General features: G+C 45.9%; 57 protein-coding genes and 1 riboswitch (2 of these 58 running past the window's edge). Of the genes, 39 read left to right on the top strand and 18 right to left on the bottom strand.

Annotated features, from left to right (window positions below; translation table 11 throughout):
- Both ASG85_RS11620 and ASG85_RS11615 read left to right on the top strand, forming a co-directional pair.
- On the top strand, positions 1-356 hold the 3' portion of the coding sequence (locus ASG85_RS11620; protein WP_063860260.1) for a hypothetical protein. It extends 31 nt beyond the left edge of the window; the window shows 356 of its 387 coding nt (coding positions 32-387); the start codon falls outside the window, past its left edge; it ends in the stop codon at positions 354-356.
- Between the two features lie 187 nt (positions 357-543).
- Complete coding sequence (locus tag ASG85_RS11615) at positions 544-1,095, top strand: GNAT family N-acetyltransferase (protein ID WP_060646314.1); 552 nt, start codon at positions 544-546, stop codon at positions 1,093-1,095.
- Between the two features lie 88 nt (positions 1,096-1,183).
- On the opposite strand, the gene ASG85_RS37770 is transcribed toward ASG85_RS11615, so the two are convergent.
- A complete protein-coding gene (locus tag ASG85_RS37770; protein WP_156396538.1) occupies positions 1,184-1,357 on the bottom strand; it encodes a hypothetical protein in 174 nt (57 codons plus the stop codon).
- A gap of 1,173 nt (positions 1,358-2,530) precedes the next feature.
- Here ASG85_RS37770 and ASG85_RS11605 point away from each other — a divergent pair.
- The 4 genes from ASG85_RS11605 (at position 2,531) to ASG85_RS11585 (ending at position 7,007) form a co-directional block, all read left to right on the top strand.
- Positions 2,531-3,466: a DMT family transporter gene (locus ASG85_RS11605; protein WP_060646312.1), complete on the top strand. Its 936-nt coding sequence runs from the start codon at positions 2,531-2,533 to the stop codon at positions 3,464-3,466.
- Positions 3,467-4,052: 586 nt separating this feature from the next.
- Positions 4,053-4,721: a gluconate 2-dehydrogenase subunit 3 family protein gene (locus ASG85_RS11595; protein ID WP_060646310.1), complete on the top strand. Its 669-nt coding sequence runs from the start codon at positions 4,053-4,055 to the stop codon at positions 4,719-4,721.
- Entirely contained in the window at positions 4,714-6,420 is a 1,707-nt protein-coding gene (locus ASG85_RS11590) for a GMC family oxidoreductase N-terminal domain-containing protein (RefSeq protein ID WP_060646309.1), read from the top strand. The genes ASG85_RS11595 and ASG85_RS11590 overlap by 8 nt, the downstream gene beginning before the upstream one ends.
- A 59-nt stretch (positions 6,421-6,479) precedes the next feature.
- A complete protein-coding gene (locus ASG85_RS11585; protein ID WP_060646308.1) occupies positions 6,480-7,007 on the top strand; it encodes a DUF3231 family protein in 528 nt (175 codons plus the stop codon).
- 95 nt (positions 7,008-7,102) lie between these two features.
- On the opposite strand, the gene ASG85_RS11580 is transcribed toward ASG85_RS11585, so the two are convergent.
- On the bottom strand, positions 7,103-7,834 hold the full coding sequence (locus ASG85_RS11580) for a hypothetical protein (RefSeq protein ID WP_060646307.1): 732 nt from the start codon (positions 7,832-7,834) through the stop codon (positions 7,103-7,105).
- Between the two features lie 146 nt (positions 7,835-7,980).
- Here ASG85_RS11580 and ASG85_RS11575 point away from each other — a divergent pair, with 146 nt between their 5' ends.
- Positions 7,981-8,655, top strand: coding sequence for a response regulator transcription factor (locus ASG85_RS11575; protein ID WP_060646335.1), 675 nt, complete (start codon positions 7,981-7,983; stop codon positions 8,653-8,655).
- Positions 8,645-10,033 (top strand): sensor histidine kinase, encoded by a 1,389-nt coding sequence (locus ASG85_RS11570; protein ID WP_060646306.1) that lies wholly within the window; start codon positions 8,645-8,647, stop codon positions 10,031-10,033. Before ASG85_RS11575 ends, ASG85_RS11570 begins: the two co-directional genes overlap by 11 nt.
- 334 nt (positions 10,034-10,367) lie before the next feature.
- Here the strand turns inward: ASG85_RS11570 and ASG85_RS11565 are convergent, their stop codons facing one another.
- The 3 genes from ASG85_RS11565 to ASG85_RS11555 all read right to left on the bottom strand — a co-directional run bounded on the left by ASG85_RS11565 (position 10,368) and on the right by ASG85_RS11555 (position 11,941).
- Entirely contained in the window at positions 10,368-10,769 is a 402-nt protein-coding gene (locus tag ASG85_RS11565; RefSeq protein ID WP_057302599.1) for a type II toxin-antitoxin system death-on-curing family toxin, read from the bottom strand.
- The gene (locus tag ASG85_RS11560; protein ID WP_057302598.1) at positions 10,769-11,032 is read right to left on the bottom strand and encodes a hypothetical protein; all 264 of its coding nucleotides are present in this window, start codon (positions 11,030-11,032) and stop codon (positions 10,769-10,771) included. Before ASG85_RS11560 ends, ASG85_RS11565 begins: the two co-directional genes overlap by 1 nt.
- 102 nt (positions 11,033-11,134) lie before the next feature.
- Positions 11,135-11,941 (bottom strand): hypothetical protein, encoded by an 807-nt coding sequence (locus tag ASG85_RS11555; protein ID WP_060646305.1) that lies wholly within the window; start codon positions 11,939-11,941, stop codon positions 11,135-11,137.
- 243 nt (positions 11,942-12,184) lie between these two features.
- On the opposite strand from ASG85_RS11555, the gene ASG85_RS11550 reads away from it, so the two are divergent.
- The 3 genes from ASG85_RS11550 to ASG85_RS11540 all read left to right on the top strand — a co-directional run bounded on the left by ASG85_RS11550 (position 12,185) and on the right by ASG85_RS11540 (position 13,681).
- Positions 12,185-12,940, top strand: a complete 756-nt coding sequence (locus ASG85_RS11550) for a GTP pyrophosphokinase family protein (protein WP_057302645.1) — start codon at positions 12,185-12,187, stop codon at positions 12,938-12,940.
- Between the two features lie 76 nt (positions 12,941-13,016).
- A complete protein-coding gene (locus ASG85_RS11545; RefSeq protein WP_060646304.1) occupies positions 13,017-13,244 on the top strand; it encodes a hypothetical protein in 228 nt (75 codons plus the stop codon).
- Positions 13,241-13,681: a DUF6526 family protein gene (locus tag ASG85_RS11540; RefSeq protein WP_060646303.1), complete on the top strand. Its 441-nt coding sequence runs from the start codon at positions 13,241-13,243 to the stop codon at positions 13,679-13,681. The genes ASG85_RS11545 and ASG85_RS11540 overlap by 4 nt, the downstream gene beginning before the upstream one ends.
- A gap of 127 nt (positions 13,682-13,808) precedes the next feature.
- On the opposite strand, the gene ASG85_RS11535 is transcribed toward ASG85_RS11540, so the two are convergent.
- Entirely contained in the window at positions 13,809-14,738 is a 930-nt protein-coding gene (locus tag ASG85_RS11535) for a DNA-binding domain-containing protein (protein ID WP_060646334.1), read from the bottom strand.
- A 4-nt stretch (positions 14,739-14,742) separates the two neighbouring features.
- Positions 14,743-16,014 (bottom strand): sensor histidine kinase, encoded by a 1,272-nt coding sequence (locus ASG85_RS11530; RefSeq protein ID WP_235550107.1) that lies wholly within the window; start codon positions 16,012-16,014, stop codon positions 14,743-14,745.
- A gap of 233 nt (positions 16,015-16,247) precedes the next feature.
- On the opposite strand from ASG85_RS11530, the gene ASG85_RS11525 reads away from it, so the two are divergent.
- From ASG85_RS11525 to ASG85_RS11510, 4 genes are all read left to right on the top strand, one after another.
- Entirely contained in the window at positions 16,248-17,513 is a 1,266-nt protein-coding gene (locus ASG85_RS11525) for a cation:dicarboxylate symporter family transporter (RefSeq protein ID WP_057302593.1), read from the top strand.
- A gap of 25 nt (positions 17,514-17,538) precedes the next feature.
- A complete protein-coding gene (gene aspA, locus ASG85_RS11520; RefSeq protein ID WP_057302592.1) occupies positions 17,539-18,966 on the top strand; it encodes an aspartate ammonia-lyase in 1,428 nt (475 codons plus the stop codon).
- 53 nt (positions 18,967-19,019) lie between these two features.
- A complete protein-coding gene (locus ASG85_RS11515) occupies positions 19,020-20,447 on the top strand; it encodes an NAD-dependent malic enzyme (protein WP_060646302.1) in 1,428 nt (475 codons plus the stop codon).
- A 248-nt stretch (positions 20,448-20,695) separates the two neighbouring features.
- Entirely contained in the window at positions 20,696-24,253 is a 3,558-nt protein-coding gene (locus ASG85_RS11510; protein WP_060646301.1) for an Npt1/Npt2 family nucleotide transporter, read from the top strand.
- A 477-nt stretch (positions 24,254-24,730) separates the two neighbouring features.
- Here the strand turns inward: ASG85_RS11510 and ASG85_RS11505 are convergent, their stop codons facing one another.
- The 3 genes from ASG85_RS11505 to ASG85_RS11495 all read right to left on the bottom strand — a co-directional run bounded on the left by ASG85_RS11505 (position 24,731) and on the right by ASG85_RS11495 (position 26,420).
- Entirely contained in the window at positions 24,731-25,108 is a 378-nt protein-coding gene (locus tag ASG85_RS11505) for a hypothetical protein (protein WP_060646300.1), read from the bottom strand.
- A gap of 41 nt (positions 25,109-25,149) precedes the next feature.
- On the bottom strand, positions 25,150-25,509 hold the full coding sequence (locus tag ASG85_RS11500) for a hypothetical protein (RefSeq protein WP_057302588.1): 360 nt from the start codon (positions 25,507-25,509) through the stop codon (positions 25,150-25,152).
- A 503-nt stretch (positions 25,510-26,012) separates the two neighbouring features.
- A complete protein-coding gene (locus ASG85_RS11495; protein ID WP_060646299.1) occupies positions 26,013-26,420 on the bottom strand; it encodes a DUF1761 domain-containing protein in 408 nt (135 codons plus the stop codon).
- A gap of 227 nt (positions 26,421-26,647) precedes the next feature.
- On the opposite strand from ASG85_RS11495, the gene ASG85_RS11490 reads away from it, so the two are divergent.
- The 4 genes from ASG85_RS11490 (at position 26,648) to lepB (ending at position 29,282) form a co-directional block, all read left to right on the top strand.
- A complete protein-coding gene (locus ASG85_RS11490; RefSeq protein WP_060646298.1) occupies positions 26,648-27,106 on the top strand; it encodes a hypothetical protein in 459 nt (152 codons plus the stop codon).
- Positions 27,107-27,181: 75 nt separating this feature from the next.
- Positions 27,182-27,955, top strand: coding sequence for a hypothetical protein (locus tag ASG85_RS11485; protein ID WP_060646297.1), 774 nt, complete (start codon positions 27,182-27,184; stop codon positions 27,953-27,955).
- Between the two features lie 78 nt (positions 27,956-28,033).
- Positions 28,034-28,693: a hypothetical protein gene (locus ASG85_RS11480; RefSeq protein ID WP_060646296.1), complete on the top strand. Its 660-nt coding sequence runs from the start codon at positions 28,034-28,036 to the stop codon at positions 28,691-28,693.
- Positions 28,694-28,724: 31 nt separating this feature from the next.
- Entirely contained in the window at positions 28,725-29,282 is a 558-nt protein-coding gene (lepB, locus tag ASG85_RS11475) for a signal peptidase I (RefSeq protein ID WP_156389914.1), read from the top strand.
- Between the two features lie 45 nt (positions 29,283-29,327).
- On the opposite strand, the gene ASG85_RS11470 is transcribed toward lepB, so the two are convergent.
- Positions 29,328-29,963, bottom strand: a complete 636-nt coding sequence (locus ASG85_RS11470) for a response regulator (protein WP_057302643.1) — start codon at positions 29,961-29,963, stop codon at positions 29,328-29,330.
- 161 nt (positions 29,964-30,124) lie between these two features.
- Here ASG85_RS11470 and ASG85_RS11465 point away from each other — a divergent pair, with 161 nt between their 5' ends.
- From ASG85_RS11465 to pdaA, 4 genes are all read left to right on the top strand, one after another.
- Positions 30,125-31,675, top strand: coding sequence for a sensor histidine kinase (locus tag ASG85_RS11465; protein ID WP_060646295.1), 1,551 nt, complete (start codon positions 30,125-30,127; stop codon positions 31,673-31,675).
- Positions 31,668-32,096 carry a response regulator transcription factor gene (locus ASG85_RS11460; protein ID WP_060646294.1) on the top strand — a complete coding sequence of 143 codons (429 nt, stop codon included), beginning with the start codon at positions 31,668-31,670 and terminating at the stop codon, positions 32,094-32,096. The genes ASG85_RS11465 and ASG85_RS11460 overlap by 8 nt, the downstream gene beginning before the upstream one ends.
- On the top strand, positions 32,093-33,214 hold the full coding sequence (locus ASG85_RS11455; RefSeq protein ID WP_082588054.1) for an HD-GYP domain-containing protein: 1,122 nt from the start codon (positions 32,093-32,095) through the stop codon (positions 33,212-33,214). Before ASG85_RS11460 ends, ASG85_RS11455 begins: the two co-directional genes overlap by 4 nt.
- A 131-nt stretch (positions 33,215-33,345) precedes the next feature.
- Complete coding sequence (gene pdaA / locus ASG85_RS11450) at positions 33,346-34,080, top strand: delta-lactam-biosynthetic de-N-acetylase (RefSeq protein ID WP_414858709.1); 735 nt, start codon at positions 33,346-33,348, stop codon at positions 34,078-34,080.
- A 68-nt stretch (positions 34,081-34,148) separates the two neighbouring features.
- Here pdaA and ASG85_RS11445 read toward each other — a convergent pair whose 3' ends face one another.
- A complete protein-coding gene (locus tag ASG85_RS11445; protein ID WP_060646292.1) occupies positions 34,149-35,054 on the bottom strand; it encodes a peptidylprolyl isomerase in 906 nt (301 codons plus the stop codon).
- Positions 35,055-35,389: 335 nt separating this feature from the next.
- Between ASG85_RS11445 and trxB the strand changes: the two genes are divergently transcribed.
- From trxB to tpx, 3 genes are read left to right on the top strand one after another with little or no spacing between them, the layout of a single operon-like run.
- Complete coding sequence (gene trxB, locus ASG85_RS11440; RefSeq protein ID WP_060646291.1) at positions 35,390-36,319, top strand: thioredoxin-disulfide reductase; 930 nt, start codon at positions 35,390-35,392, stop codon at positions 36,317-36,319.
- Positions 36,320-36,357: 38 nt separating this feature from the next.
- Complete coding sequence (trxA, locus tag ASG85_RS11435; protein ID WP_060646290.1) at positions 36,358-36,669, top strand: thioredoxin; 312 nt, start codon at positions 36,358-36,360, stop codon at positions 36,667-36,669.
- A 52-nt stretch (positions 36,670-36,721) separates the two neighbouring features.
- Positions 36,722-37,246, top strand: coding sequence for a thiol peroxidase (tpx, locus tag ASG85_RS11430; RefSeq protein ID WP_060646289.1), 525 nt, complete (start codon positions 36,722-36,724; stop codon positions 37,244-37,246).
- Between the two features lie 592 nt (positions 37,247-37,838).
- On the opposite strand, the gene ASG85_RS11425 is transcribed toward tpx, so the two are convergent.
- The gene (locus ASG85_RS11425; protein WP_082588053.1) at positions 37,839-40,169 is read right to left on the bottom strand and encodes a UvrD-helicase domain-containing protein; all 2,331 of its coding nucleotides are present in this window, start codon (positions 40,167-40,169) and stop codon (positions 37,839-37,841) included.
- Between the two features lie 60 nt (positions 40,170-40,229).
- Here ASG85_RS11425 and ASG85_RS11420 point away from each other — a divergent pair, with 60 nt between their 5' ends.
- Complete coding sequence (locus tag ASG85_RS11420) at positions 40,230-41,093, top strand: YihY/virulence factor BrkB family protein (protein ID WP_060646288.1); 864 nt, start codon at positions 40,230-40,232, stop codon at positions 41,091-41,093.
- A 26-nt stretch (positions 41,094-41,119) separates the two neighbouring features.
- Here the strand turns inward: ASG85_RS11420 and uvsE are convergent, their stop codons facing one another.
- The gene (gene uvsE / locus ASG85_RS11415; protein WP_060646287.1) at positions 41,120-42,067 is read right to left on the bottom strand and encodes a UV DNA damage repair endonuclease UvsE; all 948 of its coding nucleotides are present in this window, start codon (positions 42,065-42,067) and stop codon (positions 41,120-41,122) included.
- Positions 42,068-42,367: 300 nt separating this feature from the next.
- Positions 42,368-43,780, bottom strand: a complete 1,413-nt coding sequence (gene pyk / locus ASG85_RS11410) for a pyruvate kinase (RefSeq protein WP_060646286.1) — start codon at positions 43,778-43,780, stop codon at positions 42,368-42,370.
- 122 nt (positions 43,781-43,902) lie between these two features.
- On the opposite strand from pyk, the gene ASG85_RS11405 reads away from it, so the two are divergent.
- Positions 43,903-44,685, top strand: coding sequence for an AraC family transcriptional regulator (locus tag ASG85_RS11405; protein ID WP_060646285.1), 783 nt, complete (start codon positions 43,903-43,905; stop codon positions 44,683-44,685).
- 7 nt (positions 44,686-44,692) lie between these two features.
- On the opposite strand, the gene ASG85_RS11400 is transcribed toward ASG85_RS11405, so the two are convergent.
- Positions 44,693-45,424: a DUF3105 domain-containing protein gene (locus ASG85_RS11400; RefSeq protein ID WP_060646284.1), complete on the bottom strand. Its 732-nt coding sequence runs from the start codon at positions 45,422-45,424 to the stop codon at positions 44,693-44,695.
- A gap of 190 nt (positions 45,425-45,614) precedes the next feature.
- Between ASG85_RS11400 and ASG85_RS11395 the strand changes: the two genes are divergently transcribed.
- The 4 genes from ASG85_RS11395 to ASG85_RS11380 all read left to right on the top strand — a co-directional run bounded on the left by ASG85_RS11395 (position 45,615) and on the right by ASG85_RS11380 (position 50,186).
- Positions 45,615-47,060, top strand: coding sequence for a methyl-accepting chemotaxis protein (locus ASG85_RS11395; RefSeq protein ID WP_063860259.1), 1,446 nt, complete (start codon positions 45,615-45,617; stop codon positions 47,058-47,060).
- A gap of 61 nt (positions 47,061-47,121) precedes the next feature.
- A riboswitch (TPP riboswitch) is annotated at positions 47,122-47,230 on the top strand.
- A gap of 94 nt (positions 47,231-47,324) precedes the next feature.
- Positions 47,325-47,921, top strand: coding sequence for an ECF transporter S component (locus ASG85_RS11390; protein WP_057302570.1), 597 nt, complete (start codon positions 47,325-47,327; stop codon positions 47,919-47,921).
- A 4-nt stretch (positions 47,922-47,925) separates the two neighbouring features.
- The gene (locus tag ASG85_RS11385; protein WP_060646282.1) at positions 47,926-49,401 is read left to right on the top strand and encodes an ABC transporter ATP-binding protein; all 1,476 of its coding nucleotides are present in this window, start codon (positions 47,926-47,928) and stop codon (positions 49,399-49,401) included.
- Positions 49,392-50,186 carry an energy-coupling factor transporter transmembrane component T family protein gene (locus ASG85_RS11380; RefSeq protein ID WP_060646281.1) on the top strand — a complete coding sequence of 265 codons (795 nt, stop codon included), beginning with the start codon at positions 49,392-49,394 and terminating at the stop codon, positions 50,184-50,186. The genes ASG85_RS11385 and ASG85_RS11380 overlap by 10 nt, the downstream gene beginning before the upstream one ends.
- 60 nt (positions 50,187-50,246) lie before the next feature.
- On the opposite strand, the gene ASG85_RS11375 is transcribed toward ASG85_RS11380, so the two are convergent.
- Positions 50,247-50,648 carry a hypothetical protein gene (locus tag ASG85_RS11375; RefSeq protein WP_060646280.1) on the bottom strand — a complete coding sequence of 134 codons (402 nt, stop codon included), beginning with the start codon at positions 50,646-50,648 and terminating at the stop codon, positions 50,247-50,249.
- Positions 50,649-50,746: 98 nt separating this feature from the next.
- The gene (locus ASG85_RS11370) at positions 50,747-51,433 is read right to left on the bottom strand and encodes an ArsR/SmtB family transcription factor (protein ID WP_060646279.1); all 687 of its coding nucleotides are present in this window, start codon (positions 51,431-51,433) and stop codon (positions 50,747-50,749) included.
- Positions 51,434-51,603: 170 nt separating this feature from the next.
- Between ASG85_RS11370 and ASG85_RS11365 the strand changes: the two genes are divergently transcribed.
- From ASG85_RS11365 to ptsP, 7 genes are all read left to right on the top strand, one after another.
- On the top strand, positions 51,604-52,488 hold the full coding sequence (locus tag ASG85_RS11365; RefSeq protein WP_057302565.1) for a DMT family transporter: 885 nt from the start codon (positions 51,604-51,606) through the stop codon (positions 52,486-52,488).
- Positions 52,489-52,698: 210 nt separating this feature from the next.
- Positions 52,699-53,484 (top strand): DeoR/GlpR family DNA-binding transcription regulator, encoded by a 786-nt coding sequence (locus ASG85_RS11360; RefSeq protein ID WP_156389912.1) that lies wholly within the window; start codon positions 52,699-52,701, stop codon positions 53,482-53,484.
- Entirely contained in the window at positions 53,481-54,440 is a 960-nt protein-coding gene (gene pfkB / locus ASG85_RS11355) for a 1-phosphofructokinase (protein WP_057302563.1), read from the top strand. The genes ASG85_RS11360 and pfkB overlap by 4 nt, the downstream gene beginning before the upstream one ends.
- Positions 54,441-54,454: 14 nt before the next feature.
- Positions 54,455-55,828: a PTS fructose transporter subunit IIC gene (locus ASG85_RS11350; RefSeq protein ID WP_060646330.1), complete on the top strand. Its 1,374-nt coding sequence runs from the start codon at positions 54,455-54,457 to the stop codon at positions 55,826-55,828.
- A gap of 72 nt (positions 55,829-55,900) precedes the next feature.
- Positions 55,901-56,353, top strand: a complete 453-nt coding sequence (locus ASG85_RS11345) for a PTS sugar transporter subunit IIA (RefSeq protein WP_057302562.1) — start codon at positions 55,901-55,903, stop codon at positions 56,351-56,353.
- Positions 56,354-56,368: 15 nt separating this feature from the next.
- On the top strand, positions 56,369-56,647 hold the full coding sequence (locus ASG85_RS11340) for an HPr family phosphocarrier protein (protein ID WP_057302561.1): 279 nt from the start codon (positions 56,369-56,371) through the stop codon (positions 56,645-56,647).
- A gap of 39 nt (positions 56,648-56,686) precedes the next feature.
- Positions 56,687-56,847, top strand: partial view of a phosphoenolpyruvate--protein phosphotransferase gene (ptsP, locus tag ASG85_RS11335; protein ID WP_060646278.1) — the start only. The gene runs 1,561 nt beyond the window's last position; 161 of the gene's 1,722 nt are visible here — the first part of the coding sequence; the start codon lies at positions 56,687-56,689; its stop codon lies off the right edge, out of view.

Genomic DNA, 56,847 nt, shown 5'->3' with positions numbered 1-56,847 from the left:
TGGATTTGTTCTTGAAGATGGAGAAGATCTCTCCAAAGCTTGTAGAGGAATGGCGATTCCGAAGGGTTCCCTACCTAGAGAGGGTCCTTAACGGGAATTTGGGTCAACTCAGCTTCATCATGAAAGAATTCCGGAAAACGGCAAGGGAATTAAACCTTAAGGAATCTTATAGACCCTATATGTCCTGGGGAAAAGGGGCGAAAAGTCAGCTGCGTTTCTCCAAAACAGGTGATTACCAAGTTGAACGACACTATTCCACTCATTATGTAAAAACGCCAATACCAGAACAAGCCCCACTTAAACCCTCCTTAGAAGGGGTTAATCAGCAGCAAGGTAATGATGAAACGGTGATTTAGTTAAGATGAAATATTCAGGAAGAATCGTTATCATATCGGTCGTTTAAATAACATTTGAAGAGACACTATACAAGTGTCTCTTTTGCATCTATAATAGACCAAAATTCCATTAAGGTAATTTTTGTAAATGAAAATAGAAGCAAAGGGCTGGGACGAAATTTAGTTTAACAGTCAGGAGTTGAATTGAATGAACAAAGTCCGTCTAATTAAACCTTCTATGGAATTCCGTGATCAGTATTTATCGTTCTACCAAGACTGGATCAGCAGTGGTGATGATATCGTGCCTTGGGTTGTTGAAAAAGATCCTAGCGATTTCCATGCAATGCTAGAATTTCTCTATTCGGAAGACAGCGAAGAGAAATTAGTCACTTCTAATTGGGTGCCCCATTCAACCTACTGGTTATTAAATGAAGAGAACTTTCTAGTGGGGGCTGTAAACATTCGTCACCGTTTAAACCAAAAGCTGCTAAATTGCGGTGGTCATATTGGTTATGGCATACGGCCCTCCTTTAGACGAAGAGGGTATGCGAGTGCCTTGTTACATCAGACATTACAAATAGCGAAAGAGATGGGCTTGGATAAAGTATTAGTGGTTTGCGATAAAGGCAACATAGGGTCTGAGAAGACAATTCTCAAGCAGGGTGGCGCCTTTGAATCAGAGTTTATCGAAGATGATGGAAATATGGTTGGGAGATTCTGGATTGCGTTAAAAGGGGAAACCGGCACTTTTAAAAAATGAAGAAGCACCCGTTAGGGTGCTTTTTATAAACTCACGGCAAGCATATGTTAGTTAATTCTACTCTAGGTAGGAAAATTATGTTTTCTCATTAAGGATTGGCTATAATTTTACCGTTTTGCCACTCAAATTCATATTCAAATTGTTCGGTAGAGCTATAAAGTTCTGGTGAGTACGGACGGACAATATGATTCTCTGATGCTTTGACGCCTAATGCAGATAGGGATAACATACAGCCAAGCACAAAAATTATTTTTGCTCTCATATTTTCGATGCCTCCGCCACAATAAGATATCTCAATTGTAGGGTACATATGTAATTGGAGTATTATCACTAAGTAAATAACTTGTTTACAAAAAGGAAGGGGGTCATGGATTAATACGATGACACCTCCGTTCGGTAAACCTTACTTGAACCGAGAATAGGGATTCAACATATATATCCGGGAAAACTTACTATTTTCTCATTAGGGCTCGTAATGCTGCCGATCAATTTGAGAACAATGAGAAATCAATGAAGATTATAGCCCCTTAATAGAAGGAACGGTGAGTTATAGTGGATCTATGAATGATCTTAACAGACTTGCTATAAACCAACAGGATGTAAACGACGTCTAGAATAAATATCAAAATGTACATTATATTTAATAAGATGGAATGCGGGTTTAGGGAATAGCACCAAATCGATGCACAAAGGGTACCGACCATTTTAGAGTAGGCGATGTAGATGGATTGGCCGTGTAAATCTTGTTTCAGCAGCATTTTTATAAATAGGATAGACATCATTAGGTTGATTCCAAATGCGGAATATTTGCCCTCAAGGTCATGAAATTCGATAGCCATTCCGTAGTGAAGCAGTAGAGCAATGAAAAGTAGGGAGAGGACTATAGGTTTTATAGGCCATTTAGGAGATAGGCTTTTTGAATAATAGAAAAATTGAAACAGGATGATACAGTCTAATAAAAACCATAGTAAAGTTACGATTTGCTGGAGTGGGTGGAAAGGCATGACGAGGGAAAATAGAAATTCCCAAGTAATATTTGCACACAGAGCGGCAATTGGCATTCCGCAGGTTCGATCCCGGAACCCTTTATAAATGATCCATATATAAGCAATTGTCCAAAAAAAGACGATGCCAAACTGAAGAATAAATTCTATTTGTAGTGGTAAAAGATGTTCCATATGTAGTATTTCGCATCCTTCCAGGGAATTCTCTTTCATAAATATGTACCATTTAGCTCGTCTATGCACAGATATGTAAATCAAAAAAGCAGCTCGGCCTAGTAGAAAACAAGTATAGGTACTATATGGTCTATTAAAATGGAAGCAAAGAGTTTAGAAAGATGAGAGTTACTAGAAGACGCCGCCTTAGGTGTCTTTTTGTGGTGTAATAAGATAGTATTAATCAATAATCGATAGAGAGGCAGGCGTGCATCAACTTGGTAAAGTCAGAGAAAACCATTTATTTCATCCTAGCTTTGGTGGTCATCTCATGGGGGTTAAATATTGTAATGGTAAAATACCTTACACAGTTTATCTCGCCCATGTTAGTAGCCGCAATTAGGATACCGCTCGCTGGAATTGTGCTGCTTCCGTTTGTACTTAAAAAGTATGGATTCTATAAACCCAATGCAAAACAGTGGGGGCTTCTTTTTCTTATTGGGCTAACATCGATTTTCTTTCATCAGTTATTTTTAGCTTATGGGGTTGTAACAACTACAGCTACAAATGCATCGCTGATCCTAGGATTAAATCCGCTAACTACCGCTCTGCTTGCATCCATTTTCATTGGGGAAAAATTCAGTATGAGATTAGGCCTCGGCATTCTGTTTGGATTCTCAGGGGTCGTTTTGGTGGTGACCTCCAAATCAGCAGATAGTTCGGTTGGTTTATCCGGATGGGGAGATGTCATCATGCTTCTATCCATGTTGGCTTATGTTGTTGGTGCATTGTTCATCAAGAAGTTGTCGACAACTTCCATGCCAACAGTAGTTGTCACTACCTATTCCACGTTAATTGGGGGAGTCATGTTAAATCTGGGTACGGTGACTTTCTTTGGGCCTTCGTCGTATGCTCAGATTCATATGCCAGCCATCGCTTGGGCCGTTATGTTGATGTCAGCTTGGGGAGCGTCTTCACTGGGTACACTAGGGTGGAATCATGGTATAAAATTTCTAGGTGCCAATAAAACAGCGATGTTTCTAAATGGGCTGCCTTTTGCCAGTATGGTTGGGGGAATTATTTTTTTGGATGAAAAAATTGGTTGGATTCACGTTGTGGCCTTTCTTCTTACCACGGTTGGTATTGTGATAGGGACTTTAAAGAAAAGAGATAGCAGACTTCCCTCTGTAGGTGGAAAATCTGTTAATACCTAAGTGAAAGCGGAGGGAACATACCTCCATACTAAATCAATAAGACACTATCCATTCAAATGAATTGGGTAGTGTTTTTTTATTAAGCATAGCGGAATCATGATCGGGGAAAAATGTCCGAATGACTACATTTTGTAAGAAAGTTGTGTGGATATGTTGGAAAAGAAATTATAAGAGAAACTCGATGCCAACGGATTCTGTTTCCTTAGAGTCCTTCGTCACATAGAGGTTTTTGTGAAAGTGATCAGAGAAGATTTAAGAAGTGGTGAGAGGAAAATCGCGGCGGAAATGAGGAAGCACCGACGAGAGGAAAGCAAGAAGTTCGCTGACTATTTGGTAACGGAGTATCCATGGAGTAATTCAGACAGGGTTCGACTGTTAGAGACCGATAGGGGCGGTAATGGAGAGATGCCTTAAGCCGCAAAAAAGAGCTTTGCCACGTGATCGTTGGCAGGCTCTTTTATTGTATTAAGCACCAATATTTCGCTCTGCGTACACCTATTGTCCATTATTTTGACATAGTGAGCACAGATTCAAATATATGTAGATAGTATACGAAGCGGCTCGACTAAATGGGGTGGTGAGTTCAGTGTCGCGTTCCAATGGAAGCAAAGGCACAGGGGATATATACATCAAGGCGACTTTTCAAGCAGTAGTGGATACTATAATTCCGCCTACACTACGACAAGTAGAGGTGGTAGGAACGGTACCTGCAGCCGGGGCGGTTCAGCTCTGTGTGGATGAATTCGTGATGAACGAGCTCGATCATTCGCAATTTGTTCCTGTAAATGACGAGCATCCAATTCAGATGCCTCTTTCAAGGTCAACTGCTCAATTACTTGATAGGGGGGCTGAGCAATTAATTCGAAGAGGGCTAGCTCAGCTTCCGTTAAACCCTTGGTTTTTCCATGGAGGTGGACCGTTTTCTGCTCTGTCTCGCGAAGATAGGCTGCAAACATTGGCTTTATTGGATCAGCTTGAGATCCCTCTCCACTTGGTTCCTCCTCCTTACCAAAACAACCCCGGAATGATTCAAACCATGATAGATTCGTTATCTCAGTTAACGATGTTCGGTTACTATTCAGAATGGTACGGGTATGGAACAACCCGTCTTTTTCCTCCAGACTACCGCCAGGTTGAGTTTTTTCCTCCGGGCTGGCGTCTGGCCGATTATCCCGGGCCAGCATTCGGATACCGTGATTTTCGAGGATTTTTGTTGAAATATCCTCATGCAAAGGGGGAATATCCGAGTGACTGATCCGGATGTTATTGTGATTGGCTCGGGTGGCGGTGGGGCTGTAATCGCCAAAGAGCTTGGGGAAAAAGGTCTTCAGGTCTTGGTATTGGAGGCAGGTCCCTGGTATGGGAATTCACAGTGGCCTGACCCGAATAAGAACCAAGGAGCCCAAAGCAGCTCCAAGTCGGACGACTTGAATATATTTTTGTTTAAGGAGCAATACAACAAGGATGAGGGAGAAATGAATGACTTGATTACAGGCAGACTTCGATGGGGGCCTGCTGATAGGAATCGCTCTCCGTGGTTTCGGAATGTAACGAGGCGGGGGTTTGTTTGGCAAAATTCCGGTGTAGGAGGGACGACGCAATCCTATCTTGCCAATTCTCCGCGCGCTTTTCCAGTGACGGTTGACCGTGTTTGGCCGATTTCTTATCGCACGCTTATTCCTTATTATGAAAAGGTTGAAGCGACGCTGCCGGTTGAGTTTGCGCCTATGACTTCCAAAGAGGAGCTGTTTTTTTACGGTGCAAAAAAGGCCGGCTGGCAGCTGATTCCTACATTGGATGTGACAGTTCCTGGCTATCGCCCGCAGCCCAACGCTATTCTGCCTCCGAATAAGAACCTTACCAATCCAGACTATTCCGTTGAACAGTTGTCTTGGATGCAAGGCTGTACGCTTGCTGGTCATTGTATCAACGGATGCCCGCACGGGCCCTCTGTGGATAAAATTGCAAAGCGTTCAACCAACGTTAGCTATGTCCCGCTAGCCTTAAAGACAGGCCGTGTAACCATAAGGCCCAATGCCTTTGTGACCCAAATTTTGACGGAGACTCATCTGACGGAAGGGTTGCGCGCGTTAGGTGTACGTATAAGGGATACATGGACAGGGGAGATAGAAGAGATCAGAGCTGGAGTCGTGGTCATGGCTGCCGGAACGATTGAAACTCCCCGGCTTTGGCTAAATTCTGGTTTACCCAGTAATCCATGGGTAGGACGGGGATTGGTTAATCATTATTTTGACTGGGTCACAGGAATGTTCGATGAAAGAGATCTGATTGCCATTCTGGGAAGCCCGGATATCAATCCCTTTGTAGGCCATACATCTGGGGGGAGGCTGGACTATCCTGGACTTGGGTCCATTTTGGTTACAGGGATGAGCCCAGGATTAACCGCCTCCATGAGCTATGGAGTAAGTCAATCAGGATACAGCTCCTTGCAGTCGCCTTTCACCAGTATGCCGTGGTATGCGCGAGGTCGAGTTGTAGGGCTTGAGCTGCAGCAGTGGATGGAAAACTATCGAAGAACGTTAAGCATAGTCATATTTGCCGATGATGAGGTGGATTATCGAAACAGGGTTACGGTTGATTTGGCCAATAAGGATGAACATGGACCTGTCCCGAAGGTGAGCTACGTTGGCGGACAACGAGGGAGTAGGAACCGCAACGAATTGGTTAAAATCGCAGTGGACATTTTGCGGAAAGCAGGAGCCAAGAAGGTGCTCCGGACGGATTGGCCGGCTTCCCTGATGATACATATGGAGAGCACAATGAGGATGGGGTTTGTCGTTGATGACAACTGTGAATCCTATCAGGTCAAGCGGTTATTTATAGCTGATAATAGTGTGCATTTTAACGCATTGGGCGGGGCAAATCCAACGCTTACAACGCAAGCTCTCGCCACTCGCACTGCTGAAAAAATGGTCGAGAAATATTTCAATTAAAAGCATGAAATAAAAATTAGGCAGATGGGTACTCTAACTAGCAAAAAGGAGCTGCGAACATGAATATCATGGAAGTACTCAATGATGCGATTAAGCCGTTTCTCGATGGTAAAAAGCCGCCTTTAAACGTCGGAGAAGTCATGAATCTATGGTTTTATTTGACCGCAACGGAACAAACCATGCGCGGCGAACAGGTATCTTATAATATTGTAGAGGACCTTGAACTACAGGAGAAGTTGAAAGAAGTCATTAACGATGTTCATGGTCCCATATTTGCAGAGTTAACTGAGTTTTTAAAAGCAGAAGGTGTCCCGATGCCCGAGGCGTCGCCGAATAAACCGGTTGGCGATTTTCGAAATATTCCGGAGGGATCCAAACTTTCTGATGAGGAAATAGCGAGTCTTCTCAGCTTCAATATTGTACTGGGTATAAATTATGCTTGCCGGGGCATGACAGAGGCAGTACGGCCGGATGTTGCGGCAATGTTCGCCAAATTTCAGATGAAGAAGTTTACATACGCGATAACGTTAAAAGATGTATTAATGAGAAAAGGGTGGTTAAAAGCACCCCCGTATTTCACACCATAAGCCTTTGCAAGGTAGTTTAGGAAGCGTTTAAAGCACCTGAGAGGGTGCTTTTTTGATTTATTGGGTGTTAAAGCGAGTAAAGTTTATACACGTTTCTATTTGATAGTGATAGCAGAAATGCTTCCATTTGTTTTAAAGTCTTTCGTGTAGGCTAATGTAGCTGTCGCAGTGAATGTACCGTTTGGTCCCGTTACGGTGATCGTTGGATTGGAAGAATAACCTGCCCCTGGATTTGTAATGGTTACACCAGTCACAATGCCATTCGTAACTATTGCGGTTGCGGTTGCCTGCGTCTTTTGCCATGTGTCACTTTTTCTTCCGTTATAACGGTAATAGTTGGACACCTCATCTAAGCGTTCATTCGTGATCCCATAGGGGGCCAGAACTTTAAGGAGAGCTGCTTTATTTTGCTGAGCTTGTTCGGAGGTTGGTCCACTATCCAGTCCTGCAGGAGTTACGCCGCGAAATGCCTCTCTAAAAACCTCAGTGGGTACCCCAAGGGCCGCGGCAATAAGTACGACAGGCCTGCCATGGTCTTGCGGATCTGTGTTAAAACCACTCGATATCACGACGGAATTATCTGCTTGACCAGGATTGCTGCCATTCGTTATGCCCGCAGATGGAGTTGGGCTTGATGGTGGAGCAGGAGCGGGATCAGGTTTACAGTTCTGTCCTTTGTTGCCTGCTTCTCTTGCGGGTGCATCCTTAACCGATTTATTATTTCCTGCCGCTAATACCGTGTTATTACTGCTCAGTGCTATGCCTCCACTTACTACAATTACGGCCACTAGCGTACTAGCGGTAATGATTTTCGTTTTTAAGTTCATCGTCATTCTTCCCTTCATTTTCTTAGATTGTTTGTGTTTGTTTCTTGAAACCTATGTTACTTGGACTTGGTGAAAGTATGGTGAAAGCACGAAAGCTTTCGGTTATACTTTTATGAAGATGGTAAAATCGGGAAATGGGGAAGAAAATGAAAATTTTATTGGCGGAAGATGATAGTCGTCTGGGTGAATTAACCGCGCATATGTTGAGAAAAAAGTCTGGATGCACGGTTGATTGGGTGAAGACGGGCAGCGATGCGTTCGACTATGCGACGGCTTCCAGCTACGATGTTATCGTTCTCGATTGGATGATGCCGGATGGGGATGGTCTCGAAACGTGTGCTAAACTTCGTAAAAGGGGCTATCTCGGTGCGATTCTGATGCTGACTGCGAAGGATGCTTTGCAGGATCGTGTGGAAGGTCTCGATGCGGGAGCCGACGATTATTTGGTCAAGCCGTTCGAGATGGACGAACTGCTGGCACGTTTGCGAGCATTAATGCGCAGAAACTTCGTTCCCATTCAGGAGGATGTCATCCGTATTCGTGATCTAGAACTGCAGCGGATGAGTCAAGTCGTCATTCAAGGCGAACAAGAAATCCAATTATCCCCGCGGGAATTTCAAATTCTAGACCTGCTGCTGCAGAACAAAGGACGTACACTGACCCGCGAGGTCATCCTGGACAAAGTATGGGGTCTTGATGCCGAAGTAAATCTAAAGACGATCGATGCTACTGTGAAATTAATTCGAAAGAAGCTCGAGCCCTCCTACTCACGGGAGCTCATTCAGAGCGTGAGAGGCATAGGTTATAAAATTGGAGATTAACTGGGGCTCTTTAAAAAAACGGCCATCCGAAGGCGATTTGTTCGATCGAACCCGCAATAAGTTGACGCTGCAATACAGCGGTGTACTTATTGCTTTTCTGAGTTTGTTCGTCATCATTGTTTATGTTCTACTCTATCTATTCATCTGGAACGATCAACGAACGGGTCTGAATGAGCTTGCTGACAGTGAAATTCGCACCTTGCAAAAGTGGGCCGACCAAGATAGCGATCCGAATAGACGGCCCCCACGCTCTATAGAGGATGCTTTCTCGATCAGCACGGACCAATCGTTCTACTACTTGATTGCTGAAAATGGGAACATACAGTTAGGGGATGAGATTCAGCCGGAACTGCGTAATCAGGTGATGGAGGCCATCGCGGATGGACATTTCAAGGGGAAAGGGATCGAGAAAGTTACCTTGCAAACATTCGATAAGCCGCCTACAGACGACTTAGGACGCCAGAAACTGGGCGAGAATGCCAGGTTTCTAGTTTCGGACCGTCAACTGCTATGGAATGGGGCGCGGATCGGAACCTTATATGTAGGGAAGGAAGTTACGTTCCAAAACGATTTATTCCGCCTGCTGCTCATTCTGCTGATCGGGATGGCGCTGCTTTTCTTTGTTCTAGCCTTATGGTTCAGCCATCTGATGGCACGCAAAGCGATTATACCGATAGCCAAGGCGTATGCGAAACAACGTGAGTTCGTAGCCGATGCTTCTCATGAGCTGCGTACACCGCTGAGTGTCATGCTAACATCGATCGAAGCGCTTCAGGTTGAAGAAAGCATCGATAACGACCCCTTCTCGAAGAACGTGCTTAACGGCATGAAAGAGGAGGTTAACTCCATAACGAAGCTGGCCGGCGAATTGCTGCACCTAGCCCGCTCTGATTCTGGCGAATTCGAGCTGGATCGATCCTTATTTAATCTGAGTGAAATAGCCGCAAGAGTGATTAGTAAGGTTCAGCCATTAGCGCAAGCCAAGGACATCGACATTGAGCTGCATGCTCCTCATGAGCTGACGGTGAATTGGGACGCCGAGAAATTAACTCAGCTGCTCATCCTGCTAATCGATAATGCGATTAAGTATACGCCGGGCAAGGGAATGGTACATGTAGCGCTAGCAGAGGCTAAGGAAAAAGGGGAGCGTAGTTTCATCATCGAAGTGAAGGATAAGGGGATCGGCATTGCAGCCGAAGCACTTCCTCGCATCTTCGACCGTTTCTACCGCCAGGATAAGTCGCGAACGCGTCAAATCGGCGGCCAAGGTCTTGGGCTTGCAATCGCCAAGAACATCGTGGACGCAGGCCGAGGTACTATTCATGTGGAAAGCACAGTTGGAGAGGGCAGTACGTTCAAGGTTCGTATTCCTTTGTAGGTAACCAGTATTTGCAGAGGGGAACGTCGATGCACTATTCGGACGAAAAACACCCGAAATCATGAGGAAGAGGAACTACGATGTGTTATTTCTCGTTTTTTTGCCTCCGGATCGCTCATTTTGACCAAATAGCACACACACGTTCCTCTAATTCGGTTTCTAACGCAGATTCCCTGAAATAGCGAATCGACGTTCCGCAAGCTAGAGGTCCGGGTGACATTCCTTTATAATCGATACAAAACAAAAAATGAGAAGGCAAGAATAACCTTGCCACCTCATTTTTTTTGTTTTCTTTGCCCCTAAGTGAATTTTATTTACTTTCGGGACAGTCTCATTATTCAATGGGGACTGAATGTTTCCTAATTATCTCAGCTACGTCATCGAAAGAATATCTGTGGTTAACCATGTCTACTGTCAAATCTTCCGCAGCCTTGTTGTCCATCGAGAAACCATAACCATTATAACGAAGAAAGATGAATAGTGCAGTAAAGGCTGTACGTTTGTTCGCATTTTGAAAGGGATGATTTTGCCCCAAGGATTCGAATAATGCTGCTGCTTTTTGAAAAATAGTGGGATAAGCATCGTCTCCAAAGGCTGATGATTGCGGGCGCAATAATGCAGACTCCAGCAAATGGCTATCTTTTACACCTATATGTTCGCTAGGACTATATTTTTGAATGACAGCAACATTAATTGCTATGGCTTCTTGTGTGGTCAAATAGCGAATTGTGTTCATTATCTATCTTTTAAACCTTTCAATGTTTCGTCGTACTCCTCCATGACTTGAGAGAGTGTGTCAAGAAAATCGGGACTAATCCCTGTGGGAAGAGCAACTTTGTTTACCTTCTTGATGACGATTTCTCCATCGTTTTCTCGCACATCAATGTTTACGGTATCACCAACTTCAAGACCAATTTGCTTAAGAGCATCCGTCATCGTTATGCCGAGGCTATTGCCGAATTTCGAAACCTTACGCTCCATGTCCATCACCTTGCTCATGTAAAATCAACTCCTTACTATCTTATTCAGTTGTTATAACAATTATACAATTATACAAATTATATTGGAATAGCCCTATGTGCAAAATATCAACAAATCCACCTACGGGATTTGAGCCTTAATCGCAATAAGTGCATCACTTATCTTCGTTTCAAGCTTAAAGATACTTTCTTTTTCCGCATTCATTTGACGGGACAGAGAAATCATGGAGGTGAGTGAGCTTTGAACAGCATTCGTATCTTCTTTTTTGGCTCCTTGTTTAAATGAGGACCATATCGGGGAGAGGCTGTTTTGGATCGTTTTGAAAGCACCTTGCTTAGCTTTGATCTGTACGTTAATGGGGTCAATGTCATTCAGGCTGCTGCGAATTTTTTTCGTTGCCTTGGATGCTTTGTCTTTAGCGGCTTGGGAAGCTTTTACCTTGGCGCTGATATCGATGCGAGCTAGTTGTACGGGGATTTTCATTGCAGCCGCTTGGATTCTTAGCAGAGCGCTTAAGCTTTTGCTGTTCAGCAATCGGGCGGCTTCGATTTGCTTATTTAGCGCGGCATATTGAGATAATAAAGGTTGATGCCGAGCTCTCGTTCGCGTGATCTCCTCCTCCAATTTCGCCAATTTGGCGGAATCAATTTCTTTGGCCTGTTTGCTCAGCTCTGCCGAAGTGTCTTTATTTCTGTTATGTAGTGTATTGATCTTGCTGTCCCAATCCTGTTCTTGTTTCTGAAGGGTGAGGAATTCGGTGTAGAGTGAATTGATTTTATTAGCTTGTGTTTGAGTCGCGCCGGCAATCGTTTTGTCCAGAGAGGATTGAATGGTGCTTGTGATTTCGATCGAGGCAGCTGAAGCCAATTCTGCTGGAACGGCTGAGGCGAGGGCTAAAGCGGTGAGTAAAGCAGTGAAATTTTTCAATAGACAACCTCCTTCAAATTTGAAAATGGGATGGGAATACAACAAAAAAAGCACCTGCAAGAAAGGCCATCGGCCATATCTTACGGGTGCTTCCGTCGTAAGTATTCATTTGATAGGAGTACTATACCAAGACGCAATGGAGGGTGTCAATAAGAACACCAAATTTGCACCGAGTGATACATGTGAATTACACTAGCAAGGACTGGTAAAATAACCACGACCAAAGGATGGAAGCAACCCATGATGAATCAACTTTCGATCAATGATTTAAAACGATTCAAGAACGAACTGACACGATTTATGATGACGTATAAGTTCGCATTGGATGAGATAGAGACTAGAATTGAAATTCTCGTACAGGAATTCGAAATGCTGCATGAATATAATCCGATTGAACATACCAAGTCCCGCTTGAAGTCACCGGAAAGTATCTTTCACAAGCTCAACAGAAAAGGAGGAGATCTTTCGTTCTCAGGGATTAAGGAGAGTATTAAAGACATTGCAGGTATGCGGATTACGTGTTCGTTTGTCTCTGATATTTATGTCATAAGCCAGATGCTGAAGAGTCAAAGCGACCTTAAAGTACTGGATGAGAAGGATTATATCAAGAACCCGAAGCCTAATGGCTACCAAAGTCTTCATTTGATCATCGAAGTGCCTGTGCATTTGTCGGATCGACTAGAAAGTGTGTGCATCGAAGTTCAGATTCGAACGATTGCAATGGACTTTTGGGCAAGTTTGGAGCATAAAATCTATTATAAGTTCAATCAAGGCAATCAAGCTGTACCCGCGCGGCTTCTGGATGAATTAAAGCAAGCGGCTGCAGCCGCGTCAGCTTTGGATCTGCAAATGGAACGCTTGCATGCCGAAATTGAAGTCATTAAAGAAGAACAATCGGAAACAATGGACGATAAGTTGAATCGAATTATTATTAACAATCAGCAATTTGCCTTGCCACAAGCGCTGCTGGAGCTTTTAAATGATGAGGACGTGAAGTAGTATCCGCTAATTGGATGATGCCTCTTTTAATTTCTGTGGTATAATCAAGGTAACGGAATTAGAAGGGTGCGAGGAAATGAATACTTTTGAAGACTGGAATCAGAAAGTGAAGTCAACGTTCAACGCTACAAGTAATGAAGAAGTACTAACCGTTATGGAAGCTGGAGAATCATTAGGTCTTTCTAAAGATCAGATGAAACTGTATGTGGACAAAAACAAGTTAACCAAGGTGCCAATTATGAGAAGTGTTCATCGCTATCTGTTATTAAAAAGTGAGATCGATGAAATCGTGGAGAAATTATGAGTAACGGTCATCAAAACTATGCGAATCATCGTAGAATGCATCCGCTTTTTCACTTTGTTTACAGTGTGCTGGCGCTGGGTTTAGTGATTTTATCACTTATCCAGCTCGTTAGGTCAGTGCAATCCGGGACAGACATGCTGCCCGCGGCTATTTTTCTGCTTATTTCCATTATTTTAGTCATTGTATTTCTCCTTGTACGGTCCTATCCGTTAAAAGCGCAGGATCGCGCGATACGGGCAGAAGAGAATCTCAGGCACTATGTGTTGACTCAGAAGTTGCTGGATAACAAGCTCACGATAGGGCAAATTGCGGCTCTACGTTTTGCTTCCGATGAGGAGTTTCCTACACTTTGTAAGAAGGCTGCCGCGGAGCAATTGTCACCTGATGCGATTAAGAAGTCGATCAGGAGCTGGAGAAGCGACAACTACCGAGTATAGTGCGGCTCCTATAGGTTAGAAAAGTAGAAAATGGTGGTGCAAGGTTTATTCCTTGCTCTGCCATTTTTTTTTGCGATCGACGGCTGAATCCCTGATTGAATATTCCGGGTCAAATTATACGGAAATCTCACAGTTGGCTAATCCATTTTTTAGCTTCCAAATAAAGCACCTGAATAAACTTTTTTGTGTTTTGTCGGATGATACTCTGAGATTCATCTTCCTTATTCTCCAGTTCCCTCATTCTCTTGCGGACATCGCTTAGGTCAAAAAATTTATTCGAGTATTCCTCAAACTTCGGATTCGAATAATCAAGCAATCCAAGGGAGGCAAGGTTTGTTAGCGCTTGGTTCACAGTCCGTCGTACCCGCTGCTCGGCTGCCTTGACTTCTTTTCTCAAATCGCTGTCGGAGGCTGAGGGGGCTAATTTTTTCTCGGCGACTTTTTGAAAAATTTCATGAAGCGGCGGAAAGTTAAGCTCCAGCGGTTGATTCATATCGGTACGATACAAATAATCAAGCATCTCCAATAAGTCCTTGCAGCCGGACTCGCCGATTAATCCAAGGTCCGATAAGACATAATTCCCGCTTGTTACTATCGTTTTTGCACTGGAAGACGAATCTTTCTCCGTAAGGACGCCGTTAATGCCGATGGCACTTAGTGATTTCTGAATGTTTCGTATGGATTGGTGCAGCCTAAGCAGCTCGGAAACCTTACGAATAACAGCGATCAATTCCAATCGGTTGATCGGTTTCGTGATGTAATACTCAATTCCGCAGGAATAAGCCAACCCAATCATTTCCTTCGACTCTACTTGAGAAATCATGATGATTTTGCCTTCGAAGTTACCGGAAATCTCACGAACGGTTTCTATGCCGTCACGATCAGGCATCAATAAATCGATAAGAACGATATCCACTTGCTTGAGGGCAAGCAGGTCGCTGTCAATGTGTGCCCCATCTGCGGCCTCACCTACGATAGTTCCCAAATCCTCGTCCTCGATAATATGCTCCAGCATGGAACGCACGGCCGGATCGTCATCGATAATAAAAAATCGCATCATGCTATTCCTCCTTTCCGATCTGGCTCACTGGTAATGTGATGATGAAATTAGCACCAACCCCGTCATTGCCGGTTTGAACCCGTATGGTCCCATGAAGCTGCTCGGTTTCTTGTTTCACGTAAGCGAGTCCTATACCCGTGGAAGGGGTGCCGGATTCATCGTATTTCGTAGTAAACCCTGGCATGAAGATCCGATCATGAAGCTTAGGCGCAATACCTGGACCGTTGTCAACTACACTGATAACAATATCATCTCCGTTTCGAATCACGCTAATCCTGATATAGCCCGACTCCCGAATGGCTTCAACGGCATTAGTCACTAGGTTGTTAAGCAAGGATAAGGTGGCATACACGTGACATAATGGGAATTCACCATCGTTGTTCAGCGAGAATGCAATCTTCTTGCCGAGGGATCTGGCATATTTCTCATTAGAACGTAAGACGATTCCGGCCAATTCATCTATGGGTAAGTAATCGCTATCATGTGAAATTAAACCGGACAACCCCGCGTAAATCCGTTGATTATCTTTTTTGATTTCATGAACCTGACCGGCGATTCGGAGCGCTTTTTGCGACAGGTCATCGAGTCCCTGAAGATGCACATCCTTTAAAGACTGATATAGTTCATAGCTAACCCGCGTTATATATTCCGCATTGTGCAGCGTTTTCTTCAACTGAATAGATTCTTCATACAGCTCGGAGATCAGCATGATCATCTTCTCGTTTTCTTTGCGCTGCTGCTCTTCGGCTGCCCTCGAATGGCGCAACTTCACGATATTGAAAATTCCTAGCACGAAAAAACTGCGAAAAAAAGCAATTAAGGCAATCTGATTCCAGGTGGTAAGAGAAGCCATCTCGGTGATGGAGGTATATCGAAACAGCAGTTCTGCCGACGTCGCGGCGATTTCAATCGAAACACCGAGAAAGCCGACAATAAGCGGCCGATTATGATACCGGTTCATACGAACTGCCGTGAAGACGATTCCATAGGTCAGGTAGTAGAAGAATACCGGGTAATGATGATGAAAGGAAGCAGACCAGTTCCAATCCGAGCCAAGGAACGCCTGAAGCCCTGTGCGAAAGAGCGCAACGGATATCCCGACAAGAAGACCTGAGACAAGAGGCGAAGGAGTCCGCAGCCACAACAGGAAAAGGAAGAAGGTTGGGGTGCCTAAACTAACCCGAAACTCATCTTGAAACGGATAGAAATTCAACTCGCCTGCGATCGGAACCGAAATGATCATAAGTATGAGCAGGAACCATTTTTCCTTCAAAGTGTCTTATTTCCCTCCTTCTCACATGAAGTAAAAGTCATTCGACATAGTTTGCGTTATTCCTTCTATACCTATAGCTAGCTTTTATACACCTATATTTTTTGAAAAAAATTATAAAGAGAATTTGTAGATTCATCTAGCTTTCTGTAGATTCCCCATTAAGATGAAATCTATTAAAGCGTTACCAAAAGCTTTCATGAAAAAGAAAGCGCTTAACAAAAGGGGGAATCATCATGAAAAAGTTCGGATTAGCATTTCAAATTTTGTTTGGTCTCATCTTGGGGATTATCGTAGGAGCTATATTTTTTGGAAACCCAACTGTTGAGAGCTACTTAAAGCCATTGGGCGATATTTTCATCCGTTTAATTAAAATGATCGTCGTTCCCATCGTCGTTTCTTCGCTTGTTGTCGGAGTAGCGGGCGTTGGGGATATAAAAAGGCTTGGCAAGCTTGGCGGAAAGACGATTCTTTATTTTGAAATCGTAACGACGATCGCCATTATTTTTGGATTAGTCGTGGCCAATGTGTTGAAGCCTGGAGCGGGCGTCAATATGTCTGCGCTTGCAAAGACGGATATTAGCAAGTACGTCGATGCGACGGAGAAGATGACCAGTCACAGCTTCGTTGATACGTTCGTCAATATCGTTCCGAGAAACGTGTTTGAATCTCTTGTCGCGGGTGATATGCTCGCCATTATTTTCTTCTCGGTATTTCTAGGCTTGGGAATTGCCGCAGTCGGTGAGAAAGGGAAGCCGGTACTATCCTTCTTTCAGGGACTCTCAGAATCGATGTTTTGGGTGACCAACCAAATTATGAAATTCGCACCGCTTGGTGTTTTCGGATTGATTGGTGTGACGGTATCGAAATTTGGGGTAGGCTCTTTGGTTCCACTGGGTAAGCTGGTGTTTGCTGTGTACCTTGGGATGTTCCTGTTTGTGTTCGTCGTGCTAGGCTTGATCTCCAAGCTTTGCGGCACTAGTGTAATGACCATTATTCGCATTCTAAAAGACGAGCTGATCCTCGCTTTCTCTACAGCAAGCTCCGAAACGGCAATGCCTAAGATGATGGAGAAAATGGAGAAATTCGGTGTACCGAAGGCCATCACCTCATTTGTCATTCCTACGGGCTATTCGTTCAACCTGGACGGCTCTACGCTGTATCAAGCCATTGCTGCTCTATTTATTGCTCAAATGTATGGCATTAACATGTCGATCAGCGCTCAGATCACCTTGGTGATTGCTCTGATGCTCACTTCCAAAGGGATTGCTGGTGTACCGGGTGCATCTTTTATCGTGCTGCTGGCTACGCTGGGATCGGTTGGGATTCCGCTCGAAGGACTTGCTTTTATTGCAGGAATTGACCGTATTCTAGATATGGCCCGTACGGCAGTCAATGTGGTCGGCAATTCGATTGCCGCGGTTGTTATGGCGAAGTGGGAAGGGCAGTACGATAAGAAAAAAGGAAAGCAATATGTAGAGTCAGTTAAGAAAGCTGCGTAATTGAAATCACTTGGGGGTTATAACAATGACAACAGCTCAGTTAAGGGTGGAAAAAGATTTTCTTGGTTCAAAAGAAGTGCCAATAGATGCTTATTACGGAATTCAAACATTGCGTGCAGTCGAAAACTTCCCGATAACAGGTTACCGTATTCATGAAGAATTAATTCGTGCGATGGCGACTGTGAAAAAAGCGGCAGCCGTAGCGAACATGGAGATCAGGCAGTTGAACCCTCGCATCGGGAATGCAGTCGTTCAAGCGGCACAGGAAATTATAGATGGTAAATGGCACGATCAATTCATCGTCGATCCGATACAAGGCGGAGCAGGTACGTCCATCAACATGAATGCCAACGAGGTCATCGCCAATCGGGCTATCGAGCTGCTCGGGGGTACGAAGGGAGATTATTTTGCGGTAAGTCCCAATACACATGTGAATATGGCTCAGTCAACCAATGATGCGTTTCCGACCGCGATTCATATTGCCACACTCTCTCAGATTGAGAAGCTGCTTGTGACGATGGAAGAGATGCTTGAGGCGTTTTGCATCAAAGCCGTTCAATTCGACGGTATTATCAAAATGGGCCGGACCCATCTGCAGGACGGCGTACCTATTCGACTGGGACAGGAATTCGAGGCCTATAGTCGAGTGCTGGCTCGCGATATTAAGCGGATTAAGCAAACACGTGATCATTTATATGAAGTCAACATGGGTGCAACAGCCGTTGGAACTGGCCTAAATGCAGACCCGCGCTACATTAAACGGGTAGTGGAAGTGCTTGCCGAGCTGAGTGGATTGCCGCTTATCAATGCCGAGCATCTGGTGGATGCGACTCAGAATACGGATGCCTACACGGAAGTGTCGTCTGCATTAAAGGTGTGCATGATCAATATGTCCAAGATTGCCAACGACTTGCGATTGCTCGCTTCAGGACCTCGCGCCGGGCTCGGGGAGATTCAGCTGCCTGCGCGCCAACCGGGCTCTTCTATTATGCCGGGCAAGGTGAATCCAGTGATGGCTGAGGTCGTCAATCAAGTAGCATTCCAGGTCATCGGCAACGATCATACGATTTGTCTGGCGTCCGAGGCGGGACAGCTTGAGCTTAATGTGATGGAGCCTGTGCTGGTGTTCAATTTATTGCAATCGCTTAGCATGATGAATCAAGTATTCCAAGCATTCCGCGTGCATTGTTTGGAAGGTATCGAAGCTAATGAGGAGCGCTGCAAACAATATGTAGAACAAAGTGTAGGCGTGATTACGGCGCTTAATCCACATCTCGGCTACGAAGTGGTGGCGCGAATTGCGCGTGAAGCCATTTTAACAGGAAAGCCTGTTAGAGAGCTTTGTCTGATCTACAATGTTCTGACGGAAGAGGAACTGCAGATTATTCTCGATCCATATGAGATGACAAACCCGGGGATCGCGGGAGCTGAGCTGCTAGAAGGCAAGCAATAAAAGCTGGAAGGCAAGGCTCAATTAGAGCAAAATTAAAGGGAGTGAACAGGAACATGTCAGTTCCAAGCGGTGCATCGACTTATATGATTTTTCGGCTTCAAATCGATAAAGAGTTAACCTCGCTCGGCGATATCGCGGCTACCATAGAAAAGGCAGGAGGAGATATCGTAGGCATAGACGTCATTTCTTCCAGTCGCACGAGTACAGTCCGCGATATTACTGTGAATGTTTTCGATCAAACACATAGTCAACTTATCGGTGAGTCTCTTCAAAGTTTAAGCGGTGTAAAGGTGATTCACGTATCCGACCGGACCTTCCTTGTCCACTTAGGCGGGAAGATTGAGATCAATTCGAAAATTCCAGTCAAAAACCGTGATGATTTGTCCCGGGTGTACACCCCTGGGGTCGCGCAAATTTGTACCGCTATTGCGGAAGAGCCAAGCAAAGCCTATTTGCTGACGATCAAACGGAATATGATCGCGGTGGTATCCGACGGTACGGCTGTACTTGGGCTTGGCGACATCGGACCATTGGCCGCGATGCCGGTGATGGAAGGCAAGGCGATGCTGTTCAAACAATTCGCGGGCGTGGATGCATTCCCCATCTGCCTTGACACGAAGGACCCGGACGAAATCGTCAGCATCATCAAAGCGATAGCTCCGGCGTTCGGAGGCATCAATCTAGAGGACATATCGTCGCCTCGCTGCTTTGAGATCGAAGAACGGCTGAAGCGTGAACTCGATATTCCTGTGTTTCATGATGATCAACACGGAACGGCGGTCGTGCTGCTGGCCGGTTTGTTGAATGCGTTGAAAATAACGGGCAAACAAATGTCGGACATTAAAGTTGTTGTTAACGGCATTGGGGCGGCAGGTATCGCTTGTTCTAAGATGCTGCTTGCTGCCGGAGTGCGTAACTTAATCGGGGTGGACCGCTATGGCGCCATTAACCGAAATACACAGTACGATAATACGCATTGGACCGAGTTTGCCCTGATGACGAATCCGAACTTGGAAGCAGGGAGCTTGTCCGACGTTATCCAGCAGGCGGATGTATTCATTGGCGTTTCCGCTCCTAACATTTTATCGGTAGATGATGTCCGATCCATGGCAAGGGACCCCATTGTCTTTGCGATGGCGAACCCAACGCCGGAGATCGATCCTGAGCTTGCCAAGCCATATGTGAGAGTGATGGCTACAGGGAGATCTGATAAGCCGAATCAAATCAATAACGTTCTTTGCTTTCCCGGTATTTTCCGCGGTGCTTTGGATTGCAGGGCGAGTGAGATTAATGAGGAAATGAAGCTCGCGGCTGCTAAGGCCATTGCATCCGTAGTAACCGATGAAGAATTGAATGAGACTTACATTATCCCCAGTGTTTTTAACCAGAAAGTGGTGGAAAAGGTAAGGGAGGCTGTTGTTGAAGCTGCCTATCGTACAGGGGTGGCACGCAAGAGCATGAGAGATCCCAATAAGGAGTAAATCAGTCCCCGAATAGGGCTCAGTTCTTCACCTTAAAGAGATGATCTGAAAGGAAATCGTCATCGCATAGAACCGTTCCGGTGCTGGAGCGGTTTCTTTGCGTTTTTAGCCAATTGAAGTTGGTTATGCTTCGTCATATTGTGACGGATTTTGTCTCTTTTTTATATAAAACTAGTTATTTAATCCTAGGACTTCTGGTACAATTTCATTAGGCGTATTTAAGCGTCGATTCTAAAATGAGGTGTATCATGAGCCGTATGATGTTTAGTAAGACCTATCAGTCCTTCTTACATAAATTCGCTGAAGATAAGCAAGAGTATGGAAAAGTTTTTCTCTTATTCGCTTATTTGTTTTGTGTCGTTTCAGCCTCAACCATCGGGAGAACAGCGGCAGATACGCTTTTTTTAAGCCGGTTTGATAATTCCTATTTGTCCCTGATGTACTTACCGCAGGCCCTTGTCATGATTATGGCGGGAATTCTTTTTCAGCGATACTCACCGAAGGTTCGGTTGGAGAGTCTCATGAAGATCTTAATACCGCTTATCTCCGTACTGGTTCTAGTATCTAGGTTTGGTGTGGGACTTGAGCTGCGGTGGGTGTTTCCCGTTATCTACATCGGCTATGACGTGTTTAATTTCCTAATGATTGTTTGTTTCTGGCAGTTCGCTACATCCGTGATGAATCAGAGGAAAGCGAAACAGATGATCGGAATCGTAGGGAGCGGGGGGATTACGGGGGGGATTTTAAGCGGTTTTGGGCTAAAAGCGCTCGTTCCGCTCGTAGGCACGGCGAATCTGATTTACTTTTATGCGGGTTTACAGCTGCTTGGTTTGGTGGCCGTTTATTTGATATTAAGTTTCGCAAAGGAAACGATAGAAGCCAAACCGGCACAGCCTAGGACAACAACGGCGAAGCAGGCCGTACAACGGAAATCAGGTTTATTCGCGAGCGTTTCTCATCTGAAATATGTCGCCGTTTTATCCGCAGCACTCGTATTATCTCTCACATTAATCGATTATCAATTCAAGGTGATCCTGAGAGGGACTTTACAGAATGAGGCCTTGGCTGGATTTATGGGCAGCTTCTATGGGTTCTCCGGACTGATTGCTTTATTCGTTCAATTGTTTATTTCAAGTCGCATTTTGACGCGATTCGGCGTGATGACTGCCTTGCTAGTTTTCCCGATTACGTTAATTGCCGGCAGCTTCGGTATTTTAGTGCTGCCTGTACTGGCTATGGCTGTCATCGTGAAGGGAAGCGATAAAGTTGTTGGCGATACGCTCTACTCGTCAGTGAGCCAATTAGTCATGTTTCCTGTTCCACTGGAATGGCGGGGCAGAGCGAAGAGCTTCCTAGACGGCATTGTCCGCAATGGGGCCAAAGGGTTGGCGGCCATTTGTTTACTTATCGTAACGCGGCTGCTAGCTCCTGAACAACTGAGTTATATTGTGCTGGTTTTGCTTATGATTGGGATTGTTGCGGGGGTAAAGGTCAAGAAAGCATATTTGCATACCCTCTTGTCCAATCTCAAAACAGGGGGAGACGATCTTCAGAAGGTTGAACTCAATCTAATGGACCCAGCCAGTCGGCAAATCCTGATAGATGCGCTATCCAGCTCGGATAAGCAGCAAGCTTTGTATGCCTTCGGTCTTATGCGAGAGATGGACTCCTTCGACTTAACACCTCATTTGGAAGGACTGCTGCATCATTCAATTCCTGAAATGTGTATAGAAGCATTGGCCTATGTGGAGCAAAAGGTGCCGGACGGATTCGAAGCTATCCTGCAATCCTTGGCGGCAACCGAAAACAATCAGGTGAAAGCGAAAGCAATACTAGCGCTAGCAGCGTATGCAAAAGAGGAATATGTAGACGAAATAACTGTTCATCTAGAAGATCAGTCGGTGGAAGTACAAGCAGCTGCCATTGCTGGATTGGTCAAATATTATAGCATTGAGGGTATGTTTCGAGCCGTCGGAAAACTGAAGCAAATGATGGAAAGCGGGCAGGAAGAAGAACGGATCGCGATGGCTGCTTTATTTGGACAAATTCGTGTGAAAAATTTCTATAAACCGCTGATTTCTCTTTTACAAGACAGCAGTCCTCAGGTTCGAATTCGCGCTTTAGAATCTGCGGCTATTCTTCATGTACCTCCGTTAATTGAACCGATTATTGCTATGTTAAAAGACAGCCAAACCCGGCGCTACGCCACCCAGGCCCTTGCTGCTTATGATGAACAAGATATTTTGCCGCGGTTAGCGCCTTATTTGAAACAGAGAGAAATTGGCTTATATTTACCAGCCGTATTCGAACGAATCGCAACGCAGAGTGCCTTCGATATGTTGTTCGATTGTTACGAGGCTGCCAACTATGACATGCGTGATCGTATTTTGGAATCGCTGCTTCGTATGCATAAGAGACTGCCCTTTGTGGACAGCCATAAAGTAGAGACTTATATTCTTCACGAGTTAAAGCTGCATGAACAGTTTGCTGAACACGGGGCGAGCATAGTTGGGATAGAGGGCTGCGCTGACATCGAGAATATCATTAGAGAAATTCGAACAGCGATCAGTCGACGCATCTTCCAGTTGTTATCGCTCATCTATGAAGAGAAAACGATGCAGGCTGTCTATATCGACTGGTCCGAAGGGGATTCCAGGCAGCAGGCTAATGCGGAAGAAGTGATCGATCAAACGCTGCGAGGAAGCCTACGTACGGAAATGACGACATTCATGTCAGGCTCAAGTGCGGTGGCGAGAAATTCAGTAACGGACATGCCGTTCAGCGAACATTTGAACTGGTTATCTGCGAAAGGGGATGATTGGCTCAAGCAAGCGATACAGCATCTCAACGTGAGTAAGTTGGGAACTTCACCGAATGAGGATCTCGCGGATCTGATGAATCGCGTGCATTTGCTCCGTCATGTATCTCTGTTCCAAGGGATGACAAGCAGAGATCTATCTGTTATTGCACGGCGATTACATAAGCTGAGTGTTCAGAAGGGGGCAATCATCATTCAGGAAGGGGATGTGGGTGACTCCCTGATGATTATGGATGGAGGCCAAGCTGGCGTTTATCGCAACGGGCAGCTGCTGGGCGGGCTGAAGCGGGGAGATTGCTTCGGTGAAATGGCGATTCTGACTCAGGGAGCCCGAACAGCAACCATTCGAGCCGAGGAGGATGTTCTTCTGTGGCGACTGGATTCCTCTGTTTTCTATGATATGATGTTCGATCAGACCAGCATTGCGGTTGAAATGATGAAACTGTTGTCACGCAGGCTGCGGTCCGAATTGGAGCGGGGACAGTCAGCGGATAAGTCTGAACTAGAGCAAGGGCATTTGGAAGTCGCAGCCGCCCTGCAAATGCCTGAAACCAGGCTGAGAGAAGGCTTAACGAAGGACGAAGTGATTTTACGGCGGATCCTTGTGCTGCAAAAAATAGATTTGTTCGTGCATCTAGCTCCAGAGGATTTCTTATGGCTCGCTCAAAGAGTGGAAGAAGTCGCCTACCAACCTGGAGAAGTCATCTGCCGCGCAGGTGATTTCGGAGATACGATGTATGGCATTATCGAAGGAAGCGTACGTGTGCATAGAGGCAGTGAAGAGTACGCGGTTCTACAGGAAGGTGCGTTCTTCGGTGAAATGGCGATTATCGACAGCGGTCCTCGCTCGGCTGACTGTACAGCGAAGGAAGCTGCCGTCCTGCTGCAGCTTCATCGGGATCTGGTGCTGACCTTTTGTTTCCAGAATATTGATGTGCTGCGAAGCATGATGAGAGTTATTGCGGATCGTTTGCGCGGGATGGTTTAGGGAACAGTAACTTCGGAAGGAATGATAAACGGATAACGGTTTCCTTTTGGATGAGAGTTTTGGTCAAGCTCGATGCGTAACATGCTAAGAATGGAGAGGATAAATGGCTTATGCTGTCCGTTTGGATGGGAGTGTAAGTCAAGATTGATGTGTAAATGCTTAGGATACCTTTTGCTCAAAGTGAGGTTGTATTTTGTACAACATTAGGCTGGCTAATCCGCATTTTTTCCGCGATTGTTGCAGGAAGTACAACAATTTTTCCCTAAAATAGCTCCGAGGAATGAATGCGGTTAAAATGTTGCACAACATACAACATTGATAGCTCGTTAAGTCAGAAACCAACGAAAGTGTTGTATGTTATACAACTTCAGCTCATGTTTAAGCCCAACCAGCCACTAGCTGGCACTGTAAAAAAGGATGCAAACCATGAATCGGTTTGCATCCTTGGTTGTCCATGAAGGACGACTGAGTCGTTTATCACATGGCGTATACACTTTTGATAATAATTTCAGGTAATTCTGTGCGTTGTGCTTCATATTGCTCAGGCGTAATACTGCCGCTGGACAGCCGTAAGTTCAATTGTTCGGTTAACTCGGCTAATTGAAGCTCAATGACTTTCTGAACATCAACTTTGTTGGCTTCGGCAATATCGGCAAGAGATAGCCCATTATACTGGGCAATGTAAATGTCCTCCTCTGAGGATAGCCCCAGTACATGCAGCAGGTCTTCTTTTATAGGAACAGTATTCTGTTTATTTGCAATTGGACTAGCTCTTAAAGGATCAATCCATGTGGTTCCCCCCATGCTTAGGGTAAGGGCCATTGTGCTGATCAGGAGCATTTGCTTCCGGTTCATTGTATCCTCTTTTCTACTGATTAAACATTTGGTCATCATGCTTAGCGCCGCACAAAGGTCATGTGCCAACTGTCTGAACGACTCAAGGATCTTGAGTTCTTGGCTTTATTTACGGCACTTACGAGTAGGAATATAAGCAAATCCTCGCCAGTTGTATTATTAACTAACACTTTACGAGGTGTTAAATCACCAGCTCCGCCTCTGGCTATAAAGACGCCGGTCGAGGGTTCGGCCTCTATTTTGATAGCAAAAGCCTCGTTGTTAAACAAGAAGTTGATATCTCTCAAAATTAACTTTTGTTTACTTTTCACACGAATAAATATTTGCTGCAGCAGTATCGTTTTCCCAGCGCCAACCGAGATTGGTGAGCTGCCGCCAACGATTCCATTAAGTTGAAGCACTATCTCCACCCCCAAAGATCTTGTGCTCTAGTATATTCGAGTGAATGCCAAGTGGAATGGGGGGATATACCTGAATAAACGATTTAGACGATTTTGAAACACGTTAGAGGGAAAAAAAGGGGCTGTCCCAAAGGTCAATTAGACCTTGAGGCAGCCGTATATCCATTTGTCGCATAAGGGAAAAGATAGCTACTCACAGAAATAAGAGTCTTTATGAGCTTCTATTTGCGAAGAAAGTGGTTAATTGAGCGGAATAAGAGCCTTTAGAGGCTCTTATTTGTCGTTGAAATGGTGAAAAGATAGCTACTCACAGAAATAAGAGTCTTTATGAGCTTCTATTTGCGAAGAAAGTGGCTAATTGAGCGGAATAAGAGCCTTTAGAGGCTCTTATTTGTCGTTGAATGGTGAAAAGCTAGCTACTCACAGAAATAAGAGTCTTTGGGAGCTTCTATTTGCGAAGAAAGTGGCTATTTGAGCGGAATTGTGAGTCTATCCCAACAATATTAGGACTGCCAGGCTCCAATGATAATGCCAGCAATCAAGTAGGATACCAAGTGGTAGCCGATGGTGATGAAATACAACTGCAGTTTGCTATTCTCAAACAAATAATTCATCCCGATTTTCAGCGAAATGCTTAGACCGATAAGCAGCCCAATCGTAAGCCCTGTTAACCAAGTTGTCTCACTGCCAAGCGTCAAGAGAAGTGCCAGGATAAAGGCGCCCCCTAATGCAGTTAGTGCCGTGAGGACGTAAGTGATGGGGCCTCCGCCTTTCATCTCTTCCATTTTCATATTTCGCAGTTTGACCCATGCGTTTCCGAATAAGACCGGTGAATACCACAGGAATCCAAGTATCATGGTGCTTATTGTCGCAACAAGTACGGCAAGGTAGTTTACTTCTAATAGATTCAAGATTCTAGCCCCCATTATAGTGAATTAGGTGTATAGGAGCATTGTATCGTGCAGCTTCTTGGTTGTAAAAGCTTATTTACTACATTTCATCTGGTACGAAAGTATACCACCAGACACTGCTAAAGTAGTAGGTATAAATTACTCTAAAGGACGAAGTCACGAATCGTATGGCGAGATACAATAGGTTTGTAAGCGAGATTAGAACAAGAAGGAGGCAGGGCAGCACGATGATTCGTTTGAAACGCAAAGTGATGACTGTTTCACTCGGCCTCTCGACTTTCCTCATTATGGGTACGGCTTACGCCTACTCTGATGTAAGTACGCCTCTGCAAAATTGGTACAAAGCAAGTTTCCAGCAGGGGACGAAAGAAATGAATGCTATGGCCCAACAAGGGTTGGACGAAGCATCTCAATCCTTTAGTGTATCAGCGAATGAATCGGTATCTAAGGCAAATGCCAACTTGAAGAAGATGGCAGATGACACTAGTCATCATGCAATCGATAGCATAGAAGCGGCTAGTCAATTCTATAGTAGTCAAATCAAAAGCGCGGCAGGGCTTGCTAAGACTGGTGCTGCAGTAGATTTCGACAAGTACGTAAGTGCTTCGAAAAGTGCAAATGACCGTGAAATCGATCAATGGGCTCAGGATACGATTCAAGGATTAACGTTGAAGCTGGGCAACTAGTCAGTCATGGTGAGTTTTGGGTTCACTTCAGGTGAGCGCAATGAAACAATATACTATTTTAAGGGAGATTGATGAATGATGAAAGCATTGAAAAGTAAATTAGCAATTGGTGTTATTGCAACAGGTTTAGTAGCAGGTATGGGTACAGCTTTCGCAGCAACAGACGCTGGCGGCCAACTTCAAAGCTGGTACTCCTCAGCAACAAAAGCAACAAAAGCACTTGTTGCCGGTGATGTATACGGTTATGTAGAAAGCAACAAAGCTAAGCTTGTATCCGACTACAACACCATTAATAACACAGCAGTTAATGACGTGAAAACAGCTGGAACAACTGAAACAGCTCGTGTACAAGGTTCCATCAATGGTCAAGTTACCACATACTCGAATGCTATTGACAGTAAAAATGCAAGCATCAAAGGCAACATGCCTGGCGAGTACAACAATGTTGTAAACGAAGCAAACAATTTTAACAATGGTGTTGTATGGGGATTGGGTGAAGCTGGTAAATTTGACATCAAAAAAGATGTTAACGCTCAAGGAACTTCATCAGTGAAAAGCCTGGAAACTGCTGTAGGTACAACTCAAACTCAAGCAGCGACTACTTTGACTAAGAAAATCGAAGATACGAAAGCAGAACTGAACACTTTGCTTGCTGCTGAAAGAACAGCTGCATCCCAAGAAATTAAAGACAACCTGGCTGCTAAAATCGCAGCTAAATTAGCAGAACTTCAAACACTTGCTGATACTCTAGAAACAGCAAACAAAAAAGCAATTACGGATAAAGGTGCTTCCCTTGAAACTACTGGTTTAGCAGCGTTGGAAAGTATCGTAATCAACGGATTGAAATAATAACATAGGCGAACAGGCCCCGGTGACGGGGCCTCAAGCTTACTTTTATATTCACTAAGAGGAGAAGGAGGAATTCATATGGTCACCAGAAATGAAAAGCAACGCAACCTGAAATCCAAACGGATTGTCGCAGCTGGAATTGTTTCTTTAACTGTTGTACTTACGGCGTCGGTCGGAATTTCCTATGCGGATATTGATATTGCGGGCTCCATGGCAGCTTGGTTCAATAAGAAAACAGAGCAAGTTATCCAAGGCTTGGATCAATCGATGAAGTCAGAGACCGAAACGCAGAAGGAACTGTTGAAGAAAGAATTGCAGCTTCGACTCGAAGCATCTTCTAGAAGTTTGGAATCATTCACGGAGGAGCAGAAGCGAATTCGTCTTCAGGCTCTTGGACAGTATGCGCAATCTTTGCTCGCCAGTACGGATATCAAGACAGCACAAGATCGTCAGCAAATCTTGAATAAGCTCCAAGCGATTGTGGATAGTGCACAGGGGGCGATGGATACTTTAGCGAACAGCTATGTTCCGCCTGCACTCGTGTTCACACCTAGCCCGCCAGTTGTCTTAGTTCTGCCACCAGGGGCACCGGCACCGCTGCCTGCACCAGCAGGACCTAATCAACCACTAGTGCCAGTGCCAGTGCCTGCACCGCAGCCACCAACAGTAACGGATGATGTCTATGGGCAGCAACCAAAACCAGCAACCGTGGTTCATGCCACGTACAATCAAGAATAATTAGACTTAAAAGATTGAGGTGAGAGCAGAAATGAAGGAAGAAATCTCGGAGCTTAGACAGCCTGCAATCAAGAAAAAAAGTGAAGTTTGGGGTTGGATTCGATTCATTCTACTCCTGACACTAGCCTTTATTTTGATTAATAACATGATTGGCCTTACGAAAGTTTCGGGTAATTCCATGAATCCTTCGTTACAGAACGGCAATGTGCTGCTGATGAATAAAATATCGTTGTTCTTTTCAACGCCCAAATATGGAGATGTCGTCGTTATTAAGGATGAGCGACTAGGCTTTAGCATTATCAAACGGGTTATCGCTGTTCAAGGGGATCGCGTTCTCATTCGTGATGGTGTTATCTTCGTGAACGAAACACCGCTGCCTGAGCTATATACAGCTGGGAAGTCGGAAGATATGGCTATGCAGACGATTCCGAGCGGACACTTGTTCGTTGTCGGAGATAATCGGAATTTGGGTGAGAGCAAGGACAGTCGGGATCCTTCATTAGGGCCTGTTCATATCAAAGATGTGAAGGGTTATGCGGTCTTCTCATTGCTTCCTATGCACAGGATCGCGGAACCGCTTGACCTATAAGGCAAAAAGATCCGACGGGTTATCCCGACGGATCTTTCCTTGTATTTATCGCTGCATTTCGAATTGCACGAGTCCTTTGGATAGGGCATATAAGGCGGCTTGTGTGCGATCAGCTAAAACTAATTTGGCTAACACCTGACTCACATGCTTTTTCACCGTAAACTCTGTAATGTACAGGGAGCTGGCGATTTCCTTATTAGAAAGTCCTTTGCCAAGAGACATAAGAACTTCTAGCTCTTTGGGGGTTAGTTCGGAGAGCTCCTGCTCTTCGCTATGAGATTTATCGCCCATCATGGATCCCATGAGGACAGGATCATAGTATTTACGACCACGGGCAACGCTTTCGACGGCATATAGTAAATCTTCGGGAAATGCTTCTTTCAAACAGATGCCTTCAACCTGTAAAGCTTGCGCTAATTGAAGCTCACTTCGAGTTACCGATGAGGTTAAAATAATATATTTGCAAGTATGTCCCGACCGTCGAGCCTCTCGAATCAAGTCCAGTCCATTTTCATTCCCCAAATTTAAATCAACGAGTACAAGATCAGGCTTTGTCTGCTCAAGGAGCCGTAGAGCCTCCTTCGCATTCGCAGCTTCCCCAACAACATTCATCGATTGGCCGGATGATACAACCGTGCGAATTCCTTTGCGAACAAGCGGGTGATCATCAAGGATAATCATATTAACCAAGCGGGTTCCCTCCAAAAAGATCTCAGCTATGTTATACTAAAATAGTACCAAATGCCTATTACTATTTACCTATGTTAGTCAATTGGCTTCATTGTATAACAAAGTATGACAAAAGACCATTAAGAATTCATAAAGTTTAGGAGAATTCAGGCATGTCCTTACATAACAGAACGGGCTTATATTTAATTTTTGGCTGTAGATGGGCATTACTGTTGTCCGGGCTCATCCTTTATTCAAAAAGTGGCGGTGTAACGCCCGGACTGCTGTTGGCTGCAGTTCTTTTTCAGACGATATACAGTCTATTGCAGCTAAATAAAATGCGTAGAAAAGTGGCGATCATAGCCGCTATCGCGGATTTAGGCTTTGGGATTTATTTGCTTGGGCTGACGGGCGGCCTTTCCAGTCCGTTCTTAATGTATAGTTTTACAGGTCTCTGGATGGTCAAGTCATTTGTAAGCTGGAGACAATACTATCCGATCATCTTGTTTTATGTGGCCGGTATCCCGATTCTGTTTGCTATGACATCAGGTGTAGTCATATATAAATATGTGCTGGCTCATTTTGATTACGGATTTATCGTATGCGCATTCTTTTGCCTAGTAAGTCTAGTTCACTTTGTTATGCAAAATGTACGAAAGCAATTCCGTAAGTTAGTCATGATTTATTCTTCTCGTCACATGACCGTACAGACGATGAAGCAAGGAACGATATCCTATGTAGAGGAACTGCTTCAGCGAGTTTTAGATGATCGGGAAGTTATCCTTTGCGTGGAAAGCGTCGGTCGTTACGAAAAAGTTCAAAGTTGGAAGCATACGTATTTTATGAATTATATGAAACAGAATAGGCTGAATAGCCAGAAGATCTACACCCAATTACCATCGCCTACAGGTGAAGTTGTGCCATATTACGTCCAAGTCCTTCTGGACCGTAGTGGGCAAAAATATGGTTGGCTGCTTGTTAAATCAGGCAAGAACGAATTGTCTATTTTACACAAAATTTATATGCAATTTATCCTTATGAAGCTGGAAGCTTTCCAATTCGTCAACGAGGAATTGCTAGATGCTCAAGAAACGGCTGTCGCTCTCGAACGCGATGCTATTGCTCAAAATATTCATGATGGTATCGCTCAGGAGCTTTTCTTTATCTCTATTCAGCTGTTTCAATTGAAAAATGCGCTTCCCCCGGATGTTCGCGAGGAGACGCTTCCTTATGTGACGGAGATCGAGAAAAAAGTGAAAGAAAGTCATCGTAACATTCGTCAATTCATCATCGAGTTAAAGGATGAGAAGAGGAAATTCAATCTCCATAGTGCCATTGAGAAGCTGCTGCACCGTGTTACTGAACATACCGAGGTGGTGCCGATCTTTGAGAACATTGGTTGGGCAGCGCATGAGCAGCTTGATATCGAAGAAGCAATTTATCACTTGGTAGAGGAAGCAGCCAACAACGTCATTAAACATGCCAAAGCCAAACATATCCATGTGAGGATTGAAGTCACGAGTGTACAATGGTCGATTACCATTAAGGATGATGGGATCGGAATGCAGATATCCGAGGTGTACGAGCAGGGGCGATTTGGGCTGAGAGGCATGGAGAATCGGATTAAAGCCTTGAATGGAGCGATTTCCTTTCAATCCGAAGCTGTCATGGGTACAACGATTACAGCCTATATCCCACGTGAAAGGAGTATCGCCTATGTATAAAGTAGTCATTGCCGATGACCATTGTATCGTAAGAGAAGGTCTTCATATTTTGCTTAAAAGTTGTAGAGGTTACGAGGTTACGGGTGAGGCTGCGAACGGAAATGAAGCTATTTCTCAATCGTTAGCGTTAGTGCCCGATCTTCTTTTAACGGATCTGAAGATGCCCGGTACTTCAATTATTGAAGGGGCTAAGACCCTTAAGCATATGTATCCGCAGATGAAAATTATCATTTTAACGGCTGTTGATGAGAGTGAGGATATTTATCGGGCTTTTAACGCGGGGATTGACGGTTATTTGATGAAAGATACGAGTCCTGAAGTGATTCTATCCACCATTGAGAATGTCATGAAAGGTGCCTCTATTTTCCATCCGAAGGAAAACAACAACGATAAAGCGGATACAAGAAGGAGTCCACTATGATGAATTTACTAAGATTCGGCCAACTGCCTGTCCATCAACTATTGATGGCTATCATTGGTAGTATGTCCTCTATTTGTGCACTGAGTGGCTTATCATACTGGTTAGTTAGCGGTAACTCCGAATCTAGGTTGTATATGATGACCTCTTTTACGGTTACCTTTTTTGCCTGGGGGATGTATGCGATTCAGAAAAGTATGTCGAAAGACAGTCCATATACGAATCTGATAACCCCATCATTACTATTCTTAGTGATTGTTGTTATTACTTTATACAACCCTGTGGCTATGCAGCAGATGTGGGTTGCTCTTATCTTTTTCCCTGTTATGCTCAGTTTATTGGTGGAATTTAGGGTGTATGTAGTTGGTTCAATCATTTTTTCACTGTATTTCTTACTCTTTCAAATTTTTGGTCCCACGTATGGGAATAACGACGGGTTCTCTCCCATTATTATGGCAACGACAAAAGGTGTATATGCATTAGGCTGCGTGATCTTAGGCGGGATTATTATTATTGCCTTTAATCAACATAAATTGCGCGTGGAGGCAGCCGCTTTCCAGCAGCAAAAACAGCAAGTGATTAACATCTTGCAATGTTTCATCCCAGTAGGAGAACGGAAAACACAAACGTCGCGTAAAGAAATCGGTGAAATGAGTGTTCTGCTCAAAGCACTTGTGAAAGAATACGGAAGCTGGCATGTGCAGGATTGGGAGATTGATTTATTGTCACTTTTGCATTTTGTAAGCAGGGTCAAGCTTCCGGATTATATGTTTGAAAAAGAAGGGAAATTGACAGAGTTTGAGTTCGAAGTGGTACAGGAGCACTGCTTTATGGCGAAAGAATTATGCGAGGGTATCCCGGATTTTCAAGAGGTCGAGAAAGCGTTCCTTTATCATCATGAAAAAGTAGATGGCACTGGCTATCCTTACCGTCTCGCTGGCGATCAGATACCGCTCCTTTCGCAGATGCTCGGCTTAGTGGAAGTGTTCCTCGCCATGACGACGCTGCGGTCATACCGACAAGCCACGTCGCCGAGAGAAGCGTACGCTGAAATTCAGAAGCTAATCGGACATGCTTTTCGGGCTGACATTGTGGACGCTTTTGGGAAAGTAATAGATTGAAAAAGAACACATAATCTCCGTCTAACATGTGGCATATTAGTAACAGTCTTGTTGACTGAACCAATCCACAGAAGGCAAGGAGTGAATCTTCAACCGTGAAATACATGCGAATTCTGACGATCGTTCTCGCCATGCTGCTAGGGCAAGCGACGATAGCGTCTGCCGATGGCACTTATCACTTTGGGTTTAAGAAAAGCGTAAACGGGCAGCCCCCGTCGATTGATGAAGAAGGCTTCAAAGCTCTTTTGAAGCAGCGAGGGGCTATTTTCACAGGAGATCCAGCAGTCAAGGAATTGTACTTAACCTTCGATAATGGTTATGAGCAGGGCTATACCGGCAAGATTTTGGATGTGCTGAAAGAGAAACAGGTACCTGCGATCTTCTTCGTGACGGGGCATTATATCAAGACGGAGCCTGAACTGCTGAAGCGGATGGCCCAGGAAGGCCACTTGATCGGCAACCATTCTTGGAGCCATCCGGATATGAGTCAAATATCTGCAGAACGCATCCAGAAAGAACTGAATCAAGTGAAAGATGAGGTCAGCACGCTCACTGGACAAAAGGAAATGCGCTATCTGCGCGCGCCGCGGGGGATATTTAATAGCCAATCGTTAGCCGTTAGTCAGGGGCTTGGCTATACGAACGTATTTTGGTCCGTCGCTTACCGCGATTGGGAGCCAAAGCGTCAGAAGGGCTGGGAATATGCGTACAAAAATGTGATGGCGCAGCTGCATCCAGGTGCTGTCATTTTGCTCCATTCGGTGTCCAAGGATAATATGGAGGCACTGGCCAGAATCATTGACGATGCGAAGAGTAAGGGCTACCAGTTCAAGAGTCTTGATGAGATGCAAAACCGGACGCCTTAAATAAGCCGCACAAAGTGAAAACTCCTTAGCCTAGATAGTACAAGGCTAAGGAGTTCTTTTTTAGAGGATTATGCGTTTTTGGTTAGATAGTTCTCGACAGTGGATTCAGATTTCTTTTGTTCCAGCCAGGTCGAAGATAAGGCTGTTATTTTTTGGTCTGTTAACGTTTGTTTAATCTCCTCTTTCTTCTCATCCAATGTAGGAGTCGAGGCTGCTTTGTGGTCGGTTACTTTAATGATGTCGTACCCGGTGCTTGTTTGTACAGCTTTACTAATCGCACCCACATCTAAAGCGCACGCCGAGGTTTCAACAGCTTGCTCCTTTTTTCCACTGGAGAAATAGCCTAGCTCTCCTCCCTTGTCTTTTGTAGCGGTGTCTACTGATTTCTCCTTCGCCAGGGTTGCGAAATCTCCCCCATTTTTCAGTTCGGCCAAGATGGCATCGGCTTCTTCCTTGGTTGCAACGGAGATATGAGAAGCCTGCACCTGCTCAGGCACCTTCAAGGATTCAAGATTATCATCATAGTACTGTTTGATTTCGTCATCGGAAACGGTTACTTGAGGTGCTAAAATCTTTTTCAGAAGAACCTGGGTTTTTAGATTATTTTTCAAATCGTCAAGTGTCATTCCATAGGAAGTAAGTGCTTGCTGGAACTCATCCTCGGAGGAGTAGGAGCTTTGGATGGATGTAATCTCGCTATTCAAATCGGCATCTGTGATTTGAATCCCCGCTTTTTGACCCTCTTGGCTAACAAGCTCGGTAGTTATCAAAGAATCGAGCGTTTGCTCACCACCGCTAGCTACCATTGCCTCGTATAGCTGGGTAGAGCTTATGCTGACGCCATTGACCTTGGCCACGGTTTTTTCGCTTTCGTTTTTTGAAACAGGTGGATATATAGTGACGTAGACTAGTAGGCTTATCATCAATAGGGAAGACACCCATACCCATTTGTAATCTGCTTTTTTTGTGTTCATATTATTTACTCCCTTCTTGTTCTGCTTGATTCGTTCTGTATCCCATTATGCCTATCAATGCTGAAGACAAGTTGAACGCTAACTGAACGTTTGGTTAATACTTAATCTGCCATATATGACCCGACCTAAAATTTAAGCTGCGACAGCGTTAGTCGCGGCTTTTTCTTTTTTTAGGGACCGGAAAAGATTTTAAACAATTTAGATTGTGCACAAATTAATTGTTGACAACGTTGAATGGAATTGGTATGATTCATTCATAAAGTTGTTTCAAATTAAATTGCTAACAAACAAATGAAATCATACAATTAACATGCAGCATCAAAGGAGGCGTTCCTATGCATCACAAAGCGATCATTATCGGAACTGGACCAGCGGGGTTAACCGCAGCGATTTACCTTGCAAGGGCGAACATGTCGCCTTTAGTCATAGAAGGTATACAGCCTGGAGGCCAATTAACTACCACTACAGAAGTAGACAATTTCCCAGGATTCCCGGATGGCATCACGGGACCAGAGTTGATGGACAATATGCGTAAACAGGCGTTGCGTTTTGGCGCTACGATTCAGTCAGGCCGGGTCACAGAAGTCGATATGTCCAAACGTCCATTTACCTTGTTCTTAGAGGACGGGGCTCAATTGACGGCGGATTCGCTGATCATTTCCACAGGAGCAACGGCTAAGAAACTAGGCATCACCGGTGAATCCGACAATATTGGGAAAGGCGTTAGCACCTGTGCAACTTGTGATGGATTTTTCTTTAGAAATAAGAAAATTATCGTGATTGGCGGCGGGGATACAGCGATGGAAGAGGCGCAGTTCTTGACTCGATTCGCTTCCGAAGTGCGCGTTGTGCATCGTCGTGACGATCTGAAAGCATCGAAAATCATGCAGGATCACGCCCGCGGCAATCAAAAAGTGGCTTGGAGCCTCAATCGGACACCGCTTGAAGTCGTAGCTGGCCCTCTCGGAGTAACGGGACTTAAGGTGCTCAATAATGTAACCGGAGAGGAAGAGCTGCTGGAGGCAGATGGTATTTTCCTAGCGATTGGGCATACACCGAATACTGGCTTCCTAGGCGGACAACTGCCAACAGATGAGCTCGGATATTTGCAGGTCATTCCCGGAACCTCACAAACGACTGTCCCTGGCGTATTTGCTTGTGGGGATGTGCAGGATCGCATTTATCGCCAAGCAATTACTTCGGCGGGAAGCGGTTGTATGGCGGCGCTGGATTGTGAACGATATCTTTCCGAACAGCATGCTTAATGCTTTTAAAATAAAAGAACCTTTAGGAGGAATTAGCCATGTCAGTTAAACAAATTTCCGATGCCACATTTAACAATGAAATTGAAGCGGGTATTGTACTCGTAGATTTTTGGGCCCCTTGGTGCGGACCTTGTAAAATAATCGCTCCCATCCTAGATGAACTATCAGCTGAGATCGGCAATGCAGCCAAGATCGTAAAAATCAACGTGGATGATAACCCAGAATCCGCTTCCAAATATAACGTCATGAGTATCCCTACACTGCTCGTATTCAAGAATGGTCAATTGGTTGATCAGATGGTTGGGGTACAACCCAAAGAGAAGCTGAAAGCGGTAATTGAGAAAGCATAAAGCAACGAATCTAATGTGTGAAAACATATAAAATCACAGGAGGAATACGAATATGACACAGGTACAAGAACGCACAGGGGTAGCAACGGTAGGAGGGAATCCAGTTACTTTGCTGGGACCGGAGATCAAGGTAGGGGATCAAGCGCCAGATTTTAAGGTTAATAAGGATTTGATGACAGAGGTAAGCCTATCCGATTATGCAGGTAAAGTGAAGCTGATTTCGGTGGTACCTTCCGTGGACACAGGTACATGCGATGCACAGACGCGTCGTTTCAATGTGGAAGCAGATAAGCTAGGAGATAATGTCGTCATTTTGACAATCTCGGTGGATCTTCCTTTTGCGCTGAGTCGTTTCTGCGGGGCTGCAGGCATTGATAAAGTTGTAACCTTATCTGATTATAAAAGCCGCGCATTCGGCCAAGCGTATGGCGTTTTGATTAAAGAGATTCAGCTCGATCAGCGTGCGATATTCATCTTGGATGAGAACAATACGGTTCGTTATGTGGAGTATTTAACGGAAATGAAGGAGCATCCGAATTATGATGCGGCTTTAGAGGCTTTGAAGGAACTTGTGTAACTGAAAAAAGAGCAGCATTCCCACTAGGGATTGCTGCTCTTATTAAGTTAAGGGGTAAGGTGAAGCTTACCCCCTATTTAGCATGTTTAGCTGAGCCGAGTGAGAATGTGGATATTTGCATGTTTTCGGATGGGGAGGTGACTAGGTTTTTCTTTGAAGCTGAATGGACCTAAGGGCCATGAGATTTGGGAAAATAGGAAGGCAAGTTGTACAACGTACAACAATTTCCTTGGTTTCTTATGGGTAGGCTAAGGATTGTTGTATTTGGTGCAACAATTTAACCTATTTCCCTGCTATAGAGCTACTTTTGGCTGAAATTGATGTATTTTATGCAACATTCGCCTGGAAAACATGGATTAGCTTGCGTAAAGTTGTACAAAGTACAACTTTGCATGGTTAATGAATGTTTCAAAATATTCGTTTTGGGAGTACTTGATTTGCATCTATTTTACGAACATTCTCGCTCAAGGCGGCCTAAGGCGTTTTTTTTGTTTCAACGTGAATCCTTGTTAATATCTGCCAGCCTAGATAATCCCCCCGACAGATGCGGGTGTATTCTACCCGCTTTAGAAGGCATGCAGGCCATGCTCGGCTAACGAGTGAGCGTAACCATGCGGCTGCCCTTGACCATCGCTGCGCTGCACAAGGGGCACGCCTTCGCCGCAAGCTTCGCTTCCTGCGGCGAAGAGATGCGTGACCAGGCCTTGCAGCCGGCCTGCTCGCAGATCCACGCCGCGACCCGTTCAGTCGCGGCGGCGGGTTTCCCTGCAGCAGCCGGGCGCCGCGCCGCTGCAGAACCCGCAGCCGCAGCAGGCTCGCGGCTGACAACAGGGTCCGCGCCAGGGAACGCGGACAGCAGGAAGCGGGAAGGCTCCGCCTTCTTCCCGCGATAAAACGCCGGCGAGCTGATCAGCAGCTCAGCCTTGGCGCGCGTGACGGCGACGTAGGCGAGTCGCCGTTCTTCCTCCAGCGCGGCGGTTCCCTTATCGCGCCCCGTAACCCCAGCCATCTTCACATCGTCCAGATGGCTGGCGTCGAGTGCCGAGCTATGCGGCAGATTGCCCTCAATCGCACAGAGCAAGTACACGATCGGGAACTCCAGTCCCTTCGATTTATGAATCGTCATGAGCGAAATTTTATTCGCAAATTGTTCTTTTTGGAGCCGACTCATTTCGGTGCGTTTTTCCGCGACCTCATGGATAAAATAAAGAAATTGCTCCACGCTATCGAACCGCTTGGCCGAAGATTCCAGCTCGTCCAGCGTTTCCTTCAGCATCTCCCTATGACTCGTCAACTTGCTGCGCTTGTTTGTCTCTAGGAAAGCATCGTAGAAATCCTTGCGAATAGCCTGAACGGCATCCAAAGGTTTCATGTCAGCAAGCGACTTAATAAGACGGATGCGGCTTTTGAGCTTTTCTTTCTGAAAATCTTTCAGCTGAGGCAGACCGAGCAGATGGATAAGCGGCCACTTTTTCGCCTGAATCGCTTCCTGATCTTGAATAATCCGCATGCCCTGGTCTCGTCCTATATATAATGAAGGGAGGACACCTTCTATAGCCTCGAAATTGCGCCGCTCATGAGCAAGCCTTAAGTGATCGATAATCGGTTTCACCATCCACTGATCGTAGAAGGAGTCGTTGCTTCCGTAATCCACAAAAGGCAAATTATGAAGAATCAACTGCTCGATAATCGCCCGACTGTTGCTGGCTGTCCGATACAGAATAGCGAAATCACCATACTGACTGCCGCCCTCGGCTACTTTAATCCGAAGATCGTTAATTAACCAATCAGCCTCATCATCGCTATTCATAGGTTTCACATATTGCGGCTTTCGATCACTTTCCTTCGTGGCGAGGAGGGTCTTCGACTTCCGCTGTATATTATGTTTGATGATCGCATTTCCCAAACCGACGATGCTTGAAGTAGAGCGGTAATTAATATCAAGAGTGACCGTCTTGGCAGCAGGATACTGCTCATGAAACTGTAGAATAAATTCATTTCGCGCACCATTAAACGAATAAATCGTCTGGTCATCATCACCAACGACCATCAAATTCTCGTGGTCCTTTGCAATCATTTGAATGATTTCGTATTGCACGGTATTCGTATCCTGAAACTCATCGACACTGATATAAGTGAACTTTCGCTGCAGGGAGCGCAGGACATCGGTGTTTTGCCGCAATAAGTGGTAGGCTTTGATTAAAATATCATCAAAATCAATCTTCTGCTGTTCCATTTTCCACTGCTCATACTGCATGAAAATCCGCTTTACTTCTTTGTCTTCTTCCGTTCCTTCAGGAAGGTCTTCGACCTCGATCAACTGCATTTTATAAGAGGAAAGCAAGGAAATGAGCACTTCGGGTTGGTATGTATCCTGCAGCCCCATGCTTAGCATGATGCGCTTGAAGACGATTTGCTGATAGCGGCCATCACTCAGAATCTCTTGTTGTAACCCGTTCATTCGCAGTAATCTTAGGCAAAAAGCATGAAATGTCCGCACCTGCATCGTATTGGTCATACTATGATCAAGACCCGGCATAGACGTGAGGCGTTCCCGCATCTCTTCGGCAGCCTTTTTCGAGAAAGTAATCAATAACAAATTCGACGGATGGACCCGGTGGACACGCAATAAATAAGCCACTCGGCACACCAGAACAGTTGTCTTGCCGGAACCGGCTCCCGCCAGGGTAAGTAAGGGACCTTTGAAGTGGCGCACAGCCTGAACCTGCGCTTCATTCAACAGAATCTGATGGCTTTCTAAATCGCGGAAAAAATAAGCGTCACGATCGGCATCGGACAAAAAATTGGAACTATTCGTTAAAAGCGCCATACGCGCATGCGGGATAGGTCGCTCAGTGGTTTGTTTCGTACCTAATGGTGTAGGGTAAATAGAAAGAGAATTCAAAATCATCACCTGTTTCATAGCAATAGTGGACTACCTATTCTATCACATTTATAGACCGATGAAAGGACCTATATACATATGGGGATATCTTACTTTAAATTGCTTTGGAATCAGTTCGAAAAGCACGATGCCACAGGGCTTGCTGCCCAATGTGCCTACTATTTTCTGCTATCCCTGTTCCCCTTTCTGCTATTTATTCTGAGTTTGTTGGGGTATTTGCCGTTCTCCTCGGATGATGTCATGGGGCTTATTAAAGAATATATACCGGGGGCTGTCGCTGGTTGGCTTGAGGAAACGCTTAGCAATCTGCTTGATGTGAAAAGAGGAGGCGCACTTTCCTTCGGGATCATATTGGCCCTGATGAGTGCCAGCGCAGCGATGAATGCGATCGTCATTGCCGTTAATAAAGCGTACGGTTTGCCGGAGCGCAAAAGCTTCATTCACTCTCGCTTGCTCGCTGTGATGCTGACGCTGGGCATGCTCATTGTCATCGCTTCAGCGCTGCTGCTCAGTGTGTTTGGCCATTGGATTGGGGATTGGACACTTGCCAACATTTCGATTTCAGCGAAGCATGTAGGTTTGTGGAACAACTTGCGCTGGATTGTGAACTTTGTCATCGTGTTTGTGGTTTTCATCGGCATTTACTATATAGCCCCCAATACTTGTCTAACCTGCAAAAGCGTCCTTCCCGGAGCGATATTCGCGGCAGCTGGGTGGCAATTAACATCCTTCGGTTTCTCCTTCTATGTCAATAACTTCACCAACTACAGCGCCACTTACGGCAGTGTCGGGGGGATCATCGTGCTCATGACGTGGTTCTATATTTCGGCGCTCATCATTATCATCGGCGGTGAAATTAATGCGATAAGGCATGTGAAGAGCCAGATTCAAACAGTTCCGTTGGATAAAAAGGATACAACAACGAATAAAAACCGCTTCTGATATCCGGTCAGAAACGGTTTTTTGTTCTACCACGTCAAAACGCCACCATCCACTCGCTTCACGCCGCGAATTTTTCCAAGCTGCTCCGCCAGCCGGAACAAGGCTAGATCCTTCATTTTGGCTTCAATCATGACGTCAATGCGGGGGAGGCCTGCCTCCTTGCAGCTTTTCAGAAATGGGATGAGCTGATCGGGCTCAATGTAGTCAGAATGAGATCGGAACTCTTTCGCATCCTTTGGCGAGGAGACGTGAATTTTCATCGGAATATCGCCCCAGGTCTTAGCGATGTCTGGCAGTAGTTCGATGGGGGAAGCTGTGGATGGGTTGCACCAATCATGGTGCAAATCCAGCATGCAGGGGCGGCGCAGCCTTTTGCTCACGGCCAGTGTTTCCGCTAATGTGTAAGTTTTATCGTCATTCTCAAATGTAAGACGCCGCATGGCCTGCTCGGGCACTTCAGAGATCTTAGTAAATAGCCGCTCCGTGGCGGCATCTTTATCTCCATACACACCGCCAACATGGATATTGATGATGGCTGACTCATCAAGTCCCATCCCATCCAAAATCGCCGCGTGATAGGACAAGTCTCTTACAGCAGCCTCCACGACTGAATCACTACCGTTTAGCAGCGTGAATTGATTAGGATGCATACTTAGTCGGATTCCCTGCGTGTTGGCGAAATCGCCGAGCTTTCGAAGCTCATCTTTATATTCGGTGGCCACATCAATCTGCACATCTGGGTGCGTAGCTAGTGGAATGAGCGATGACGATAGACGAAATAAGCGAATGCCGTGAGCGGCATTATAGTATAGAATCCGCTGAGTCGCCTCGAGATTTTTGCGTCCGATCTCGATGGCTCGCAGCATAGCTTCCTCACGCGGGCGCTGAGAGAAGAGCTTATATGTAAAAGTGGAGCTAGGGGTATTATTAAAGATCGCCATTGCTATAGACACAAATCCGAGTCGGATAATCATGGGGCCTCCGTTATTCCATCATCATTTAGCTTGATTAGTCTGCCCCAAAAGGAAGCAAGTACCGAACGGTGAAGGGGGAGAATCGTAGAAACAGTACATGCGAAGAGCGAAGCGAGTGCAGTAAGTGCAAAAAGGTGGAATAGTGGGTATAAGAAGGGCTTTCAGCCTTTTGGGCGCATGAATTTAGGAGAAATTCAGGGGAGATTCCCATGCCACCCAACAAAAAAAAGACACCAGAGGTGTCTTTTTTTGAACATTTCGTATAAGTCTGGTGAAGGACACAGCAGACGATTATTTAAACTAAACCCGCTCAACCTTCAACAGGTTAGTCGTGCCTGATTTCCCTACTGGGATACCGGCGGAGACGACGGTGAGGTCGCCTTTCTTCACGTAGCCGAGCGTCTCAGCTTGCCCGATGGCAGAGCGAATCATCGCGTCAGTGGAGTCGCAGAATTCGCCAAGGATCGGGATAACGCCTTGCACCATGCTCAAGTAGTTGATCGCATATTCATTGGACGTCACCGCGATAATCGGCGCTTCCGGGCGGTACTTTGCGATCATCCGAGCGGTAAAGCCGCTCTCTGTTGGCGTCAAGATCGCTGCAGCGTGCAGCTTGTTAGCAGATGACACAACCGCTTGGCATAGCACCTCAGTCACTTCGTTGTTCGACTGAAGCTGCGCATCGATCAAGGAGCTGCGCTCCATGGTTTGCTCTACGCGCTCGGCAATCGTCGCCATCATCGTCACGGACTCGATGGGATACTTGCCTGCAGCTGTTTCGCCGGAAAGCATGACCACGTCGCTGCCGTCGAGCACCGCATTCGCCACGTCACTCACTTCTGCGCGTGTTGGACGAGGGTTGCGCTGCATGGAATCCAACATTTGCGTCGCCGTAATAACAGGCTTGCCAGCTAAATTACAAGCGCGAATCATGTCTTTCTGCGCAATTGGAACTTCCTCCGTTGGAATCTCGACGCCGAGATCGCCCCGTGCAACCATGATGCCGTCGGAAGCTTCAAGGATCGAAGCGAAATTCGTCATGCCTTCTTCGTTCTCAATCTTCGAAATAATCGGCGTAAACGCTGCGCCGTTCTGTTCCAAAATCGCGCGAACTTCTCTAACATCGTTTCCGTTACGTACGAAAGACATTGCGACGATGGAGATATTCTCTTCAACACCGAACTTAATATGCATCACATCGCGCTCAGTTACACCAGGTAGAGAGGTGCGCACGCCTGGTAAATTAACGCCTTTACGCTGTTTCAATACACTTTGATTCAAGACGCTGCAAGTAACTTCGGTGCCGTCAATCATTTCTACACGTAGCTCGATAGAGCCATCATCGATAAGAATGAGGTTCCCCGGCTTAACATCTTGCGGAAGGCCAGGATAATTCACGGAAACACGGCTTGAATCGCCGATAATTTGTTCAGTCGTAAGCACAATGTGATCGCCGCTTTGCAAATCGTAGGAAGCATCCTTCAATTGACCAATGCGGATTTCCGGACCTTTAATATCCATCAGAATAGGGATAATGACACCAAGCTCCGCAGCTGCTTGGCGTACGCGCTGAATGCGTCCCCGATGCTCATCTAAATCGCCATGAGCCATATTTAATCTGGCGACGCTCATGCCCGCGCGAATTAATTCTTTAAGAGTAGGGACGGAATCACAAGCAGGTCCCATGGTACAAATGATTTTTGTTTTACGCATGGTGTTAGAACTTCCTTTCAATAGTAACGATTGAATTTTGGCTTCATTATATGCCTAAATGAGCCGAAGTTCTATGAACTATAGTATGATGTATGTACTATAGTATGTGGGAAGGTGCCATTATGCAGGTGATAACCTTTACGTATGACAAGAGCAGCAATTGGTACAAGGAAGAGCTGGAGGGATGTCCTGCTTGGACGCTCGTTCTCGTTACCTATGGCCGATGTGTGTATTGGATCAATGAGAAGAAGCAGGTAGTTGAGAAAGGGCAATGGCTGCTCATTCCGAGCAAAGTCCCCTTTTATGGAAGAAGTGTACCGACCCAGATCCATGAAAAGTACGTTGTTCAATTCACCGCTGATGCATCAGATGAACTGTTCCCACTTCTTCAGCTGCCGCATTATACTAGCCGATTAACGGGTAAATATGAGTTGATTGTCGAACGTTTGCGACTTATCCATCAGCAGTGGCAAGACAAGCAATCCTATTACCAAACGCTGTGTGAAGCGCTGCTCAAAGAGCTGTTTGTCTATCTCCATAGAGAGTGGGATCAAGATACGACAACGACCGCCACTGCACAGCTAGTGGAGCAGATGAAAGGCTACATTCAGAATCATTACCGCGAGCACGTGACCAAAGACGAGCTTGCCGCGTGCATAAGCCGATCTCCGAACTACACAGCGGCGCTTTTTCGCAAAGTGACAGGTCAAACGATCAGCGAGTTCGTCCATGCCACAAGGATCAAAACGGGCATTTACATGCTTAGACATTCTGCACTGTCAGTGACCGAGATCTCCGAGTTCATCGGGTACAATGACCCGTCTTATTTTTACCGTGTATTCAGGCGTCTAACCGGCCTAGTGCCGACAGATTTAGTATCCGACCGTGAAACAATTCGCAAGTAGTATTAACTTACATCGTACCGCCGCCGCGGCGTACTTCGGAAGGGATCTGTTCAGGGCCTTTATCAATGTTCTGATAGATGAACGTCCCCACACTTGCTTCGTCAAACTTTGTTAGCTGCATCGTTTTGGTCCATGCTGTTACAACGACCTCCTGATCGCTAGGTACATCTGGATTCGGTACAGCTAATACACCGGCGCCGGCTTTCTTGAAATGCGTCAAGTAGTCGAGGCGATCCAGCAATTCTTTAGGAGCATCAGGGTGGTAATGAATAATGATATCGCCATGCTCCAAATTATGAACAAGCATTTCATAGGAAGGTCTTTCCTTATAAAAGCCGAACTTTAAGTCATGCGGACTGTGTGTACCGGAGGTCGGGATTTTCATTTCATAGGATAGTGTACCCTCTGCATGCCCTCGTCCATAATCTTTATCTGTCACGACCTGAATAGGAGCATTAAAATTCAGTTTTTCTACACTGTATTTGCTGGAATTTTGCTGAATAAGCGAGGTTCCCACACAGCATATCGCGATAATAACAAGAGTGTGAGAGAGAAGCAGCCAGGTCTTTTGCTTTTTTTTCAAAACCTGTTTCTCCGCCTTTTTCAATCGACTAGAGTTCTGTTTGTGCGCTTTCGCGGCCAATACATAGCCAATAATCGATAAAACAAAAATAGCCAATCCTATGTAAAGCAAAATAGCCATAAAATCAGGTCCGTGCTGCATGGTTGAATGATCCATTATAAATGATCTCCTTTTAGAATAAATTTTTAATTACCAACACTACATATTGTAGTTTCACTATTAGCTAGAAGTCAATTTCTGCGTAATGATCTTGCTCTTTATCATTCCAAATAGAGGATTATTCAACCCTTTGTTGAATTATGTAATAAAATGTCATTTCATGTAGAATAAAAGGAGAGAAGTTCCAGTGTCAGAACAACGATTAGAACTACACAGAAGAAATGGATTAATGGTCAAATTGTTATGGGGATGCTTGGTGCTTGGAATTGCGGCAGCCTATCAATCGCCGAAATTGATCATGACTTTGCTCTCTTACGGAGCACCGATTGCACTTTTATGTACCATTTTAACTTGGAAAAAAATCTGGGTACCTTACACGATGTATGTCATTGCTGTTGGTTTTAACATCATTTCTTACTTTTTTATGGCCCATGACCCCGCACTGTCCAGTATTCTAATCTTGTTTCTCGGTTTGACCCTCGTTTCTTTGTATATGAACTTCCGACCGCTTTTGCTTAATGCCGTGATTGGACTTATCAATTTGAACTATTTTTGCTCCACATTACCCGGGGATTTCGGCCTAGTAACCATTAATGCTTTCTACTTGTTGACCATTTTAACCTTGGTAGGGCAAGGCCAAATTGGAACTAGAATGCTTGCTAATGTAGTGAAGAGCGTGAAAGAGTCTGAGGTGTCTCGTATAAAGTCAGAAGAAATTCTGACAGGCGTCCGTACAACAACAGAAGTGCTTGGAACATCCAGCAATACGCTTCAGGATAATGCGTCGGTTACGGGCAGAATTACCGAAGAAGTCGTGGCTGCTTTTCAAGAAATCTCGATTGGTATTGAGTCGCAAGCAACCAGCATCACGGATATTACAACCGCTATTCAGGAAGTAAATGAGACGGTTGAGAGGACCTCTTCCGCTTCGAACACGATGAGCAGCAGATCCCGAGATACGGCGCGGATGACGAATGAAGGCAAGAATCAGATGGAAGATTTGTCACTCAAAATCAATGATATTACGGTTATCGTGACCGAAACGTCAGAAATTATGAATGCAGTCAATGAAGAAAATGTGAAAATCGGAAATATCGTTACAACGATTGCCGACATAGCGAATCAAACGAATCTCTTGTCGTTAAATGCTTCCATCGAGGCTGCCCGCGCAGGCGAGCATGGCAAAGGCTTCTCCGTTGTTGCGAACGAAATTCGTAAGCTGGCGCAGAATGCGCACGTCGCTTCCACAGACATCTCGGAAATTCTAGGCTCTATTCAAGATAAAGTAGAGACAGCTGTAGAGAAGGTTGCCGTCGGCATTACCGCCGTAGAGTCTGGTAAGAAATCAGCGGAGAGCGTCGATCAGCTGTTCGAAGTCATCAACAGCAATACGGCTGAAGTCATGGAACAAGCGGAGAACCTGCAGCGCATGAATGCTCAATTGCTAACATCGTCACAAAGAGTCGCTGAGGAAATGACGTCCGTTGCGGCGATTACTGAGCAATCCGCAGCTTCCGTGCAAGAAGTGCTTGCTAGTGCTGAAGTGCAGCAAAGGCGTGTTGAAGATATCGTAGACAGTATTCGCCAGCTGAACGGATTGACGCATGATCTGCAGCATTTGATTGAGAAATAGAGCGAATGTCCCAAAAAAAGGATTGCCAAAAAGTTGGGAATCCGCTACAGTTAAGCCAAATGAATAGCAACACGGGTGCTTGATGAAGTCAGGCTGAGATAGTGGCCCTATGCCACTGACCGTTAATCTGATCTGGGTAATGCCAGCGTAGAGAATGAAGTGCCTTTCCGCACTAATTTTATGCCTGCCGCTACCCGGTGGGCTTTTTTTTCGTGTTCGCCTATCCATTTTACATATCTATATGAAAAGGAGTCGAACAAACAGATGGCACAAAAAGAAACAGCAGCAAAGGGTTTGAAATTGACTGATATCTTGATCACTATAGTGATCGCAGCGGTGTTTGGTGTGATTTATCGCGTATGGGGGCCAATGTACGATATTTTGAAACCATTCGGTCTTCACGCAGAGCAGTTGAGCTATGGCATGTGGTTTATGGCTGCGACCTTCGCATTTCTGGTTATTCGCAAACCCGGCGTTGCGTTATTGGCTGAGGTAGCGGCGGCGACGATAGAGGCGCTTTTTGGCGGCTCATGGGGTGTCTCGACACTTGTCTATGGGTTGCTGCAAGGGCTTGGTGCTGAACTCGTTTTTGCTCTTTTCCTTTACCGCCGTGCAAATGTGGGCGTGACAATCCTAGCGTCCTTCGCATCCGCAGCTTTATCCTTACTCGTGGATAATTACTATGGCTATATTGATCAACTCACATTCTGGAACTACTGTCTGTTTATTGGACTTCGTCTCTTGGGCAGCGCTTTGATCGCCGGCGTATTCGCATACTACTTAGCGGGTGCACTGGCCCGTACCGGTGTGCTCAGCCTAGTTCGTCCTGTTTCGAAGAAAGATTACGACGCATTGGGGTAACGTGATGAGCGAAGGAATGAGCGTGACGAATCTAAGGTTAAAATATCCCGGAGAAGACGCCCCCCTGTTATTTCAGGGGGTTTCCTTTTCGATAGAACCTGGAGAGAAGGTCCTGCTTCTGGGGCCGAGCGGCTGCGGCAAATCAACCCTGCTTCAAGTGTTAAGCGGTATTGTGCCCGACATTGTAGAGATTCCGCTGAAGGCAGATGGCATTCACACTCCAAGCCGCTCAGGCTATGTCTTTCAAGATCCGGAGACACAGTTCTGCATGCCGTATGTAGATGAGGAAATTGCTTTCGTCTTGGAAAATTTACAAGTCCCTCGTGAGGAGATGCCTGCTCGTATCGCGTATTATCTGGAGTTGGTGGGGCTTGAACTAGAAGACACCCATACTTTGGTTGGGAATCTGTCGCAAGGGATGAAACAGCGGCTGGCTATTGCGAGTGTGCTCGCCCTAGAGCCGGAAGTGCTGTTCCTAGACGAGCCTACGGCGCTTCTAGATGAAGAAGGCACTGAGCAGGTATGGGAAACGATTCGAAGGATTAGTGCTGAGAAGACACTGGTTATCGTGGAGCATAAAATAAGCGGCATCCTAGGATTCATCAACCGCTTGATCGTTATGTCACCAGATGGAGGACTGCTAGCAGATGGCACGCCTCAAGAGGTGTTCGAAGCTTATAAACAGCAAATGATTGACTATGGGATCTGGTACCCTGGTGTTTGGGACGATAAGGAGATGGAGTTAAAAACAACCTCCATCATTCAGACTTCGGCGCCGGTCATGACCTTTCGCGATTTTGTAGGGTTACGCGGAGGGCAGATCAAGACCTCTGTGGATAACTTGAACGTCTATCCTGGCGACTGGATTACCGTTGTCGGTGCCAATGGCGCAGGCAAAAGCTCGCTGCTGTTAGCGATCATGCGGCTCATCCCAACCCGCGGCAGCTGCTGGATCGAGGGGGTTAAGGGCAGTAAAGTCGAGCAGCTTGCGGAGCAAGTCGGCTTTGTGTTCCAGAACCCCGAATTCCAATTCGTCACGAATTCGGTGGAGGAAGAACTGGCCTACTCCTTGCTGGAGACGGATCAGGGGCGGGATGTGCAGTGGGCGGCTATAGAGCTGCTGCTTAGGGAATACGACCTGCTCGCGCTGCGCAAGAGGCATCCGTTCCAGCTGTCGATGGGCCAGAAGAGGCGCTTAAGCGTGGCGTCCGCGATGGTACGCGGCCCCCGCATTCTGCTGCTGGATGAGCCCACCTTCGGGCTTGATGCCCGTGGTACCCTCCGCATCTTGCAGCAGCTGGAGCAGCTGCGGGCGAGCGGAACTGTGATTGTGATGGTCACGCACGATCTGGAGATTGTGAAACGCTGCGCCACTCGCGTTTGGCAGGTTGAAGATGGGCATGTGAAGGAGTTGCCGGCTGGGAAGCTGCCGGCCTCCGCTGCACATGCTGCAGAAGGAGCTGCGATGCTATGCAACTAACATTCGCGTATCGTGAAACCTGGCTGCACCGGGTGAATCCGGGTGTGAAGCTGATCCTGTCCATCCTTCTGTTTATTGTTGTCGTGTTCACGCATAATTTGAATGCGATGATGTATTTGACCTTGGGCGCTCTGATGCCGCTCTTCTTGTTCTCAGGCCATCCGATGAAGCGGCTGCTGTTGTATGCCTCACCGTTCTTGCTAATCTTCCTATCCTCTTCCACGGGGATGATGATGTTCGGCAGCGGAGATACGCTTTGGTACCAGCTGGGCTTCATCCGTATCACCGAAGAAAGCTTCTATCGCGGGATCCATCTGGGCTTTCGGGGCCTTCAGGTTGCTGCGGTCGGGCTGCTGTTTAGCTTAACCACACGGCCCGTTGCACTATTTTATGCTATGATGCAGCAGTGGAAGGTAGCGCCGAAATACGCCTACAGCTTCCTCGCCGCGCTGCGAATGCTTCCGCTCATGCTCGAAGAATTCCAAACCCTTCGCTATGCGCTGAAGGTGCGGGGCAAGAAGAAGCGTAATCCTATCACCGGATGGTATACGACACTGCGAATGTATGCCATTCCACTGCTTGCCCAGAGCATACGCCGCGCCCACCGGACAGCTGTGGCCATGGAAGCGAAGCGTTTTTCCGCGCAAAAAAAACGGACTTATTATTATGTATCTTCCTATTCGATGCTAGATGTTTATTATATCTTTTATTGGATTGTGCTCGTCATTCTAGCTTATTGGCTGGGGAAAATATGGCCATTGTTGAACGCAGCGGACGTCCGTTAAGAACTATGAAGAGCAATCCAAGCCAACGAACATATTGGTTTCGATTGCTCTTTGTTTTTGTCATTTACCCCATTTAAGGGACAATACCACTTCACAGCACTGTTTCTCGGGGACGCGAGGATCGATAGTGAAATGAACAACGCTTGGTGTAAATTTAGTCAGTATGATGGACTCAATGCCGAAAGTGTGAACAATCCGATCCACTTCCTTCTGATTGCCATTCTGGGCATTGCTCATCAATTGGCCGGCTATAGCTGGGTCTTCCAGCTTTTGAATTAAGAGAGAGGCGTCTCGTAGGAGGGTCTGAGAGGTTGCAACCGAATGCGAGAGTACCTTCGTATCGACTGGAGGAAAATCACGATGCCAAGCCCAGTAAGCAGGATAGTAAGCAGCAGGAATAGGGTAACGATTATAGGGTGAGTAGGGGGATGTGTATGTGTAATAGGAAGGAGGATAATTCATGAATAATCTCCTTTAGATTTTTTTGCCAGATATACGCTACACCAATATATGTGAACGGGGGCTGTTGTGGTTCCTGAAATTTATGTATTCGTTAGGAGTCACAGATCAACACCGAATTCATCGCGAAGCCCTTGCAGACCTTCAGGAGTGATGCGCACAGCCCGACTATCGGCCAGCCGTTCAATCCAGCGAAGTTCGAATAGCCGGCGTGTGAGAGCAGCGCCAAGCGTACCCGAGATATGATGACGGCGCTCGCTCCAGTCGAGGCATTGCCGTGCATAATGGCGCCTGCGTTTACGGTCTTCCTCGACCTCGACGCCGAAGCGTTCCAGTCGCTGCTTACCCGCAGGGCTGAGGATGAAATCCTTGCCTGCCTCCTGCAGCAGGCCTAATTCAAGAAGCCGGTCCGTCAGGGCTACGCCAATCTGGCCGGCTATATGATCATAGCAGGTGCGCGCATAACGCAGCGCCCTTAGTTGATCTGATTCGCGCAGCGAGCGAATCGGCTTCGGGGAGGCGATCGCTTGCAGCGCCTCCAGGGCATAGGCCACCTCGGCGTTAGCCAGCCGGTAATACTTGTGCCGTCCATACGACTCATGGACGAGCAGTCCGCCTTCCACCATCTTCGATAGGTGGGAGCTTGCTGTCTGAGGCGTTATGCGCGCGAATCGTGCTAGTTCGCTGGCGGGTAGCGATTTGCCGCCGAGAAGATTCAGCAGAATCGTGATACGTGATGGTTCGCCTATCAGCGAAGCCACTTCCACAATATTTGGATTCGTACACATCCATATCAGCCTCCGTTTCATACAATCATAATTCGATACAGAACGAAATCAATTCAGTTTATAATATATATACAAAGATAAGTATTACAGTCATACTTCGATAATAAACGAAATTTCAGTGTGAAGACAACAATCATCCTGAACGTGTATGCAATCTATGGGAGGATAATATGAATCGCTATTTATTTGGATTAATGGTTGTTGTCACAACATCACTGATGGGATCTTCATTCGCTGTCGGTAAAATGGGTTTGGCCTATTTCTCACCTCTTTTGTTGGTAGGCTGCCGCTTTACGCTGGCAGGACTAATTATGGCTCTGTTTGTGAGAAAAAGACCGCGTCCAGGTGATCTTCGAGACTGGAGCAGAATCATGAGCGTGGGGCTCTTCCAAACAGCCGGCGTCATGGGTTGCATTTTTCTAAGCTTACGCACGATTACCGCTGGGGAGTCTTCGATTCTGACTTTCACCAATCCACTGCTTGTCATCGTGCTGGGAACGCTGTTTCTAGGCGCAAAATACCGAATATCCCAATGGATGGGTGTCATGATCGGTTGTGCTGGTGTGTTTATCACGCTTGGTGTTCACATGCAGTTGCAAACGGGTACGCTGCTTGGGATGGGCTCTGCGATTTCGTGGGCTATCTCCACACTGCTCGTTAAGAAATGGGGAGCCAGTTTCGATGTGTGGGTCCTAACCGCTTACCAAATGCTGTTCGGTGGTCTCCTTCTCCTTGTTATGAGTGTGATCATAGAAACTCCGAAGCTAATCCTAGGCGTATCCGCCGTGTTGATTCTATTGTGGCTTGCAATCATGGCTTCTATCGTGCAATTCGCTTCATGGTTCTTCTTATTGAAACAAGGGGATCCTGGTAAAACGAGCGCTTTCTTATTTCTCGCCCCGTTCTTTGGGGTTGTATCAGGGTGGCTGCTGCTTGGTGAAGTCATAGAATGGTTCGTGTATGTAGGGGGATCACTCATCCTTATCGGTATTTTTTTCGTGAATTGGACGTTTTCATCCCGAACTCGGAGAAAAGCGAAAGTGACCTCATCATAGCAGCTTCTAAAAACCCACCCTTTTGAGGGTGGGTTTTTCATTCGCGGCAGCTTATTATGTTGTAATCAAATATGACTAATATGAAAGAAATTACCTCTGGAAAGCGCTTTACAAATAAATATCGATCACATATAATCATAAATGAGAGTAAATAATCAAATGCATGACCGTATATGCGCAAATATATGAAATGGAATAGGGGGGGTCGTGATGCTGTTTGAGGAAGAACGTCAGCAGAAGATCGCCGATTATGTTCAAGTGAAAGAGCGTGCGTCCGTTCAAGAGCTGGCTCAGCATTTTCAGGTGTCTGAATCAACGGTCCGCAGAGATCTGAAGATCCTTGAGGAAGAAGGCAAGCTTCGCCGTACGCATGGAGGAGCTGTAGCTTTTGTCAGTGACAATTCTGAGCCTACTTTTGTGGAAAAAGAAGATCGCTATCGTTTACAAAAGGAGCTGATAGCCAAAGAAGCCGCTTCTATGGTTCGAGAAGGCGATTCCATCATACTCGATTCGGGAACTACAACGTATTATTTGGCTAAAGAATTGAAAACATTCAAAAAGCTTACGGTAGTAACCAATTCCGTTGCGGTAGCTCAAGAATTGTCTGCCAATACAGGAATCGATTTGATTCTCACGGGCGGCACCTTGCGTCATGAAACGTTGGCGATGGTAGGTCCGTTAGCTGAGAAGGCGCTGGAAACTGTGCATGTTGATAAAGCCTTCGTGGCTATCAATGGTCTGGATCCTGTCATTGGATTGACAACACCGAATATGTTGGAGGCTTCCACCAAACGGGCTTTCTTCCGTTCAACCAAGCAAGTGATTTTACTCATGGATCACAGCAAATACGGAAGAGTATCTTTTGCTAAGGTTGCGGCATTATCCGAGATTGACCAGCTGTTGACGGATGACGGTATATCGGACAATGCACTGAAAGAGCTTGATACTGCTGGGGTTACCGTTACCGTCGTACAGACAGGTGGGAGGAAGTCATGAAGCTGCCTGTCTTAACGATTACATTGAATCCGGCCTTAGATAAAACGGTAACGGTAGAAGATTTTGTTCTTGGCGGGTTGAACCGGATTAAAGAATGGCGAATGGATGCTGGAGGAAAGGGCATCAATGTTGCCAAAGTGCTGAAGAATTTTTCCGTTGATGTGACGGCTTGGGGCCTGTGTGCAGGGCGCCAGGGGAATGTGCTGACGGATACACTTTCGAGTCTAGGCATCCCGAATTGGTTTGTTCAGGCCAAGGGTGAAACGAGAACGAACCTGAAGCTGTATGTGGAACATACCCGGGAAACAACGGAGTTGAATGAGCCAGGTTTTACGGTAGACGAAGACGTGTTAAGTCAATTTCTTGATCGTTTCAGAAACGATGTTAGTCACGTTGCGTTAGTTGTCCTGGGGGGCAGTTTGCCAAAGGGAATACCGAGTGATTTCTATAAGACACTTATCCAAATTGCCAATGAGGCAGGTGTACGGACCGTATTGGATGCGGATGGTGAGTCTTTCGTGCATGGTATTGAGGCTGTTCCCTACGCGATCAAACCGAACATTCATGAGCTGGAGTCGTTCTTCGGAGAGTCCTTCCGGACAGATGAAGAGATTATCGATGCGGCAAGAAGATTAATCGTTAAAGGAATTGCTTACGTGGCTGTTTCTTTAGGTGGAGAGGGATCGATTCTTGTAACGGAGACGGAGGCCATTCGCGCCAAACCTGCTCCAATTACTCCCCTAAGTACAGTGGGGGCTGGGGACTCCATGGTAGCCGCGCTCATTTATTGCATGCTGCATGGCATGTCGCTGGAAGAAGCTGCGAGGTGGAGCTCAGCTGCAGGAACCGTAACGGCTTTGAAGCCAGGAACACAAGTTTGTACGCTTGCTGAAGTGGAAGAAAAACTGGGTAGTGTGAACATATGGTCTATTCCAAAAACAACAAATTCGAATTGAAGGCGGGGGCGTCTATGAAAAAGATTCTTGCTGTTACTGCTTGTCCAACCGGTGTTGCCCATACGTACATGGCTGCTGAATCCTTAGCAAAAGCAGCTAGAGAAAAGGGTATTTCGATTAAAGTAGAAACCAGAGGAGCTGTCGGTGTAGAAAACGAGTTTACTGAGCAGGAGATTGCTGAGGCACATGCCATTATTGTAGCTGCGGACACGGATGTATTAGAATCCCGTTTCGCTGGAAAGCCGGTTGTTAAAGTCCCTGTGGCGCAGGCGATCAAAAATCCGGTAGGCCTTCTCGATGAAGCGTTGAACAAAGAAGCAGCCTCTGCGGGTGATTATCTGAAGCAAGTAGAGCAGTCGAAATCACAGCGCAGCGCTTCACGAACCGGAGCCTATAAGCATCTGATGACAGGTGTTTCAAACATGCTTCCTTTGGTTGTCGCTGGCGGATTGCTAATTGCACTTTCTTTTATTTTTGGAATTGAGGCTTTTAAAGAACAGGGTACATTTGCCGCAGCTTTAATGGACATTGGCGGCGGAGCAGCTTTTGCTTTAATGGTACCGATCTTGGCAGGATTCATCGCCTTCTCCATTGCGGAAAAGCCGGGCTTGGCGCCAGGTCTTGTTGGCGGGATGCTCGCTTCAAAAATGGGAGCAGGTTTCCTTGGCGGAATCATCGCCGGATTTCTTGCGGGTTATGTCGCGAAATTGTTGAAAGATTATATCAAGATGCCTAAGAATTTTGAAGGCTTGAAACCTATTCTAATTATTCCTTTACTAGCTACCGGAATTACTGGACTTTTAATGATATATGTCATTGGAGAACCTGTAAAAGCAATTATGGATGGTTTAACGGTATGGCTCAAATCGCTCGGATCCACGAATGCCGTATTGCTCGGTCTTCTACTTGGAGCGATGATGGCATTTGATATGGGCGGCCCTGTGAATAAAGCGGCTTATACGTTCGCTGTAGGGTTATTGGCCAGCAGTGTATATGGTCCAATGGCAGCAGTAATGGCTGCTGGTATGACACCTCCGCTTGGTTTGTGGCTGGCAACGATATTAGCTCCGAAGAAATTTACGAAGGAGGAGCGGGATGCCGGTAAAGCGGCTTCTGTTCTGGGAATTTCATTTATCACGGAAGGTGCCATTCCGTTTGCCGCAGGCGATCCGTTCCGCGTGATCCCTTCGATCATGGTCGGCTCCGCTTTAACAGGCGCTCTATCCATGCTGTTCGGTGCTACTTTGCGCGCGCCTCATGGAGGGATTTTCGTCCTGCCGATCCCGAATGCCGTCAGCCACCTGGGTATGTATGCTCTTGCTATCGTAGCAGGGACTGTTGTTACAGCCATCATGCTGAATATATTGAAGAAGCCTGTAAAAGACTAAAATTTTACACCAATTAAAACTAATCACGCAGGGGGAATCTCTTCCCCCTTTACATTTAGGGAGGATACGAATATGAATATTCAAGAACTACTGAATGAACAAAGCATTTTGATTCCATTGGAAGCAACAAGCAAAGAAGAATGTATGCAATCCATGATCGACGGACTTGCAGCCGCTGGCTGTATTTCGGATAAAGCAGCATATCTGGAGGCGGTTTTGAAGCGGGAAGAAACGGGCTCAACTGGTATTGGTTTTGGGGTGGCTATTCCTCACGGGAAGTCGAACGGAGTCAGCAAGCCGGGCGTTGCTTTTGCCAAGTTGACACAGCCTCTTGATTGGAAATCTCTAGATGAACAGCCTGTTCGCATCGTCTTCATGATTGCTGTGCCGGAGGCTGCTGCTGGCAATGAGCATCTGCAAATTTTGATCGCGCTCTCCCGTAAGCTGATTAACGAGGAGTTCCGTGAAAGCTTATTGAAAGTAACTGATGCGCAGCAATTGATAACGATTCTACAAACCATCTAAGAGGAGAAGACAACCATGATTTCAAAAGAACTTACGATCCGGAACGATTCCGGCTTTCATATTCGCCCTGCCCAACTGTTTACGGAAAAGGCGGCATCTTTTCAATCAACTGTAAAGCTGGAATATTACAATGAGCCTAATAACGCGATCATTGACGGGAAAAGTATTCTTGGTCTTATGACGCTTGGGTTGGAGAAGGGTTCGGTCATTACCCTGACAACAGAAGGACCGGATGAACAAGCGGCGCTGGATGCTTTGGCTGAATTGGTGGAAAGCGGCTTTGGAGAAGTATAAGAACTGCTTATAGCAGCTTGAGGGATAGGAGATGCTAGCATGACGGAGAGAGTATTGCAAGGTCTCGGGGTATCTGCCGGCATTCGCACTGGTAAAGCATTCGTGTACGCTCCAGTGCGGCTAACGGACGTAGAGAAAAAGAAAACGCAAGATACCGATACCGAGGTTGAACGGCTTCGCAAAGCCAAAACAGCGTGCGA

This window comes from Paenibacillus sp. Soil724D2, from assembly GCF_001427935.1.
Lineage (GTDB): Bacteria > Bacillota > Bacilli > Paenibacillales > NBRC-103111 > Paenibacillus_E.
This window is presented reverse-complemented; position numbering and strand designations above follow the sequence as displayed.

Excerpts from the sequence above, each read along its gene's own strand:
- trxB (WP_060646291.1), top strand. The coding sequence starts at position 35,390 with ATGCATCACAAAGCGATCATTATCGGAACTGGACCAGCGGGGTTAACC.
- ASG85_RS11460 (WP_060646294.1), top strand. The coding sequence starts at position 31,668 with ATGTATAAAGTAGTCATTGCCGATGACCATTGTATCGTAAGAGAAGGT.
- ASG85_RS11550 (WP_057302645.1), top strand. The coding sequence starts at position 12,185 with ATGAATCAACTTTCGATCAATGATTTAAAACGATTCAAGAACGAACTG.
- ASG85_RS11490 (WP_060646298.1), top strand. The coding sequence starts at position 26,648 with ATGATTCGTTTGAAACGCAAAGTGATGACTGTTTCACTCGGCCTCTCG.
- trxA (WP_060646290.1), top strand. The coding sequence starts at position 36,358 with ATGTCAGTTAAACAAATTTCCGATGCCACATTTAACAATGAAATTGAA.
- ASG85_RS11370 (WP_060646279.1), bottom strand. The coding sequence starts at position 51,433 with ATGTGTACGAATCCAAATATTGTGGAAGTGGCTTCGCTGATAGGCGAA.
- ASG85_RS11585 (WP_060646308.1), top strand. The coding sequence starts at position 6,480 with ATGAATATCATGGAAGTACTCAATGATGCGATTAAGCCGTTTCTCGAT.
- pfkB (WP_057302563.1), top strand. The coding sequence starts at position 53,481 with ATGAAGCTGCCTGTCTTAACGATTACATTGAATCCGGCCTTAGATAAA.
- ASG85_RS11575 (WP_060646335.1), top strand. The coding sequence starts at position 7,981 with ATGAAAATTTTATTGGCGGAAGATGATAGTCGTCTGGGTGAATTAACC.
- aspA (WP_057302592.1), top strand. The coding sequence starts at position 17,539 with ATGACAACAGCTCAGTTAAGGGTGGAAAAAGATTTTCTTGGTTCAAAA.
- ASG85_RS11345 (WP_057302562.1), top strand. The coding sequence starts at position 55,901 with ATGAATATTCAAGAACTACTGAATGAACAAAGCATTTTGATTCCATTG.
- lepB (WP_156389914.1), top strand. The coding sequence starts at position 28,725 with ATGAAGGAAGAAATCTCGGAGCTTAGACAGCCTGCAATCAAGAAAAAA.
- ASG85_RS11340 (WP_057302561.1), top strand. The coding sequence starts at position 56,369 with ATGATTTCAAAAGAACTTACGATCCGGAACGATTCCGGCTTTCATATT.
- ASG85_RS11375 (WP_060646280.1), bottom strand. The coding sequence starts at position 50,648 with ATGAATTATCCTCCTTCCTATTACACATACACATCCCCCTACTCACCC.
- pdaA (WP_414858709.1), top strand. The coding sequence starts at position 33,346 with ATGCTGCTAGGGCAAGCGACGATAGCGTCTGCCGATGGCACTTATCAC.
- ASG85_RS11565 (WP_057302599.1), bottom strand. The coding sequence starts at position 10,769 with ATGAACACAATTCGCTATTTGACCACACAAGAAGCCATAGCAATTAAT.
- ASG85_RS37770 (WP_156396538.1), bottom strand. The coding sequence starts at position 1,357 with ATGAGAGCAAAAATAATTTTTGTGCTTGGCTGTATGTTATCCCTATCT.
- ASG85_RS11425 (WP_082588053.1), bottom strand. The coding sequence starts at position 40,169 with ATGAAACAGGTGATGATTTTGAATTCTCTTTCTATTTACCCTACACCA.
- ASG85_RS11470 (WP_057302643.1), bottom strand. The coding sequence starts at position 29,963 with ATGATTATCCTTGATGATCACCCGCTTGTTCGCAAAGGAATTCGCACG.
- ASG85_RS11505 (WP_060646300.1), bottom strand. The coding sequence starts at position 25,108 with ATGAACCGGAAGCAAATGCTCCTGATCAGCACAATGGCCCTTACCCTA.
- ASG85_RS11480 (WP_060646296.1), top strand. The coding sequence starts at position 28,034 with ATGGTCACCAGAAATGAAAAGCAACGCAACCTGAAATCCAAACGGATT.
- ASG85_RS11545 (WP_060646304.1), top strand. The coding sequence starts at position 13,017 with ATGAATACTTTTGAAGACTGGAATCAGAAAGTGAAGTCAACGTTCAAC.
- ASG85_RS11510 (WP_060646301.1), top strand. The coding sequence starts at position 20,696 with ATGAGCCGTATGATGTTTAGTAAGACCTATCAGTCCTTCTTACATAAA.
- ASG85_RS11560 (WP_057302598.1), bottom strand. The coding sequence starts at position 11,032 with ATGAGCAAGGTGATGGACATGGAGCGTAAGGTTTCGAAATTCGGCAAT.
- ASG85_RS11360 (WP_156389912.1), top strand. The coding sequence starts at position 52,699 with ATGCTGTTTGAGGAAGAACGTCAGCAGAAGATCGCCGATTATGTTCAA.
- ASG85_RS11580 (WP_060646307.1), bottom strand. The coding sequence starts at position 7,834 with ATGAACTTAAAAACGAAAATCATTACCGCTAGTACGCTAGTGGCCGTA.
- ASG85_RS11455 (WP_082588054.1), top strand. The coding sequence starts at position 32,093 with ATGATGAATTTACTAAGATTCGGCCAACTGCCTGTCCATCAACTATTG.
- ASG85_RS11405 (WP_060646285.1), top strand. The coding sequence starts at position 43,903 with ATGCAGGTGATAACCTTTACGTATGACAAGAGCAGCAATTGGTACAAG.
- ASG85_RS11515 (WP_060646302.1), top strand. The coding sequence starts at position 19,020 with ATGTCAGTTCCAAGCGGTGCATCGACTTATATGATTTTTCGGCTTCAA.
- ASG85_RS11445 (WP_060646292.1), bottom strand. The coding sequence starts at position 35,054 with ATGAACACAAAAAAAGCAGATTACAAATGGGTATGGGTGTCTTCCCTA.
- ASG85_RS11350 (WP_060646330.1), top strand. The coding sequence starts at position 54,455 with ATGAAAAAGATTCTTGCTGTTACTGCTTGTCCAACCGGTGTTGCCCAT.
- ASG85_RS11465 (WP_060646295.1), top strand. The coding sequence starts at position 30,125 with ATGTCCTTACATAACAGAACGGGCTTATATTTAATTTTTGGCTGTAGA.
- uvsE (WP_060646287.1), bottom strand. The coding sequence starts at position 42,067 with ATGATTATCCGACTCGGATTTGTGTCTATAGCAATGGCGATCTTTAAT.
- ASG85_RS11400 (WP_060646284.1), bottom strand. The coding sequence starts at position 45,424 with ATGGATCATTCAACCATGCAGCACGGACCTGATTTTATGGCTATTTTG.
- ASG85_RS11385 (WP_060646282.1), top strand. The coding sequence starts at position 47,926 with ATGAGCGAAGGAATGAGCGTGACGAATCTAAGGTTAAAATATCCCGGA.
- tpx (WP_060646289.1), top strand. The coding sequence starts at position 36,722 with ATGACACAGGTACAAGAACGCACAGGGGTAGCAACGGTAGGAGGGAAT.
- ASG85_RS11380 (WP_060646281.1), top strand. The coding sequence starts at position 49,392 with ATGCAACTAACATTCGCGTATCGTGAAACCTGGCTGCACCGGGTGAAT.
- ASG85_RS11420 (WP_060646288.1), top strand. The coding sequence starts at position 40,230 with ATGGGGATATCTTACTTTAAATTGCTTTGGAATCAGTTCGAAAAGCAC.
- ASG85_RS11525 (WP_057302593.1), top strand. The coding sequence starts at position 16,248 with ATGAAAAAGTTCGGATTAGCATTTCAAATTTTGTTTGGTCTCATCTTG.
- ASG85_RS11365 (WP_057302565.1), top strand. The coding sequence starts at position 51,604 with ATGAATCGCTATTTATTTGGATTAATGGTTGTTGTCACAACATCACTG.
- ASG85_RS11390 (WP_057302570.1), top strand. The coding sequence starts at position 47,325 with ATGGCACAAAAAGAAACAGCAGCAAAGGGTTTGAAATTGACTGATATC.
- ASG85_RS11535 (WP_060646334.1), bottom strand. The coding sequence starts at position 14,738 with ATGCGATTTTTTATTATCGATGACGATCCGGCCGTGCGTTCCATGCTG.
- ASG85_RS11540 (WP_060646303.1), top strand. The coding sequence starts at position 13,241 with ATGAGTAACGGTCATCAAAACTATGCGAATCATCGTAGAATGCATCCG.
- ASG85_RS11615 (WP_060646314.1), top strand. The coding sequence starts at position 544 with ATGAACAAAGTCCGTCTAATTAAACCTTCTATGGAATTCCGTGATCAG.
- pyk (WP_060646286.1), bottom strand. The coding sequence starts at position 43,780 with ATGCGTAAAACAAAAATCATTTGTACCATGGGACCTGCTTGTGATTCC.
- ASG85_RS11485 (WP_060646297.1), top strand. The coding sequence starts at position 27,182 with ATGATGAAAGCATTGAAAAGTAAATTAGCAATTGGTGTTATTGCAACA.